Below are 57,258 nucleotides of genomic sequence, written 5' to 3' on the forward strand. Positions count from 1 at the left end.
CGTGGCCAGTGCCACTCTGGCGCTGGCGCTGCTGCGCCGCGGCTGGCGCGTTACGCTCTACTGTGCCGACGAGGCCGCAGCGCTGGGTGCATCGGGTAACCGTCAGGGCGCGCTCTATCCGCTGCTCAATCAGCACGATCCGGCGCTGGCACGCTTCTTCCCCGCCGCCTTTAGCTTTGCCCGTCGGCTTTACGATGCGGTGCCGGTGCACTACGAGCACCACTGGAGCGGCGTTCTGCAGCTTGGCTGGGATGAGAAAAGCGCTGATAAAATCGCACAGATGCTGGCAATGGCGCTGCCTGAGGCGATGGCGCACGGCGTAAGCCGTGACGAGGCTGAAGCGCTGGCGCAGGTTGAGCTTGGCATGGGCGGTATCTACTATCCGCTCGGCGGCTGGCTCTCCCCCGCCGAACTGACCGCCGGGCTGCTGGCGCAGGGGGAAAGTCAGGGGCTACGTATCCACTGGCTGCATCGTTTAAACCGGCTGGCCGATAGCGATGAACGCTGGACGCTGTGTTTTGCCAACGGCAGCGAGACGACGCATCACAATGTGGTGCTGGCTACCGGCCATCAGCTCACTACGCTGCCGCAGAGCGCGCAGTTGCCAGCCTATGCGGTTTCTGGTCAGGTGAGCCACGTGCCGAGCACGCCTGGCCTGAATGCGCTACAGACCGTGCTTTGCTATGACGGCTATCTGACGCCGGTTAGCCCGCAGTTTGGCACGCACTGCATCGGTGCCAGCTACCACCGCGGCGATACTGCCACCGCTTACCGTGAAGACGATCAGCAGCAAAACCGCACGCGGCTGATTCACTCTCTGCCCGACAGCGGCTGGCCGGAAAAGGTCGACGTCAGCGCGGGCGAAGCGCGTACGGGTGTGCGATGTGCCACGCGCGATCACCTGCCGATGGCGGGCGCGCTGCCCGACTATGAGACAACACTGGCGCAGTATGCCCATCTTTCTGAGCAGCGCGCGCGCGGTGAGACCATCGCCGAGGCACCTCACTATGCCGGGCTGTTTGTGCTGGGCGCGCTGGGCTCGCGCGGGCTGTGCAGTGCCCCACTCGCGGCAGAGGTGCTGGCTGCGCAGATGAGCGGTGAACCACAGCCGCTGGACAGCGCAACGCTGGCCGCGCTCAGCCCGAACCGCTACTGGGTGAGGAAACTGCTGAAAGGAAAAAAAGCGGGGAAATAAAACAGGGGCGGCGCCGTGCGCCGCCCTGATGAGTCAGGCGCTCTGACGCGCCTGCAGGAACAGATTATCCCACATCCCCACCACCAGCACCTGATCGCGCGGTGAGAGCTCGCCTGCGGCAATCGCATTTTGCAGGCTGTTGGCAACCTGAACCTGCAACGCTTCCGCCGTGTGTTCACCGGACTGTTCAATTTCCGCGACCGCGAGCGTCAGGTGACCGCGCAGATAGCCGCTGGCAAACAGCTCGTCATCGCTGGCGTGATCGACCATATCGTCAATCAGGGCCAGAATACGCGCTTCAAATTCTGCGATCATCTTCATTCCTCTTTAATATTGTCTGCACTCATCACAGATCGTCTGGCCAGGGAAACTGTGCTGACGTCAGTGCAGGCGTGCCATAAAAGTCCGCCAGGGCGGTGATAAAACGTGCGGGCCGTGCAGGAATGCCATTATCCAGAAAGGAGATAACCTGCGCATGGACCTTACGCTGAAACGCGATGCGATCGGGTTCACAATCTCCGTCAAGATTGTCACAGCTGACGTTAAACGGAAAGCCCGCCGCGACACAGAACATCCACTCCAGCGCCTGCGGCTTAATTTCTACCGACTCGAACTGGCTCTGCGTCTGAGCATCACGCCCGTCCGGACAATACCAGTAGCCGAAATCTACCAGCTTACGCCGCGCCTCACCGGCAATGCACCAGTGAGAGATTTCATGCAGCGCGCTGGCATAAAAGCCGTGCGCAAACACCACGCGGTTCCACGGCGAACTGTCGTCAGCCGGAAGATAAATCGGTTCGTCGTCGCCTTTAATTAGACGGGTCTGAAACTCGTCGGAGAAGCAGCTATCGAAAATCGTAATCAGTTGTTCGTAATGGTGCGTTGTGTTCATGGTGTCGTCGTAAATAGCGGCGTATTTTCGCTGCGCCGGAAATGAATGTATTACAGCGTGGCCATCCACGCCAGCAGCGCGCTGCCGTGGGAATCCCACAGCAGTTTCGCGCTCATGACCGCAGAAACGATCACCACCATCGGGCGAATCAGCTTCTGTCCACGGCTCAGCACCAGTCGCGCCCCGAGCCGCGCGCCACAAAAGGCGCCGAGCAGCATAATAAAGCCGGTTCCCCAGATAACTTTGCCGCCGAACATAAAAAACAGCAGGCTGGCGAAATTAGAGGTGAAATTCAGAATTTTTGCATGGGCGGTGGCTTTGGCAAGATTAAAGCCACACAGCGTAACGAAGGCGAGCGCATAGAACGAGCCTGCGCCCGGTCCGAAAAAGCCGTCATAGAAACCGACGCAGCCGCCGCCAATCAGCGCATAAGGCAGACCGTAGAGACGGCGCGCGCGATCTTCTTCGCCCAGACGCGGCATCAGCAGAAACCACAGGCCGATGGCAATCAGCAGCAACGGCAACACCTGACGCAGCGCGTCGGCATTCAGGTGCTGAATCAACAGGGTTCCCAGCATCGCCCCCATAAAGGTCATGGCGATGTTAAGCCGCTGTTCGCGCAGATTTACCGCGCCGCGGCGAATAAAATAGAGGCTGGCGGAAAAAGAGCCGCCTACGGACTGTAGCTTATTGGTCGCCAGCGCCTGCGCAGGCGAAAGACCCGCCGCCAGCAGTGCCGGGACAGTGAGCAGTCCGCCTCCACCAGCAATGGAATCAATAAAAGCCGCCAGCACCGCGACCAGAAAAAGCACCCCGATAATCATCGGACTGACGACAAACCACTCCATGAGATCCCTTATAACAGATGTTTATCCAGTAACGCCTGGCAGGCCTGTGGCAACGGCGGTGGCTCGCGCTTCACCGGCGCACTGCCCGGTTTCTTCGGCAGGAACCAGCTTTCCAGCTCGGCCCCACAGCCATCCCCCGGCGGCGGCGCAGGCTGATCGACACAGCCAATGCTGTTAGCCGGGCAGCGCAGGCGAACATGCATATGCGCGCGATGAGCAAACCAGGGGCGCACTTTGCGCAGCCAGTCACGGTCAGCGCCCGCGTCGGCACAAAGCTGTTTTTTAATGGCCGGATTCACGAAGATGCGCGTGACATCATCATCTTTCGCCGCCAGTTTGATCAGGCTGTCAATTTCAGGCTGCCAGTGACGAGCCACCACCTGCTTATCATCCGCCGTCACCAGATCGAGCGGCTGCGGTTTCAGCAACTGCTGCGCGCTCCAGCGGCTTTTAGGCAGCTGGAGCCAGATATCGACGTCGAGACCGGTCTGGTGGCTGGCGTGGCCGCCGTTGAAACGGCCGCCTGCTGCCATCCCCATGTCACCAATCAGCACGTTGCCAAGCTGCAGATTATGCGCGCGGCCGCTGAGCCGCTGAATGAACTGAATCAGATCGGGATGACCGAAGTAGCGACGCTGGTCCTGCCGCATCACCTGGTAGTCAGGCGCATTGAGCGGCAGCGCCTGCGCCCCGACGATGCAGCCATTGGCGAAGGAGCCAATTGACTGCGCTGCGCCGGGTATCGGCTGCTGGATACGCTGCCACGGCGTGGCGGCCAGGCTTGAGGCGCTGATTGCCAGCGCGGAAAGGGCAATAAGCAGCTGTTTCATGGCGATCACCAGCGCGGTACGGTGCTGTTAACGTCACCATTTTGCGCGCGCTGGCGCAGCAGATGATCCATCAGCACAATCGCCATCATCGCTTCGGCGATCGGCACGGCACGAATACCCACGCAGGGATCGTGACGTCCTTTGGTGATCATCTCCACCTCTTCGCCGCTGCGCGTGATGGTATTGCCCGGCACAGTGATGCTGGACGTCGGCTTCATGGCCAGGTTAGCGCTGATAGTCTGGCCGCTGCTGATGCCGCCCAGAATGCCACCGGCATGATTGCTCTGGAAGCCGCTGGCGCGAATTTCATCGCGATGCTGGCTGCCGCGCTGGTTCACGACCGCAAAGCCATCGCCAATTTCTACGCCTTTGACCGCGTTGATGCTCATCAGCGCATGCGCCAGATCGGCATCCAGGCGATCAAAAACAGGCTCACCAAGGCCGGGTGGAACATTTTCCGCCATCACCGTCACCTTCGCGCCAATGGAGTCGCCCTCTTTCTTCAGTGCGCGCATCAGCTCGTCCAGCGCCTCCAGCTTGCTGGCATCCGGGCAGAAAAACGGGTTTTCTTCCACAATGCTCCAGTCTTTCAGCTCGCAGGCCACGTCGCCAATCTGCGCCAGATAGCCGCGAACCACTACCCCGTGCTTCATCTGCAAATATTTTTTGGCAATCGCGCCTGCAGCAACGCGCATCGCGGTTTCACGCGCCGACGAGCGTCCGCCGCCACGATAGTCCCGCACGCCATACTTCTGTTCGTAGGTGTAGTCAGCATGGCCGGGGCGAAACAGATCTTTAATCGCACCGTAATCCTGCGAGCGCTGATCGGTGTTTTCAATCAGCAGGCCGATTGAGGTGCCGGTGGTGACGCCCTCAAACACGCCGGACAAGATTTTCACCTGATCCGGCTCGCGGCGCTGCGTGGTGTAGCGCGACGTCCCGGGACGGCGGCGATCCAGGTCATGCTGGATGTCCGCTTCGGTCAGGGGAATGCCTGGCGGCACGCCGTCCACGATGCAGCCCAGCGCAATGCCGTGCGACTCGCCAAAAGTGGTTACGCGAAAAACTTGTCCGATGCTGTTTCCGGCCATGGTGATTCCTTGTTACGAAGCGTTTGCTCAGTCTTTGTAAATAGAGAAGTGATGTTGTGCGTCAACGATCTGCTGGCGCGTCAGCATAAAGACGCCGTCGCCGCCGTTGTCAAACTCAAGCCAGGTAAAGGGAACGTCAGGATACTGGTCGATCATATGTACCATGCTGTTGCCTACTTCGCAGATCAGCACCCCCTCTTCACTCAGGTAGTCTGGCGCGCAGGCGAGAATGCGGCGTACCAGCTTCAGGCCATCGCTGCCTGCGGCCAGGCCCAGCTCCGGCTCATGACGGTACTCGTTGGGCAGATCTGCCATATCATCTGCATCCACATAAGGCGGATTGGTGACGATCAGATCATATTTTACCGGGGGAAGTTCACGGAACAGATCGGCACGGATCGGCGTTACGTGGTGGATGAGGCCATGCTCTTCGATGTTCTGCTCAGCCACCGCCAGCGCGTCAAAAGAGATATCGACCGCGTCGACTTCTGCCTCCGGGAAAGCGTAAGCGCAGGCAATCGCGATGCAGCCGCTGCCGGTACACATATCCAGAATATGATGCGGTGCCTGCGGCACTAAACCGGCAAAGCGGTTTTCGATCAGTTCCCCGATGGGCGAGCGCGGCACCAGCACACGCTCATCAACGTAAAATTCATGGCCGCAGAACCAGGCTTTATTGGTCAGGTAGGCTACCGGGATGCGCTCGTTGACGCGACGGATGACGCGCTCAACAATGCGGTGACGCTCGCTGGCGGTCAGGCGTGCATTGCGCATCTCTTCCGGAATATCCAGCGGCAGCCAGAGGGTGGGCAGGACCAGTTGCACTGCTTCGTCCCACGGATTGTCGGTGCCGTGACCGTACCAGATCCCGGCGGCGGAAAAACGGCTGACCGCCCAGCGCAACATATCCTGAATGGTGTGCAGTTCATTGACTGCCTCATCGACGAAAATTTTGTCCACGTAGCCCTCCGCAGGCCCAATTGCTAAATCGGCCGATAGTGTGCCATGAAGACGGGGAGAATTCAGCGCAGCAAGGTGAAAAAGCTGACAATTAGCGGATCGAGCGGTAAGGTAACGTCATTCGCTGTTTTCCAGCCTTTTCAGACAAGATTCCCCTGCAATGAGCAAAAAAACGCCACTTAATGATGACGACAAGGCGCTGTTTCGCCAGCTGATGAGCGACACGCGCAAGATTAAACAGGATACCGTGGTGCATACGCCCGTGGTCAAAAGCCGCGCGCTGCCGTTGAAGCGCCTGATCTCTGAGCAGGTGGATAACAGCCACTATTTCTCTGATGAGTTTCAGCCTCTGCTGGCAACAGAAGGCGCAACGCGCTATGTGCGAGCCGACGTCAGCCATTTTGAGCTGAAAAAGCTGCGACGCGGAGACTATACGCCAGAGATTTTTCTCGACCTGCATGGCTTAACGCAGCAGCAGGCCAAGCAGGAACTGGGCGCGCTGATTGCCGCCTGTCGCCGCGAACACCTGTTTTGCGCCAGCGTGATGACCGGCCACGGCAAGCATATCCTCAAGCAGCAGACGCCGCTCTGGCTGGCACAGCATCCCCATGTGATGGCGTTTCATCAGGCCCCCAAAATGTTTGGCGGTGATGCCGCGCTGCTGGTATTGATTGAGGTAGAAGAGTGGCAACCGCCCGAGCTGCCCTGAGAGGGGATGGGCCGTCTGCGCGGCCCGCGGGCATCATATGGCTTTCGCCAGTTTTGAAGGGCTGACCTGCCATAAAAGCTTGCCTTCGCAGCTGGCTGGATCGAAATCCACACAGGCGATAGCAGAGGTGGCGAACATCGGCGGCGCTTCCTGCGGGCAGAGTTCAGAAACCAGATACCCTACCAGCGGCAGGTGAGAAATCACCAGCGCCGATTTCACGCCCTCCGTTCCCAGCGCCTGAAGATAGCAGGCAACCAGGCCAGGATCGCCGCCGGGCGTCAGCTCCGGTAACACCTCCTGCTCTTCCGGCAGTGGTAACGCTTCGCGTACCGTTGCCAGCGTCTGCTGGGCACGAAGATAAGGGCTGACCAGCACACGTTCGACGTCCACCGACTGGCTGCTGAGCCAGCTTGCCATCTGGCGTGATTCATCACAGCCGCAATGGGTGAGAGGACGCACGGAATCACTGGCGGCTTCAAGAGCAGCGTCGCCGTGACGCATGATAAAAACTTGCATAAAGCACCGCTGTTGTTTGTCGATATCGCCCGGTGCCTGAGCACCTGACTCTTCATTCTGTGAATGAACGCTGTGTTGTACCCTAATGGCTTGAGTATAGTCAACCGGTTGTTTATTAAATAAGCGTTTCTCAGAATCGTGCTGCGCCGCCGCTTCTGACGGCGCTTTTATAACCCGCTGAATCGGAGCAGTTATTCCAGTTTGCTAAGAAATGTAAAATTTCCTTTGTTTCTGTTCGGCCGCCAGCAGCGCGTCGCAAGGGGCAAAACGGTCGCCAAACTGGCGCATTAACGCTCGTAATGTTTGTGTAACGTCTGCGACCCCGCGCTGATCGATGTAACGGAACGGACCGCCGAGGAAAGGCGGAAAACCAATGCCAAAAACCGCCCCGATATCTCCGTCACGCGCGCTGCGTATTACCCCTTCATCCAGACAGCGCACCGCTTCATTAAGCATCATCATCATGCAGCGCTCTGCAATCTGCTTTTCACTCTGCTTCGCCGCAGGCTGAAGCCCGAGCAGCGAATAGAGTGTGGGGTCAGGCTTTTTGCCGCCGCGCCGACGGCCGTAGAGGTAGAAGCCTCGGCCATTTTTGCGTCCTTTACGGTTATCGTTCAGTACGGCATCAAACGCCGCCGGTGCAGCAAAACGCTCGCCATAGGCCTGTTGCAGTATTGGCGTAATCTTGCTGCCGACGTCAATGCCCACCTCGTCGAGCAGCTGGATTGGGCCGACGGGAAAACCCGCCTTTACCAGCGCGCGATCGATATGCTCAATGGGTTCGCCTTCCAGCAGGCAGCGCATCGCCTCATTTATATAGGGCGCGAGGATACGGTTAACGTAAAAGCCAGCTTTGTCCGCCACGATAACTGGCGTTTTGCCCTGCTTTTTTGCCAGCGCCACGATGGTCACCAGCGTCTGCGCTGAGGTACCGGTATGCGGGATTACCTCCACCAGCGGCATCTTCTCCACCGGGCTGAAGTAGTGCAGGCCAATAATATTTTCCGGCCGCCGGGCATGCGCGGCGATATCGGCAATCGGCAGTGACGAGGTGTTAGATGCGAACAGGGTATCAGGTGCACAGTGCTCCTCAACCTCGCGCACCATCTGCTGTTTGAGCGAGAGATCTTCAAAAACCGCCTCAATAACGATATCGCGCGTCGCAAATCCCTGGTAATCCGTACCGCCCGTGATGCGCGCCATCTGCTGCTGACGCTGCGCCGCGCTGATCTGGCGACGCTTTACTTTCTCACTCAGTCCCTCCCAGGCGGTTTTCAGCGCATGGTTCACACCCTGGAGGGAGATATCCTTGATACGCACCGGTAGCGCCGCGTTTATCGCCGTGACGCTGGCAATGCCGCCCCCCATCAGCCCCCCACCCAGCACGCCCGTTTGCTGAATCGTACGCGGCTGGGCCTCTGCGCCCGCCTCTTTTTTTATTGCCGTGGTGGCAAAGAAAAGACTGCGCAGTGCGGCAGACTCTGGCGTCATGGTCAGTTCGCCAAAAGCACGCGCCTCGGCCTGATGTCCGGCCTGACTGCCCTGCTCAATACCAATGCGCACGACCTCAATAATGCGCTGCGCGGCCGGATAGTTGCCGTGCGTCTTGCGCGCGGTTTCGCGCCGCACCAGTGCAAACAGTGCGTGACGCGCCAGCGGTGCCTGCATAATGCGATCGCGCAGCGGCAGTTCGCGGCGACTGTGCTTGCCCTTCAGCACCCGCGCTACGGCCGTTTCCAGCAGGATCGCCTGCGGGACGGCGTCATCCACCAGCCCCAGTTTACGCGCCTGTTTTGCCCGTAAGGTTTTGCCGGTGAGGATAAGCGGCAGCGCCTGCTGTAACCCTATCAGGCGTGGCAGACGCTGCGTGCCGCCCGATCCCGGCAACAAACCCAGCTGAACCTCCGGTAGCCCAAGCCGGGTTTTATCATCCAGCGTGCAAATACGTGCATCGCAGGCCAGCGCCAGCTCCAGGCCGCCGCCAAGACAGGCCCCGTGAATGGCAGCCACCACCGGGAACGGCAGCGCGGCGATTGCCGCCATCGCCTCCTGACCCTGGCGCGCCAGCGCTTCCGCCGCTTGTGCGCTGTGGCATGCGGCGATCATGCTGATATCGGCGCCTGCAACAAAGTTATCGGGCTTGCCAGAGATCAGCACCAGCCCGGCAAGCTGGGCATCACGCCGCGCTTCATCAATAACCGCCGCCAGCTGTTGAGCAAAAGCGGCACGCAGCGTGTTCATCTTCTCGCCTGGCACGTCAATGGTGATCACCCCTACGTGATCCAGCCGTCTCTGTAAATGAAAAGCGCTCTGCTCCATTATTCTGCCTCCAGAACCATAGCCGCACCTAAACCGCCGGCGGCACAGGCCGTCACCAGCGCCAGTCCGCCACCGCGACGCTGTAGCTCATGTAAGGTTTGTGTGATCATACGCGCGCCGGTAGCGGCAAAAGGGTGTCCATAGGCGATAGAGCCGCCCAGCACGTTAAAGCGCTCTTCGTTGACCTCGCCCAGTGCGTGGGGACGGTTGAGCTTTTCGCGGGCAAAACGCTCATCGGAAAAGCACTGAAGATTGCACAGCGTCTGTGCGGCGAAGGCCTCATGCATGTCGATAAGCGTCAGGTCGCTCAGGCCGATACCCGCGCGATCCAGCGCCAGCGGTGAGGCGTAGGCCGGGCCGAGCAGCATATCCTGCTGAACATCAATCGCGCTGAAGGCGTAGCTACGCAGATAGCCGAGCGGCGAGATGCCCAACTCGCGTGCACGCCCTTCGCTCATCAGCACCACCGCCGCAGCGCCGTCGGTCAGCGGCGTGCTGTTGGCGGCCGTGACGCTCCCGTGCTGACGGTCAAAGGCTGGACGCAGACGGGCATAGTCTTCGATTTTTGCCTCCATGCGCACAGTGTTATCCTGCTCTGCCGGCGCTTTCCAGGGAGGCGCAAAAGCGGGCATCACCTCCTGCTTCAGCACGCCTGACTGCCAGGCGCTGGCGGCGCGCTGATGGGATCGCAGCGCCAGCGCATCCTGTGCCGCGCGCGTAATGCCGTGGGTTTTCGCCATCTGCTCTGCCGTATCGCCCATACGCAGCCCGGTTGAATACTCCGCCACGGCAGGCGGCACGGGCATCAGGTCGCGTGGCCGCAGACGACGCAGGATCTGCATTTTCTGACCGAAGCTGCGCGCTTTGCTGAGGTCGAGCAGCGCCCGCGCCAGAGATTTAGTGACGCCGATGGGTAAAACTGAGGCGGAGTCTGCCCCGCCCGCGATCCCTGCACGGATGGTGCCTGCCATCAGGCTCTCCGCGACGTTTGCCACCGCCTGGAAGCTGGTGGCACAGGCGCGGCTGACGCTGTAGGCATCGGTGTGCACGCTCAGCCCGCTGCTGAGCACGATCTCGCGCGCGATGTTGGGCGCTTCCGGCATCTGGATTACCTGCCCAAACACCAGCTGTTCAATCACATCAACCGGCAACGCGCTACGCGCCATCAGTTCGCTAACCACCATGCGGCCCAGTTCGACGGCGGGGATGCCGTGAAATCCCGTGGCCTGGCGCAGAAATGGCGTGCGAAGTCCATGAGTGATGGCGATGCGATCGCCCGCACGCGTCAGCAACGGCTGCGCTTTGCTCATCTGTATCACCTGTAAAAGTTGGTCGGGCATCATTACCCAGAGAGGTCTGACCTGATCCACAGTGTTAACGACAAGCGGTAGCGCCGCCAATGATGAAAGAAAAAAAGTGCGAGGAGAAACACGAAAATGAAAAACGCCGTCTGGCAACGGCGTTAAGCGTATTAGCGCAGGCCGAGCTGGAAAATCAGCGTTTCGGCCTGACAGGCAAAGGTAAAATCGATAGTGAGCTGAACGCCATTATTCACCTCTTCAAAGCGAGCATCGATGATGCAGGGGTCCGATTCAATCTGCCGCGCCCTTTCCGACAGGATCGCCAGTTTCGCCTCGGCCTCGCTGCGCTGTGCGAACCACTCTGACCAGCTGGCCGTGCAGTCACTGTTATCCATCACGGTGCCGACATCCACGCAGCAGCAGGCGGCGGTTTCAGTGGCGCTGCATTTATTCATGGCATTGGTCATTGATTTCTCCTGAAGATAAATCTGTTTGCGAGCGGGATTAACGGTCAGAATTTTACGCCTGCGTCCGTCATTACGCTATGTCAGCGTCGCTAAGTGACGAATATCACAATTAAATTTGATCCAAAACAAATTAGAGCCGTTATGCCAGGTGCTGCTCCGCTGGTTTTGTTATGCAGATCGTAAATTTGTCGATCCATTTGGAAATATTTTAAAAACAATATTGCAACATACACACAGGTCAGACCTATACTTGCCGCACTGGTCTGATTTGTATGCGTCTGGTCAGTCCCTACAATCCGCCGACCCTTGTTACGCGATGTAACAATTACAGTTAAATAATAATTCATATGAGGTTGTGGTCATGAGCCATAAAAACCTGTTTGCAAAGTCAGCCCTGGCGGCTGCAGTGGCGCTTGTTTCTACACAGATATATGCAGCAGGCTTTCAGCTTAACGAATTTTCTTCGATTGGGCTGGGCCGCGCCTATTCAGGCGAGGGTGCGATGGGCGATACGGCGGCTTCAGCCAGCCGCAATCCGGCCACAATGGCGTTGATGGATCGTCCGTCATTCTCTGTCGGAGCCGTGTTTATTGACCCGGATGTTGATATTTCCGGCACCAGTGCCTCTGGCCGCAGTCTGGACGCCAGCAATATTGCGCCTACACAGTGGGTACCCAATATTCACTATGTACAGCCCATTAACGATCAATGGTGGATTGGCGCATCCGCCACCTCAAATTATGGCCTGGCCACCGAATTTAATGACGGTTATACCGCAGGCGGTTATGGCGGCAAGACCGATCTGATGACCGGCAATTTCAATCTCAGCACCGCCTACCGCCTGAATGAGCACTTTAGCTTTGGCGTAGGATTTGATGCGGTTTATGCACGCGCCAAGATTGAGCGCTACGCTGGCGAGGCAGGTGCGGCGCTGCGTATTCCCGCCGATACCCAGGTGGCACACCTGAAGGGCGATGAATGGGGATATGGCTGGAACGCCGGTATCCTTTATGAGGTCGACCAAAATAACCGCTTTGGCTTTACCTACCGTTCGGAAGTCAAGATTGATTTCGACGGTGACTATAAGAGCAGCCTGCCAACGGCCATTAACGCAATTAACCAGGCCAGAAATTTAGGTCTGCCGTATGCGACTGGCGGCTCGACCATTCCGGGCGCGCTGACGCTAAACCTGCCGGAAATGTGGGAAGTGTCTGGCTGGCACAAAGTCGCCCCCCAGTGGGCCGTGCACTACAGTCTGGCCTACACCAGCTGGAGCCAGTTCCAGGAGCTGAAAGCAACCGGTTCCAGCGGTCAGACGCTGTTTTATAAAGATGAGAGCTTTAAAGACGCCTACCGTATCGCACTGGGCACCACCTACTTCTATGATGAGAACTGGACCTTCCGTACCGGTATCGCCTTTGATGACAGCCCGGTTCCGGCGGACAAACGCTCTATCTCTATTCCCGACCAGGATCGTCTCTGGCTGAGCGCAGGCGCGTCCTATGCCTTTAACCAGGATGCTTCGGTAGACGTGGGTGTCTCTTACATGCATGGCCAGCACGTAACGGTAGAAGAAACCCCCTATACCTTTAACTCTGTGGGTAAAGCCTGGCTCTACGGCGCGAACTTTAACTACAAGTTCTGACGTTAATGCTAAAAAAAGGGCGGCCTGACGGTCGCCTTTTTTCAGGTATACAGAGCAGGTGGCTCCCGAACGAGGCAACAATGGCGACCCAAAGGTCGCCATTGTGCTTTTCATTCGCGTTACTGCGCGTCGATATCTTTCAGATCGTCCTGAATCGCGCTGGCGTTCGGGTTCTCTTCCGGCTTTAGCGTGCCGCCCTGTGCCAGGAAATCGTGTCGCTGGAAATAGGCGTTGCGGATAAAGGCGTAAGGATCGGACTGCTGTTTCAGCAGCGCATCGGAATCGAGCAGCTGCGCGCGCGTTTCCACTCCCTCCAGCGTCCACTTGGCAATCGACATCGGCCAGGTCAGCCAGCCCAGCACCGGATAGAGCGTATCGACATAATCGCCGCCGTCTTCACGCAGCGTAAAGCTGCCGTAGGCTGGCAGTTCCACATAGGGGCCATATCCCACCCCGTAGCGACCGAGCGTGCTGCCAAAACGGTGCGGCACTTCACGCGCCAGTTCCGGATTTGCCTTGCCCGCCACGTCGATAAAGCCGCCCAGACCCAGAACAGAGTTCAGGAAAAAACGGGTAAAGTGAATGCCCGCCTGGCGCGGCTCACCAACCAGCAGGGAGTTCACCATGCTGGCTGGCTCTTCCAGGTTGCCGAGGAAGTTGCTCAGTCCGGTACGCGCAGGCACGGGCACATAGTCGCGCCACGCCACCGCGACAGGGCGCAGCACGTACGGATCCAGCACGTTATAGTTAAAGTTAAACATGGTGCGGTTAAAGCCTTCGAGCGGATCGCTGCGCTGCGCAGGCGCCTCGCTATCGGGCTTTGAACTGGCACATCCTGCCAGCATGACGCTGGCCAGGACAAGGCTGGTCAGGCGGTAAGCCATTGCTATCTCCCTGTGCGGTTTAAAAATGTATCGCTTCAGGGCTGCTGTTGATTAATCTCTACAGCCATGTGCTGATGACCATCCCAGGGGGTAATCGCGCTCAGACCAAACCAGTCGCCTGCTTGCGGACTGGCGCTGCCGTCGCGGGAAATACGCACCCGAACCTGTACCTGATGCTGCGCCGAAAGCAGACGCGCTGGCATCATGGCATTGCTGTCATCCAGCGTAAGCGATAACGGAAAGTGGCTCAGCGGCAAGCGCTTTACGGCCACGGGCACCGGTGAAACACCGTCAGAAACAGAAATATACATCACTCCGCCTGGCGGTAACATTTTTTCTGCCGCTGGCGTAAGCGTCACCGTCAGTGCCAGCTGCGTATTCTGCTGGCCTGCTTCAGTTTTTGCTTGTTCAATGCTGCGCTCGATCATTGCACGACGCTTGTCGGCCGCAGGCATGGCTTGCAGCATCGACTGCCAGGCACCGATCGCCCTGTCGTAGTGCTGCTGCTGATAGGCGTTAAACGCCAGCAGTCCGAGCGTACGCAGATTGCTGCCATCCTCTTTCACCATATCCTGCAACATCAGACCCGCCTGGCGGTTATCCTGCGGATCGCTGGAGCGCGTTAAGACTTCAGCATAGTCCTGTTTGAGCGAAAGGTTGTTGGGCGCAAGCTGTAACGCATGTTCAAAAGCCTGGCTGGCTGTCGTGGCGTTGTTAAGCACCATGCCGAGTCGGCCCAGCATCGTCCAGTCATTGAGATTATCAGGCTCAGACTGCAACGCGCTGCGCAGGCCAAGCTGCAAGCGCGCCAGCTCCTCCATCGACAGCGGTTTCGCCTGCGGATCCATCACCCGCGCGCGCAGTTCAGGATATGCCTGCTGCACCTGCATCCAGCTGGCAACCTGTGTCAGCCCGCCACTTTTCAGATACATGCCAAGCGAGGCCACAACCAGAATGACGACGCCGGGTAGCAGCACCAGACGACTGCTGGCGCGTGACGGCGTAGCAGCCTGCTGCGGAACATCACTCAGCAGCGTCTGTTGCAGCTCACTGACCATCGCGGCGCGCTCGCCAATCACGCCCTGTGACTCATCCTCTTCCAGCTCGCGCAGTCGCTGATGGTAGAAGTCGGTATTGAGACGATCGCGATCGCGGTCGCTCGCCGGTTTCTGACGCCAGCCTGCCCCCAGAAACAGGGCGCAGGCGGCCGCCAGTAAAAGAGTTATGCTTATCCACAACGCGCTCATTTTAGCTTCCCGTCGCTTTTGAGTATCGCCGCAAGGCGCTGTTGATCGGTGTCGTCCAGCTCGCTACGCGTTTTACGCTGGCGGCTGCGCAGGATAACAATCAGGCCGCCCAGCAGCACGAACAGTGCCGGGCCAACCCAGAGGATCAGCGTCGACGGGGTCACGGGCGGCTCGTAGGTGACAAAATTGCCGTAGCGCGCCACCATATAATCAATGATCTGCTGGCGGCTCTGGCCCTGCTTCATCAGCTCATAGACTTTCAGACGCATATCCGCCGCAATCATTGCACTGGAGTCGGCAATGCTGTTGTTCTGACATTTCGGGCAGCGCAGCGAGGCCGTCAGGTCGCGGTACTGCTCTTCCTGCGCCACAGAATCGAACTGCCAGGTGTCGATGGCGGCCCACAGGCTAAAGCTCATCAACAGGCCGCACAGCATCAAGATAAAGCGTTTCACGCGCCCTCCTTGCTGTATTTTTGCCACAGCGGCAGCACTTCCTGCTGCCATACGCGCGCGTTCATATCACCGGCGTGGCGATAGCGGATAATGCCTTTACCGTCGATCAGAAAGGTTTCCGGTGCACCATAAACGCCCAGATCCAGCCCCAGCATCCCGTTGCCATCATAGAGACTCAGCGCGTAGGGATTGCCCAGCGTGTTCAGCCAGGTGACCGCTTTGGTCCGGTCATCTTTATAGTTAAGTCCCACCACGCGAATGCCCTGCTCGGCCAGCGTATTCAGATACTGATGCTCCGCGCGGCAGGTTGGGCACCAGGTCGCCCAGACGTTCAGCAGGATCGGCTTGCCGTCGGTCAGGATCTTCTGGTCGTAGATCTTGCCGGGACGATCGAGCGCCTCCAGCGTAAACACCGGCACGGGTTTACCGATCAGCGCGGATTCAAGCCGCGTGGGATCGTCACCGTCGGCGTTGCGCGACAGCTGCCACAGCAGCGCCGCCGCCAGCAGCAAGAACAGTACCAGCGGTATAAAAAGGATTTTTTTGTTCATGCTTGCTCCTTACGTGCGGCCTTTTTGCGCGAGCGGTAGCGCGGATCGAGCAGACAGAGCAGGCCACCAAGCGCCATGAACACGCCGCCGAACCAAATCCAGCGCACAAAGGGTTTGTAATAGATGCGTACAGCCCAGGATCCCCCGTCCAGCTCTTCGCCCAGCGCGGCGTAGAGATCGCGCGTGAAGCCGCCATCAATGGCCGCTTCGGTCATCATGGTGCGTGCCGCAGTATAAAAGCGCTTCTCAGCGTGCAGGACCGCCTCAGGTTTGCCGTTGCGGCTCACGTCAATAATGCCCACGCCACCGCTGTAATTCGGGCCTTGCAGGTTATGCACATCGCGGAACACAAAGTGATAGCGGTGAATATCAATGCTGTCGCCTGCTTTCATGCGCACGTCGCGCTCGACGCTATACTGGGTGCTGAAAGCGATCCCGATAACCGTCACGCCGACGCCAAGATGGCCCAGCACCATACCCCAGTGACTGCGCGACAGGTGGCGCAGTCCGCTAAAGAAAGTATGGCGATGCGTTGCACGCTCGTGCAGCTCCATCAGCGTCAGCACAATGATCCACACCGACATCATCAGCCCCACCACCGTCATCGCCTCAATGCGATCCTGCAACAGCCACGGCAGCAGCACCGCACTGGCCAGCGTGACCACCAGCGCCAGCGCCAGACGCTTCCAGAGCTTTTGCGGCTCGTCGCGTCGCCAGCGCACCAGCGGCCCGATGCCGAGCATTAGCGCGAAGGGGGCCATCAGCCAGCTAAACATGGTGTTAAAGAACGGCTCACCGACCGAAATGCTGCCAAGGCCAAGCTGCTTGTGTATCAGCGGCAGCAAGGTGCCGAGCAGCACCACCAGCATCGCGGCGATCAGCAAGACATTATTGCCAAGAAGAAAGGATTCGCGTGACCAGGTCTCGTTCTGCACGCGGCTGCGCACCTGCCCCCCTTTTATGGCGTAGAGCAGCAGCGAACTCCCGATAACGATGACCAGGAAGGCGAGAATAAACATGCCACGCGCCGGATCTGAGGCAAAAGAGTGCACCGACACCAGCACGCCGGAACGCACCAGAAAGGTGCCAAGCAGACTGAGAGAAAAGGCGGTAATGGCCAGCAGCACGGTCCAGGCTTTAAAGGTACCGCGTTTTTCCGTGACTGCCAGCGAGTGCATCAGCGCGGTTCCTGCCAGCCACGGCATAAAGGAAGCATTCTCCACCGGATCCCAGAACCACCAGCCGCCCCAGCCAAGCTCGTAATAGGCCCACGCTGAGCCGAGAACGATACCCACTGTCAGGAACACCCAGGCCGCCGTGGTCCAGGGACGCGACCAGCGCGCCCAGGCAGTATCAAGCTGCCCCGCCATCAGCGAGGCGATAGCAAAGGCGAATGCCACCGAGAAGCCGACGTAGCCCATATAGAGCAGCGGCGGATGGAAGATCAGGCCGATATCCTGCAGCATCGGGTTGAGATCGCGTCCGTCGATGGGAAAGTCAGGCAGCGTGCGGGTAAAGGGATTAGAGGTGAGGATAATAAACAGCAGAAAGCCAAGGTTTATCATCCCCATAACCGCCAGTACGCGCGCCAGCGCATCCTGTGGCATCCCGCGGCTGAAAATGGCCACCAGCAGCGTCCAGCTACTGAGCAGCAGCACCCACAGCAGCAGCGAACCCTCATGTGCTCCCCAGGTCGCGGCGATACGGTAGTAGACCGGCAGCAGCGTATTGGAGTTGGTGGCGACATAGGCGACAGTGAAATCGTTGACGACAAAGGCGTGTACCAGCACCAGAAACGCCGCCGCGATACAGAAGAACAGCCCGGCGGCCAGCGGACGGGCCAGCCCCATCAGGCGGGCATCCTGGCGCAGCGCCCCCCACAGTGGATAGACGCTCAACAATAGCGCAATGGCCATAGCCAGACAGAGCAGAAAACTTCCTGTTTCAGGCATCATGACTGCGTTCTCGCCTGTTCCGCCAGCGCTTGCGGACTTGTGTGGTTCTTCTTCATCGCATCCTCGATTTCAGGCGGCGTGTACTTCTCGTCATGCTTAGCCAGCACTTCTTTGGCGTTAATGAGGTTGCCTTCCTCCAGTACGCCCTGAGCAACCACCCCCTGCCCTTCACGGAACAGGTCCGGCAAAATGCCTTCAAAACGCACGCTTACCACGCCATTTGCATCGTAAAGCTTAAAGGAGACCGCCAGCGTTTGGGGGTCACGCTTTACGCTGCCCGGCATCACCATGCCGCCCACGCGCAGCCGCTGCCCCGCTTCCGGCTTCTGGCGATCCTCGCCTTTGCCGTAGAGGATTTCGCCTGGGGTATAAAACAGGTCGATATTAGAACGCAGCGCATACATAACCAGCGACGTGGCAAGGCCCAGCCCCACCAGAATCGCCACCACAACGTACAGACGCTGACGACGACGGGTATTCACATTGGATCTCCTGCCGCTTCACCGGCGGCTTGTTTCATTTTTGCCGAACGGATGCGGCGTTCCCTTGACTGACGCTGACGGATATCGGCCAGCAGGCGGCGGCGCTGCAGCAGCGTGTGCAGCAGCAGCGCGCCTGAAGGAATAAGCGTACAGATGACCGCCAGCCAGACGTAAAAGGCGTAGCCGCCCATGGCAAAAAAATCGGACAGGGAAGAGAAGGCAGGCGTCATACTTTACGGCCTCCGTTAGCCACGTCTGCAACCCAGGGGCGGTGACGTTCGGTGTAGAGGATCAGGTTGCGCAGGCGCATTAGCGTCAGGGTAACGAACACCAGCAGGTAACCGAGGATTGACCAGCGTAGCGGTGTCCGCATACTCGGCGCGATCGCCTGTTGCAATATGCCCGATGAGCCCTGATGCAGGGTGTTCCACCACTGCACCGAGAAGTGAATGACGGGCAGGTTTATTACCCCCACCAAAATCAGAATGCCGGCGGCGCGCCCCGCCGTGCGGCGGTCGTCAAACGACTGGTAGAGCGCAATCACGCCCATATAAAGGAAAAGCAGCACCAGTTCCGAGGTAAGACGCGCATCCCAGATCCACCAGGTGCCCCACATTGGTTTGCCCCAGGCGGAGCCGGTAATCAGCGCAATAAAAGTGAAGACTGCGCCGATTGGCGCCATCGCGGCCGAGACCAGATCGGCCATCTTCATCTGCCACACCAGGCCGGTAAAGGCCGCGACGGCCATTGCCGCGTAGACGCCCATCGACCACATCGCCGCCGGAACGTGAATATACATAATGCGGAAGCTGTCACCCTGCTGATAATCCGCTGGTGCGAAGCCAAAGCCCCAGATCCAGCCGAGCAGCAGTGTTGCCGCGCCCGCGACGCCAAACCAGGGAATCAATCGCCCGCAGAGCTGATAGAGCCGCTCCGGCCTTCCCAGCTGATGTAACCATTTCCACATGTTCTCTTGCTCACAGGTTAAAAATCAGGGTTTCCGACATGTCTGACGCATGTGCGGTTCAGTGCAGCGCAATGCGCAGCGCCGCGGCAGTTGCAAAGGGTGCCAGGGTTGCGCTGGCTGCCAGCATCGCGCCGAGGATCGCCAGATAACCGCTGATGGGCAATCCCTGGCTCGCCGCGTCGATCGCGGCGCTGGCAAAAATCAGTACCGGCACCGCCAGTGGCAGCACCAGCAGGCTCAGCAGCACGCCACCGCGTCGCACGCCTACCGTTAACGCAACGCCAATCGCACCGAGAAAACTAAAGGTCGGCGTGCCGAGCAGCAGGGTCAGCGCCATTGCCAGCCAGCTGTTGAAATCAAGCGACAGCAATAAGGCCGCCAGCGGCGACAGCAAAATCAGCGGCAGGCCGGTGACCAGCCAGTGGGCGATGACTTTCCCCAGCACCGTAACCGGCAGCGGCGCGGGCAGCAGCAGAAGCTGCTCCAGCGAACCGTCGAGATAATCGTCGCGGAACAGACGCTCCAGCGCCAGCAGAGAGGAAAGCAAGGCGGCAACCCAGACGACACCCGGCGCAATGCGTGCCAGCTGCTGCGGCTCTGGCCCAATACCAAGCGGGAAGAGCGTGATGACAATCAGGAAGAACCACAGCGGGTTGATCACTTCCGCGCGGCTGCGAAAGGCCGTGCGTAACTCGCGCTGAATAACACGTAACGACATCAGATAAGCTCCATGCCCGTCAGTCGTATTTTACGCAGCCGCGTATGACTTTCCGGCAGATCCTGATGCGTAGTAAGGATGACGGCTCCGCCATTCTCAGCATGCTGCGTAAATCGCATCATCAGCTTTTCCACACCTTCTTTATCTATTGCCGTGAGCGGCTCGTCCAGGATCCAGAGTGCGGCATTGCTGAGCCAGAGTCGCGCCAGTGCCACGCGCCGCTGCTGTCCGGCTGAGAGCTGGGCCACCGGCACCTCTTCGAAACCCAACAAATCAACGCATTCAAGCGCGTCGAATATCGCTGCGATATGCCGATCCGGATGGTAAAACCGCAAATTTTCCAGCGGTGAGAGTACCGCCTTTACGCCGGGATGATGGCCGAGAAAAAGCAGGCTTTGATGCCACTGTTCGCGCTGTTGACCTATTGGCAAGCCCTGCCATTGAACCTCCCCCTCCTCCGGCCGACTAAGTCCCGCCAGCAGGCGCAGTAGCGACGTTTTTCCTGCGCCGTTCGGCCCTTCAATCTGCACAATATCGCCCGCCGCCACGCCAAACGACAGACCGTGGAACAGGATGCGTTCATCTCGAACACAAGAGAGATTAATGACTTCGAACATGCAGGAAGAGCCGCACCAGAAAAAAAGAGGCCAGGATAATACCACAAGCTTGCTGTGGGCCGAAGCTCATGCGGTGCGGTGCGGCGCGCGCGGCATGCGGGTTAAGCCCCTTTCACGGCATAAATGGCTGAAAGTTGCGCAGCGTTAAAACTTTGTTACGCTTGCTGAGAAAGATGGTTACATTTCGCCCTTGCCAAAACCGTCTACGCTTATTACGCGCAGCGATAATAACAAGGAGCAAACATGAAACCTTCCCCATCAGTTCACCAGGATCAAAATGATGTCGATAGCGAAGAGAAAGAACAAGGAACCGAAATTGAGGTAGATGAAGATGCCCTGCCCTCGCGCGCAGCTGCCATCCATGAAGAGATTCGCCAGGATGGTGAGAAGGAGTTAGAGCGCGACGGGATGGCGCTGCTCTGGTCAGCGATTGCTGCTGGTCTGTCGATGGGCGCGTCGCTAATGGCGAAGGGGATTTTCCAGGTGCATCTTGATGGTGTGCCGGGTGCATTCTTGCTGGAGAACCTGGGCTATACCTTCGGCTTTATTATCGTGATCATGGCGCGTCAGCAGCTGTTTACCGAAAACACGGTAACGGCGGTATTGCCGGTGATGCACAAGCCCACCCTGGGCAATATCGGCCTGCTGCTGCGGCTGTGGGGCATTGTGCTGCTGGGCAACCTGATCGGCACCGCCCTCGCCTCTCTCGCCTTTGCCGAAATGCCGATTTTCGACGACGCGACGCGCCAGGCTTTTAGCGCCATCAGCCAGAAGGTGATGGAAAACACGCCTGGAGAGATGTTTGCTAATGCGGTCATTTCCGGCTGGATCATTGCGACCATGGTCTGGATGATGCCGCAGGCTGGAGCGATGAAGCTGGTCGTCATTGTGATGATGACCTGGCTGGTCGGGCTGGGCGATCTGGCCCATATCGTAGTGGGTTCGGTCGAAATTCTTTATCTGGTGTTTACCGGACAGGTCACCTGGATGGAGTTTATCTGGCCATTCGCCTTACCGACGCTACTGGGGAACCTGACCGGCGGCACGCTGATTTTTGCGCTGATTAGCCATGCGCAGATCCGTAACGACATGAGTGAAGCGGCAAAAGCCGAAGCAAAAGCAAAACAACGTAAGGCGCAGCAGCAGGAAAAACAGCGCTAAGCTGTTGAGGAAATGAGCAAACGCGCCGCAGTTGGGTTATTCTTGCGGCGCGTTTGCGCTATACTGCGCGCCGCGGTCCCCTTAGTTAAATGGATATAACGAGCCCCTCCTAAGGGCTAGTTGCAGGTTCGATTCCTGCAGGGGACACCATTCTGATATGACCCCGCCTGACCCGCCCGAACAAAACACGCTAAAAACATTACATTAGCCTTTTTTCAGTCCGAAACTTTTCTGCCGGTTTCAGGTTAAGAGCTGCGCGCACGCGGCGCATGGGTTGAGTGATGGCGAAAAAAAGCCCCGCTAATGCGAGATCCGATTTTGCTTTATTTTGGATAGTTACCTTGTCCAGATTAACGCGTTCATGGGGTCTGCTGTTTTACAGTCAGCGTCAGGCCGTCACCTTATGCTGAGAGTTCAGTCATATCGAGCGCACTAACCAGTTAACAGCAGCTCAGGACGGCGACTCAATAACCTGCACTGTGTCGTGGCCATTTTTATTCCAGTAAAAAACCGCCGCCCGACCGTTATTTGTCAGGGTGGGATCGAACCCCTGCTCTTGCACTATCGCTCACGAGCATCACTGCCTGATGTAGCTCATGCCACGCTTTGTCCCGTCAGAGTTTTCGTTCGGCTATCTCGCGCACCAGACGCCTGAATCCTATACCAGCATCACGACGCTTAAAAACGTGGCTAATCGTTATCACTTACCGGAATATTCACCATCGGGGGGCCTCATAAATGAGCCCAGTAACGAGGTTTTTAGCTAAGCAAGATTTTTGGCTAACCAGTCAGCCGCAGCACGCATTTGCTTTATGGCCTCGTTTTTTGCCAGTGCCTCAAGGTCTGCAAGTGTTGTTTCATGCTTGTAAGGTAACTTCAGATACAGAGACACGTTTTCACCACCCGAATCGGGATCGGTATAAATCGTTACTTCTGCATAGACAGCATTTCCTTTGACGCGTGTGAAATTCCCAACGTCTATTTCCATTATTCACTCATGTGCTGATGCATTGAACCTGGATTATGCATCATCAGACGTCATGCAAAAAGCCGGAGGATTATTGATTATTGTTACCTGAGGCATTGCTCTCTGACGTATTGCTACAGGCCGACTATTTGCTTGTCGGCGAGCTCAACTTAACTTCTGAGAGCGAAAAAAACCTGATCAGGGAGCTCAGTAAGTTGGGCGCGGGCTGCATCATTCCTGTTACTGACCCCGAAGAATTACCCTCTTGCATGGCTGAATAGCGGGTTTTAGGGTACAACCGCTTGCGACCGGTATAACGTCATGACAAAGTCGTCCACAGTCGCCAGAACAGTGGCTCATTCTGTGTGTACTTCCATCGAGCACGGTAACGTCACGCTGTCACGTCTGCATTTCGCCGATATGAGCGTTCATTCTTCCCAACAAGCATGTTTATTTCATGACGTAATCGAGTACGCGCTTCAACCCTTGTTTTCTTGCGAATTTTTTTGCCCTGCCATTTGTCCCATACTCATAGAGTATGTCATCGCGTTCTTTTTGATAGCATGCGATCTTATCGCGACTCTCTGGGTGAACCTTTTCAACGCTAATTGAATGAAGCCACTTATCCCGCCAGGGGACGCAAGACATGACATCACGCGGGACTTACCATCAGCGGCCCTGTCAGTCTGCATCCATCATCTTGCGCAAGCGATCCCCCATCTAGCGTAAAAATAATGGATTTGAAATGACCACACGCGTAATGAACTATCACCAAATTTACCTGATGCTTGCGGTTTTCCCTAAAGCAGGGCTGTTTGCTTGTTTTGTTTTCACGCCTACTGCTGCATATCTTTTCAGCGTCCTCCTCTGGTTTTCAGTTTCCAGTATCCCTGTGCCGTTTGAAGAGACAGCAAATTTCAGCTATATATCATAAGTGGTAATGTGAAAAGTTTTTAAAAAACCCACAAAGACAACTCGTTTATTACAGGAGGTAATATAGCAATGCATGATAATCCATCTAAAAATCATGCAACCATAAAGTTCTTCAAAGAACTGGACATCACTCCTGACAGATACAGCGCATTTTTCTCCATTAACCTTGAATTCCAGGAGTTTACAGTAGGTGAAACTCTGGAACTCTATAAATACGTGATCGATTACAGCAATAAAAACAATATTGATTTAGAAAGATACCTGCAAAATAAACAGCATTCCTGCAGTAGTCTTTACCTTAGCTTGAACGCATTAATCCTGGAGGAAGTTCTTATTAGAAAGTTAAATTTAAAAAAGAAAAACACCCGCCCACGCATTCACAAAAAAATTTAATCAATTTTAACGTCACTCTAACATAAAATGCTGATGTAAATATATCATCGGCATGCCTGACCATTCTGACGGCTTCTTCTCCCCCTGCTTGCTCTAACCTCTGGCAGTCAGGCGATCCGGTTCAGCAACAGCGTGGTGCGCTTCCTGAGCTAACATACTGATTATGGCTATCTGGTCCGGATATCTTCTGGAGCCGCCGTCTGTTTTTAGCAAGGCTGATAATAATCAGCAGCATCTGGCGGTCCTGTTTAATGAGCGAGGGTGCCAGGATAAACAGTATCACCAGGTCCAGGAAAAACACCTTTGCAAATTGATAAGCTCCCTTATGCGTTCCAGGCAACTCAAGGCTTTCTCATTACTGACCAGCACCCAGAACTTTTCCAGCTTCGCCTCAGGGCGGAATCTGCTCATCATAACAGGTGCACATAGCCATTACCGCAGCTCACAACGACACTTTAGGCGGCATTCATCTCAGACAACACCTGTGCACGCCACGTGCTGTACAGAGCCGTACCCCTCCAGCAACGCGCATTAGCCTACAACGGACAGGCTTCTGAGGGTTGTGTTAACTACGGCGTGCACTGCAGCGCATGACCATATCGTAAAGCATATTTTCATGCGGCAAGCGTACAGCGCCATTTTCTTTGTCTTTGCACCAGCTGATGAATTGCCCAGTTGATGGCCAGCACAATGAACGATGAATATCTGGCGCATAAATAACAGCTGCGACTTCGTCAGGCCGTACTTCGTCGAAACCCGGAGTATCAATAAATGGGAACACTTTTTAAAGTTACCGAGGCATTGAGGTGATTTATGTAAATTATGCCTTTGAAAACCGATAAGTGTAAGGCGCTAGCTTTTCAAGCTTTATCAGGTCCCCTGCTGACAAGTTATTTTCATCGAGGAATCTTGTGACTAAAAATTTGCTACGCGCACGAAAAATACATTTAGTCGCGTCAATATCATCGATTATGGGCGGGGCATCACCATACTGCACCGTTGCCATTCGTCTTGCTTTAAATTTTTTACTCTTACCGCCAAGAATATCAGATTCAAACCAATGCATCAGGCCAGAAAGCAGTATGTAATTTCTTGCTTCGTTAGTTTTTAGCTCAATTATTACACAACTCATTTTACCTCCATTTAAAAACACAGCACTTTACGCTATGACAGGCCTCTCAATCAAGAAATCATAGATTAAATTAAAAGATTGCCTGTTAATTATTAAGTGCGCCTACACACTTCAATTGCAATATTTACAATATGCTCATATCGCTGATTCTGTCTCAAAAAGGCCATATTTATCATGCGCCTGGATATAATCCTGGTTAACAATGCAGTACTAATGACAAACAAAAAAAGACGTCCGCAAAGGCCCTGATGTTGTTATCCCTTAGGCAGGTCTGATGGTGGAAGCCGACTTAATGAAAACAGATTAATAAAATTAGAATGGCACCAAGATTAATTCATAACAGGCTGATATTAATTTCCGACAATGAAGTGTGCAATATTATACCTTGACATAAAAAGACACATTATATCTTTTAGGTAAAACTTTACTAAAAATGAGATTGGTTGTAGCAGTACTGTCACTGGTTGCGGTAAGCGATTCACCTATAAATATTTGAAGCTGAATTTAAACAGTGGTTGCACCATAAATAAACTCACCTGGCAAGGGCCAGAACGATGAACAGTTGACGCGAGCGCATTATCAACATGCTGGCCATGCCTGCTATGCTATCTCACGCATGGTGGCATGGCCTGTAAAACACACTCTTTTTAACCTGAATAAATTATTTATCTGGCGGCAACTCTTACTGCTGACGATATAATTCAGCCCTGGCCTAATAAAAAAATAACTTGCTGTATAAATTAATTATTTCCTTCAAAGCATCAGCTCCGGAAAAGATACTCTCCTGCGGAACAGTAAGCAGAGTCATCAGGGAAGTTATAACACTTTATAAGATGGCATAAAATTTTTATGCCACCTTACTTAGATTAAGCCATTTCTCTCGCCCCTTCACTTTTCGCCGCAAAGTCAGCTTCAACCTTTGCGTTTAACCAGTCGCTTCCTGTATCTATCTGTGATTTCGCTGTATTATCAGCCACCTGCATAAAAGCGTGCATACGCTGTCGTCAGATAATTTACAATGGGGAAAAATAAACGACGTTGCCACTCTTTTCCCGCTGGATTTATTCAGATGCACGCTGTTTGATGTCAACATAGCGAGCGGCCAACTGTTTCAGATGCATTTCCAGCTGAGCGATGGCAGCAACAGGTAAAGGCTCATCCGCAGGCGTTTGTGACAGTAACCGCAGTTGCTCTTCTGCTGGTATAGCGTGAATAAAAAACTCTCTGGCGGAAAAGATAACGGATTTCAGTTCGCTGACTGTCATGTACTTTCCCTTCTGTTTGTCCAGTTCGCTTAGCCTGTCACTCAGTTGCTGTAGCGTTAACATCCCCTGCGACCAGCCATTCAGCTGTTCTGTCGGCAGTGCGCTGGCATCAAGCTGTTGCTGCCACTGCTGCCTGAGCGCGTTTGCCTGCTCCGGCCAGAGTCGCTGCGCCTGTTCTGTTAGTTTCTGGCCGTAAAGAAGAGCCCAGTCAGGAGGCAACTTATTCAGTCTGCCAAGCTGCTGATGAGTTTGCGTAATCAGTGAGGGGAGAGACGGATAGTGTTGATGCAACGTTTCAAGCTGTTCTGGCGTAAGCGGCACAGGCAAAGGGGCCAGTGAGGCAACAAGCTGCATCTTTAGCGGATCGGGTCGATGGAGAGCGTGCCAGCTCCCCACGGCGAACATGCTTATCACCAGCATGGCCCCCATCCCGGCGAGGAAGGATTTCCATGTCGCGATCGCAGCGGGCTTGACTACTTCTCTTTTCGTCTGGCGTTCAGGCTGTGCACGATACCCTTTCGTCGCGCTTTTGCCTGACAACCGGTTATCCCCTGAGAAACCCGCCACCTGTAAACCTGCTGATGCTTCCGCGTGAGGCATCACCTTGTCTTGCTGAGTGGGCCCAGCTGGGCTGGCTAAGCCATCGCTGCCTTCCAGCCAGACGGCGCGGTTGTGCATCAGCGCACGCAAGGTTTCGATCTGGCTCAAATGCTTAAGCTCCAGGCACCCTGGCACCTCCCCCAGCGCAGTAAGGATGCGTTCTGCCTGATAAAGCTGCGCGATGTCACTCTTCGTTAGCGGGAGTGAGCGCATCCACTGTTGCAGACGCTGGCTCAGACTGCTGAGAATACGCATACGGGCATGAACGGGCTGCGGCCAGACCTTACTCCACTGATGACGGACCAGAGTTTCCAGCATGGCCAGCCCCTGATTGAGCCCCGATAAACCGGCAAGGTGCGTACGAGCCAGCGTATACCAGGCCGCCGACTGAAGATCCACACCGTTTTGATGAAACAGTGAGAGACAGCGTTCTTCAGCATAACGCCAGTTCACATCCGGGCGTGCCGGATGCATCAGCTTTTTCAGTTCATGTTGTATAGCGGTAAAATCCGGTAGCGTGCGCGGGTCGCCACCGGCAGTGATTTTGCGTGTGGTAATGTCATTCATGACCTGTTTCCATTTGCCGTAACAGTGACGGTTGCTGTCTCTCCTGCATAGTGAAGTCCGGTGATGCCTGCTAACGAGTTGTGATGTCGAGATAGTGCTGCTGCTTTAAATGTCTTAACAGCACCCGCCCTTCGGGCACAAACTCGGTGCCGTAACGCACAAGGCCAATCCCTCTCAGCTCGGCATCAATGGCGTAATGCAGTTCACCGGGGACGTTCTGCTCCAGCAGGACGACAGAAATTTTTTTCAGACGCGGCTCATATTTGAGCAGAACAGCAGACAGAGTGCCCATCAGCTCATGGGCCGTTCCCGGCATGCCCTGCAGCATTCTGGTCATGTCCGGCAGGCCATAGTCCGGCAGATGCGCCAGCGTGCCGGCACGACAGTTGAGGATACGCTGCATGTTATCGAGTACGGACAAAATGACCTGGTGCTGCTCGCTGACCTGATACAGATCGAGGCCGCCGGTGAAGTTGCCATAAAGAGTTTCATACAGTGAAGGACGGGATGACTCACTCATCTTTCAACGCCTTCAGAATCAGTCGGTTGTTACCGGCCTCAATCACCCGGGCTTTATCCGGGTCGAGATCATCACGGCTCAGCACCACCCGCCAGGTGTTGTTCATCTGGTCCGGCGACATAAACATACCAGCCACTGCGACATACTGCGCATTTTCAACCATCGGCATATCCACCATCACCGCCCCGCCCGGCTGCAGGCGGATATCTTTCTCCGCTACCAGGTCTGCTTTAATGGCCTGACTGTCCGCCGTGAACAGTGACAGGTAGTCTGTGCCATCGAAGGTTTTCCGGTCTTTGAGCTGGTAAATACGCACCACCGTCGACAGTGCCACACCGCCTGCATTGCTGTTGAGGTCCTCGCGGGCCTGAAGATCCAGATGCAGGGTCTTTATCTGCTTATAAAAAATCGATTTGGTCACAGTAACGGTGCCGTCTGCTACTTTTTGCGTCAGCCCGCAGCCCGCCAGCATCAATGTGATACCTGCGGCCAGCGCAGCCAGAAGAAATTTACCAGCGGTAATCGCCATCTTCATCGGTCTCCCTGCGGTGAATATTTTCCTGTACCCGCTCATAGCGCCCCAGGTTAATGGTGATTGTTTTAGGATGTGATGCAGTCTTATCCACATTCAGCGGCTGCATCACTGCGGTGCGGCCCAGCTGCGCGGCCCCCACTTTGGGGTAAGTGCTCATTGTTGCGTCCGGCAGCAGGCTACGGTCGACGCACAGCTGCAGGCGGACATCGAGCCGAGCCCCGAGATACACGTGCAGCAGTGCCATCAGGTCCGTGTGAAGCTCCCTTCCCGGTAACCAGCCCTGCACTTCTGCCGGATCAGTGGAGGTCAGACGCATTAGCACCTGGCTGTTCACGTCGGTGGCATAGTTGCCCATCACCGGACGGCTGGTCAGGGTGACGGGCTGACTGACACTCAGGGTCAGCGGCTTCTTCAGCGGCACACGGCGTTTATCGTGGTGCCAGATTTTCGCCTGCGTGTTGGGTGCCAGCAGGCGCACCAGCGAGGTCATACCTTCTGCGGTACGCCCCGGCAGTAACATGACCGGCAGCAGTGCCAGAAAGCGTGAAGCCGGAGTCGCAATGCTGTCCGTGCAGCCGTCAATTCCGAGCCCGGCCAGTCCCAGCAGGTACTGTGAAGTTTTGTCCTTACCGCCTTATTCAAAAGCCGCCGGGTAGGCGTATTTACGCCAGATACGGTAGTACTGGGCAATCAGCCGGTGGTTGAAGATATCGAGGAAGTCCGCCATGGCTTCATAGCCTTCGCGGCGTTGGGTTATATCATCAATATAGTGCGTCGGCAGCGGGGACTGCACGCCGTAGAGTCCCATAAAGGTGATGCGCACCGTCGGCGGCAGATGTGAATGCTCAGACTGCTCAATCCCTTTGATTTCAGATGCCGGAAAGCCCATACCCGGATATGGACGAAAACGTACCGGTTCATAACGTACCTGCCAGGTACTGCCCGTAACCGGTTTGTCCGGCTGGCTCTGCTCCAGCAACTGGCAGAAGCGGTAAAAATTGACATACGGCAGCCGATCACCCAGCTGCGCTATCAGCCGGGCAGACGCGGATTGTGGTTCTCTTTCCAACGGATGCATTTTCCTTCTGGCTGAACGATAAGGGTGAGCTGGTTGAACTGGTTCATGTCGGCATACAGCGCAAAGAATCGATTGAGCATTTCGCCAAACAGGTGAATATCGCCCTCACTGGTGAAGCCGTTGCTGTCGAGGGTCACCTCGATATCCAGCCCTCGCAGCAGATAGCCCTGCTCAAAACGCTGAAGGCGGCGGTGCTCCACCTGCTGAATTGCCTCCAGACGCCGGGTGTTCAGCTCATCTTCCTGCCAGTTATAAAGGGCAAGCGTGCCGCGCAGCACTTCGGCGGTGCTCATCATGTTCAGAAACCCGGAGCCGAGGTGGCTCAGCACCCGCCAGTGGAAACGGTCTTCGGCAGGCGGGTAAACCGGCAGTGTAGGTTTACAGAGGTTTTTCACCGACAGCGGAATACTGACTACCTGCTCACAGCGGTCAAGCAGTGTGCTCTGCAGTGCCCGGCGCGGTAGCTGACCGTTGGTGCCGGTGATTTGTAGCGACACGGCTTCACGCTCAAACAGGCGGTCCTCTTCCCACTGGAGCCCCCCAAGGATAAGCCAGGTGTCATACAGCCCGGTCACGCTGCGCTTCACGCGGGTGTGGTAATAACGAGGTGGTGCATGACGGCGCATCATCCCGCCTTTGTGGCGAAAGCTGCTGAACGGTACGTACTCCGCATCGCTGGTACGGTTGGAGCCGGTAACCGAATCCACCGAGTAAATCTCCGTGTGCCCGTCCTGCAGTCGCTTAGGCCGTAGCAGGTATTCACTTTCCAGTCCGGTGATGGTGAGCGGGTCAGCCTCCAGGGCGAACAGATTAATGACCGGCACACAGTGCAGACGAACCGCGTCATCGGTGACCGGCAGGTCAGATGGCCATGGCGTACTGAACACCACTTCAATATCAAAATACTCGGCTCCTGCTGGCGGCGTAATCCCGTCCAGACCGTTAAGGTGGACAAACATAAACTTGTCGCGGAAGGTGAAGTACTCCAGCAGCAACTGGTACCCACTGAAGGCAGTATCGCCCTTCGGCCACAGCCCGTCTTCCTCCGCAAACCCGCCCGGCGAAAAGTACCCGTCAAGCCGGATACGGTCGGTCTGTCCGGGCAGGCGCATAGACAAGGCAGCCTGGCGTCTGGTCAGCATCAGGTGCAGCTGGCTGCTGACGGACGCATCTGCGCTGAGATAGAGACTCAGATGGCTGAGGTCAGCATGGGACCAGTCCGCCTGGGGACTGCAGGCAAAGCGCATCCGCAGCAGCGAGCGCCCGTCAGGCTCAGTGGTCATGGTTACCCCTGAGATATTAAGGGGGTTGAGCATCACATCGCGGGTGGTGCGGTAGCGGCAGACCGTATTTTTCGGCCCCACCGGGCGTGAGTACACTTCCAGTCCCGCAGGCATCACTTCTGCCATCTTCACCGCCTGAAGCGCAGGCGTGAACGCTACCACCGAGAGTGACGGAATGGTACGCAGGTAGTGTGGCCAGAGCATACTGACCAGCCCCTCGGTCAGTTCCGGCAGGTCGTCGTCGATCTTCTCCCGTAGCCGTCCCATTGAGAAAGCAAAGCCTTCGAACAACCGTTCAACATACGGATCGGGTGTGCCGGCCTTATCCAGGTCGAGCATTGCTGCGCGATCGGGATGGGTTTGAGCAAACTCTTTCGCAGCTTCACGCAGATAGCGTATTTCTGCGTCGTAATAACGCAGGGTCAAATCTTCCATTTATTTCTGTTCCTGTGGATTTAACCGCAAAGCACGGCGGCACGAGCTGGATCGACGGCGATCAGTCCGGCAAGTAACTGGTCCATTACCGGTGTAAGGCGGGCCTTTTCAGCCTCGCTGCGACCGGCTTTCAGGCGCAGGAGTTTCAGATGGCGGGCCTGCACCTCGAACAGCAGCTCAGGCTCCCAGTCACTGAGGGTTACTTCTCTTGCACGTTCACCCAGTTCTGCAAACAGGTGCACCGCCAGGTCATTTTTACCGTACTGCTCAGCAATGCGCCCCATCAGCAGACGCAACAGCCACTTCTGACGATCGGTGGTCATGCCCGGCCGGGTCTGCAACCAGCCCAGCGCGGCATCCGGGCCTTCACTGTCCGCCAGCACCACGGCTTCCGGCTCCAGCGCCAGAATGTCATCGTTACCGGCGGTAGCCGGGGCTGATGGCGTATCGTTGTCCCACCCACCAGTGGTATCAATCACGCTATTCTGGATCCAGTTCAGCGTCACTTCGTCCGCAAACGGTGTACCGTCACTGAACGCCAGTGTCTCCAGCCCGGACAGGCGCGACAGCAGCCCTTTCAGATCAGCCGCGACAATGTCAGCCAGCGTCTCCTGACCGGATTTCGTCAACGCCTGGTGGATATACCACTGCAAATCCAGCCACAGGTGATTGGCACCGCGCGAAAATATGCTGTCGGCCGTTTCCAGCATTTCCGCCCAGTTCTGCTGCAGGTAGAGACGTTTGAGTAACGCGCGTTGATCCGCCCTTGGCGGCTCAATGCGTGTGCGCCCCTGCGCATCCGGGGCAGGAATGGCCCGCAGGGTGTCGTGCCGCAGGCTTTTCATCAGATGGTGTGCTGACAGCCAGCCGTCCGGCTGCTCGCGCAGATATTCAGTAAGGGTGCGGGCCTGGGCCAGCAAATCCTGACCGGAGGTGATGCGTCCGATTGACGGGGCATCACTGTGGCTGGCAGCCGAAGGCGTTTCACTGGTACTGGCGTTCTGCGGTACCACCGCATCCACGCCGCCCGCTTTCTGCAGACGACTTTCCAGCACGCTATAAAGCGCATTGAGTTCGGGACGGGTTTCATCCGGCTCATTCTCAATAAGCTGTGATATCAGCAGCAGCGCACCAGTGGTTCGCATCGCATCGATCCTGACCACTTCCGGGTACAGGGAAAGCGAGTCGGTCATGCGCGACCCGGCAAGCCATTCCAGTGCCACCTTACGGCTGCGGTCACGCTGCGGGTGCAACTGTGGTCCAAAGCGCTCCAGCAGACCGGCCAGCAACTCGAGTCCTTCGGCCAGCCCCTGCTCACCTTCGCGGTGTAGCTTCGCCCAGCAGTAGTATGTTGCCACACGGATATCTTTTGCAGTCGTGGTCAGCAGCTTCTCTGCCAGCCGGCAAATGAGTTCGGTATCCGCACCGGAGAGTTTATTGACCTCCTCGCGCATCTGCTGGAAGTCATCGTCATAGCCCGGGTCTTCACCAACAGGCGATGAGCCGGACAGCGGCTGCAGCCAGCTTTCCCACTGCGCCACACGTTCACGGGTTGCTACAAGCAATGGTTCCTGTTCTGTCTGGCAGGCACTGAGTAAGGCATTGAGCGTGCTCATCAGTAAACCTCCGCTACATCAATGTTCGCACTGGCGACCTGGCCTGATGGTGCAACTCCGGTCGTGCTGAAGATGGTTTCCGGCAGACGGAAATTGCGCAGTTTCAGCAGCGCCAGCGGACCCTCGCCGGCTTCGGTACGCAGGGTATAATTGAGCGTACGACCATCCTGTGCCTTCCAGCTCAGGCTGTAGCTGCTGCCCACGCCCGGATACGCTTTCACGCTGGCTTTATCGAGCAGGCGAATCAGCCCCCAGCTACCCGGAATATCGGCGTACTGACGGGTCCCAGCCTGCGTGCTAATCCAGCTCAGGTTGGCCCCCGGGGCTTCAGTATCAGCAGGCCAGGTGAACCGCTTCCATACTGGCATCTGGTTCACATAGGTCAGCTTCTGGCTGTCGATAATTATGTCGGTCTGCATCACCCCATCGGCGGTGCCCGGGCGCAGTTCAAAGTGCATACCAGCATTGCCTTCGGTGAAGGCCACATCCGAGATGTGACTCAGGGTGTTAATGGCGTTGAGGAACGCCGGGTTAAAGGCGAGGCCCTGCGAGTTGATGCTGTCAGGTACCCAGTGGTTGCCCTCTTTGTGCAGCACGCCTTTGAGGCGGGTCTGCAGGAACTGGGCAATACGCCCGGAATCCGCGTTGAGATATCTGGCCAGCAGCGGCAGGGACACATCGCTGCTGGAATTACTGAAGGGATAGCGGCCACCAAAGGCGCTGTTCCACTCCGCCGCCACTGCCTGCAGCCACTGGGCGTTCAGGCTGTTGGCGGCTGGGGTCAGCACCTGCTGCCAGGCCTGCTCCATCGGCTGCACAAACACCGTGCGGCCGAAGCCGCTCCACTCCTGGCCGAATCCGGCGGCAATGAGGCTGCCGTAGTCACGGGTTTCGGTCAGGTCAACCGCTTTACCCTGGAATACGGTCTGGACAATGGTCTGGGTCATAGCCTGAGGGTCAGCGGCATTAGTCACCTGCTGCAGGCGCAGACGAACCTGCGTCACGCGGGTCAGGTACGACTGCAGGCTCAGCGCCTGCGCACCGGTGTTACTTTTATCCATCAGCGCCAGTACCGGACCAAAGGTTGCATCCAGCGGGCCGTGAACGCCGGCACGCTGGTCAATGGCATCCTGGTTGACACCACCGAGCAGATTCTTTGCTGATTTAACCAGAGAATCCGAAATCGCCTCGCCGGTTTGCCCGGTGCGTCCCTGCACATTCAGGGTGTTCATGAGCGCCACCAGAGGTGACTGGCGCACGTCGGCCATCAGGGTCAGCTGGTCAATGGAATCCGACAGCGTCGCGGCCCGGTTCCAGCGCAGGCTGTTGAGGAACGCCAGCCACGCACCACCGAAATCAGCGAAGTAACGTTCCGTCAGACGCTTTTTCAGCGCTTCCGGCGAGGTCTCGTCCTGTTTATTCACCTGACGCTTGCTGTCAGTGAGCACCCAGTCGAGCTCGTCCCGGCGCGCCTTCACCACCTTCTCGATGGCAGGCTGCACGGCCTGCTCCCAGGCCTGGCGGGTGAACATCCCCGGCACGATTTCCGTGGTGCTGAACAGACGCGCAGCATCGGTATCACCGGTCATATCGTCAAGACGCATATCGACATACAGGTGAACCACCTGGGATAGCATCTTCTGGTAGAGGGTCGATTCACTGTTACGCACGCCCATCAGGCGAACCAGCAGGGAGCGCGCCTGGCTGACCATGCCCTCATCAGCACGGAGCTTCCACTCCGGATGCGTGACCAGCTGCACACCATAGAACGACAGCAGCGACGGTGCTACGCCCTGCCAGATGCCATCCTTCACGCCGTCACGTTTTGGCCAGTGACGAAGCAGCGCCGAACTGAACCAGGCGGCATCCATATATTCCGGACGCGCCAGCATCAGGTAGAGCTTGAGCTGCTCCCGGGTGGTTTTTGCCATCTGCTCACGCAGCGGGCTACCCGGTGGCAGGTCATTAAAGACATTTAGCCGGGTCTGCAGGTGGTCAGCGGCAGCATCCCGCAACAGCGGCAGTGCGTTGTCCTGATAGCGTGGCCAGAGTGCTGCCAGCAGGGCATTGTTCTGGCTCAGCCCGGCCTTCTCGTACCACGGCACGCCATGCTCAGAGCGGTACTGCAGACGGGCCAGGGTTTTCTGAAGTTCAGACAGCGCGTGCAGGCGCTGCTCAAGCGGCTGATTCTGTCGGGCGGCAAGTTCGGCCAGGGCATTCGCATCAGCAATCTGGCTGCGGTTGGTGACATACGCGATGCCCATCCACGCAGCCCAGCCCACCATCACCAGAGCAGCAACTGACGCAAACACTTTACGCCCCAGAACGCCCGGCTTGCGAGGACGCAGTCCGGCAGGAAGCGTGCGGACAGACTCAGGCAAAACATCCCAGCGCTTATCCATGCCCCAGTGGTGCGGCACGGCACGCTCTGCACTGGCTGAAGGCTGACTGAACACCACACCGGCCAGCGGCAGCGGGCGATACGGATTGAGCATCTCCGATAGCAGCGCGGTCACGCTTTCCGGCTCACGAATGAGCTGGTCGGCAAGCGTCAGCAGGAAGTTGTGTTTCACATCATCACAGGTCTGCTGCAGCCCACGGGACGTCAGGTCCGGCGTCAGGGCAGTAAGGTGCTCTGCCAGGCCTTCCGCAGTACATCTGTCAGGCAGCAGACACCCCGCCGCCTGCACAACGCGCCCTTCCGGCTTACCAGCCCGCAGATGCAGGGACCAGACGTACAGGGGAAGTTTCCAGCCCAGCATTTCCATACGCGCGCTGATGGCATGAGACAGGGAATCCATGGTGCTTTCAGACGGTACCGGTAGCGGCTGCTCCAGCCCAGGCGCTGAGAACTGGTCAAAGGCCGAGGTGACCCACACCAGGCCATCCACCGGGCGGCGGCGCAGTTTGCGCAGCGCGGTCAGCCAGGCACTGTTGGCTGGGGTATTGAAGTCACCGCCCCACAGCAACAGCGTGCCGCGATCTTCCTGCCAGAGTTGAGCCGTAAGGCCTGGGGTCAGTTGTTCCACCTCTTCAGCGGTGCCGGTTATCAGCAGAATGCGTGTTTTACGCCCCCAGCGACGACCGTAGAGGTTACGCATGGCGTCACGGATGGTATCAACGGTGACATTGCGTGGCGGAGTCCGGGCAACTCTTGATTCATCAGAAGGCAACGCATTGTTCTTCTGTTCCCGCCAGCGATGATATCTTTCCTTCATAAACCGGAACATAAACGGCGTATAGAAAACAATCAGCAGGACTATCCATACGGCAACAAATGCAAGCACTTGCTTCAGTCGGGTATCAAGGCCATACGTGGGACCAAAATGCAGGATCAAGGCCACTATAATCGCTGAGATGCAGGCTATTATGCCGGCAAGCCCCCCTCTGCTCCATGTACTACCCGGCATCATTACTTTCACTCCCTGAGGTAACAGTACTGACAAAACGATCAGCACCTGAGGTAAACAACCCTAAAACAGGTTTGTTGCTGACGGACACAATGTCGGCCAGTAATGTGGCTAGAAGCCACGCACTCCCGGCCCCTGGAATACCGTTATATTTTTCCAGTACATCAATTTCCTGGGGCACCCACGGTGTCAGATGTGATTGAGACGCGGTCATTAGATCAGCAAACCCATCATTCCAGTGCCCGTAATCACAGAACACGTTTGATGTCTGGCAGGCGATCGTTTGTGTTTCGAGGAACAACCCCATATCAGCCCTGAAATTTGTCATGTCCAGCGGCATCGGTCGCAATATGCGGGCGGAGTGTGAAAGCTGGTATTTTTCAGCAACATCATCGCTGGTAAGTACCATCGCTGCGAGTGCATCGGAATACTGTTCAGCTCCCTGATTCTGCAATATCAGGATCAAATCAATATCGAAAACGGGATTTTTTAGACGCTTCTCGATCCAGACAAAAGAAAAGGCTTCAAAACATGAGATCGAACCTGTTAGCTCACGCCCAGGATAAATTTTTCCCCATGATTTGTGAAACCGGGTCTCGAAGTCTGACGAAATCATGTCGCTCACAATAGTGACGTTGAATGGTACTGTCGCAGGCAGCATTGATATCGCCTCTTGTACACTGGCCAGCCCCATTTCGAGCAAGGAGGTGGAATTCACCGATTGCGCATCAAAATGGCAGGTCAGTGAAAGAAATTGCGGAGCATCTGCAGCATCTGATTTAGCTATGGCGTCAGAGGTCACTCCGGAAGGTAGCAATATGCTGCTTCCAATTACGGCAAGATAACGTCCAGCCCAGGCTTCCCACTGTTGCTGTCCGTATTCAGCTTCCTTCTGCAAAAACTGATGTTCATTGACTGCTCTTCCCCACAGCCATCCCCGCAAACAAAACAGAAAAAACCAGCCAAGAACCGGGCTGGATGCCAGCCACCAGATATTAAATGCAGCCAGAGCCTTAATCATGCCTGACGCATGCAGGATAAACAGCAACCCCCCCACAACTGCGGCAACAACTCCTGCTAACAGCCATCCAATAAATGATGGCTCAGGAGGCAACTCTATTGTTGTTGCTTTCGTCCTTTCCCAGCCCATTGATTATCCTACTGTGCTGTTCTGAGCACTTGAAATTGCAGTACAACCGCACTGACATTTGCAGCCATCGACGACAACAGCCCGACCGTTAAATGTCCGGTGCGGAGATCCTTCAACAATGGGGTTTGTTCCGTGCCCTTCTCCAGGGCAACTGACCATATCTCCAACTAAGGCCACTTTTTTCCCGTCGACAGTAATATTGGAAGAGGCAGAGATGACTTTTCCACCGTGAGAAGTTTTGTCACCAAGCAAAACCATGCCTTTTGTCATGTTGAACCCTCGAAAAAAATAAAAAAATCATTTAACTTTCATTTTATCGATCTTATCAAAATCAGGAAACACAGTGTCATCGGATATAACACTGCCATCTGGATATATTATTTTAGCGTGAACACCTTTGATCTTTTTTTCAGGCTCAATGTATCTAATTATTTTACTTTCATCCAATAACGGCTCAAATTTTATATCATTTACATTAGTAACCTGATTTAAAATAAAGTCATGTCGACCTAAAAGAGTTAAGTCATTCCTATTACGAATTAATTTCCACTCTATTATATATGGATAATATTTTGGAGATAAATTTAAATCACCAAAAGTTGCAGTATACTGCCCGTTTCTGGAGGCATCATTATCAAAAGCGAGCGACATCCCCACCGCCGTACCAGGAACAAGATCTTTGCCAAGATGTGTCGCGTCTATATACTCGATACCTAAATTGACTGCACTCAACGTCCATTTACATAAACCACCACCAGTCATAGCAACTTTTGCTTTCCAGATATCCCCGCTACCTTGCTGCATGGGGATCCCAATAACGTTATAGCTTGGCTTGGTGATAACTGAGCCATCAAATCCACTGATTCTTTTTTTCATGCATTCATGCGAGATGTATCTGACCTCAAGTGGAATCGGTTTCGTGTACTGAGAAGGGTTTTTTACTTCAAAATTAACCCATTTTGTATCCGCCGGTGGAGATAACGTCTTGTTAACGGCTTGGCTAACACTGCATCCTGCAGAGGAAAACAACACCAGGGAAAGCAGAATAATTTTTGATTGATTATACATTTTCCATTACCTCTTCTCCATATTGAGCAAACCGCAAAAGCGTATCATTGCCAGACGGCATAGATAATGTTGGAGTCAGCGACGCTCCCAGCAAGCCTTCGACATTAAGAAACATTTCATTTCTGGATAATTCATCAGTCGGTATATCATTTTTATTTTCTGCCATCTGCTCCCTGAATGAATCAACATTATACATATGCTCAGTAAATGTGCGTTTTTCTACTATACCGGCGTTATCAATCAACTCTAACACCTTGTTATACATATAAGGCATATAGGACGTCATAAAGTGTTCAAAAATATTTATATTACCTCCCCTGTCTGGGTTGCTGCCTTTAGGGAAGAAATCATTTAAATCCGATTGCGTCAATGACGCTTTAAAATCTTTCTGTTTCTTCCCGGCCTGTTGCATCTCTTGTTCCGCCAGAGCGGGCACCAGATAAAGCTTAGCCTTTATTGGAAGTGGATTTCTGATGGTAATACACCCTGCAGGAGTTGGGAGAGCCCTCTTACACTCATTCCATTCCCGGCTCTGTGTGGCTGTAAGAAAGGCAACCGTATTGCCGTGGTGCCAGAAGCAGTCTCCCCAGGCAACCATCTGGTAAGCGAGAAGCTCACCCAATGACCAGAAAAAGCCCAGCGTTCCACCAAACCATCCCCATAATTTATATAACTCGTTATCAAGGTTGGCTTCTGCTGGTACGGCTGGAATAGGATCATTATCATTCACATGACGGTAATGGGTAATCTCCGACAATTGCATCACTGCATCACGTGTAAAAGTTCGTGGCATTCCGTAAGTATGAAGAACTGGATTAACATTCTTTAACTTTACCGAATGAATTAATGCCAGCGCGCCCCCTAAGCTATGACCACAAATAAATAGCTCACGCTCACCTGCTAATTGTTCAAATTTTGAAACTTCTTTACTAAATTTTTTTTCAACTCTGTTATATCCACTCCAGAACCCAGTATGCACTTTCCCAGCAGGTAGTAACGGAGTGCATTGCGTTTTATCTATATCGCATAATCCTGATTTTACCGGCCTAAACGCAAGATCCGTTCCTACATCAAACAAGCTGGCCGTTCCACGCCAAGCAACAATCAACTTATCCTCGTTATAAACATAATAAAGCTGCGTATCACCGTCTGCTTTTGTTGTAGCAGTATCATCCTGTGCCTGTAATGTTCCAAGTGAGCCCTTCTCGTCTACCTTAGGAGAAGTATCACGCGAGGTATCCATAAACACCGGGGGATAATACCGCTTACTATAGGGAACATCCTGTACTAACATATTCCATGCTGAACCGTCTTTATAAAATTGAGGTAAGCGGGATAGATCCTGGCACTGGTTAATGAAAAAGCGTGTAATTGACACCGTATCCAGAGTACTGTCATCTGCATAGGCAAGCGTTGCTGCTGCCCCAAGGTTAATTCCATTCGCAATGGAATAGTCCTTTTGATGATGCAGAACAAGCTCCCATGCTCTGAAAGGGCATATTTCTATTACATGACGCTTTTCAAGTTCATTCGTTCGGAATTTAAATCCTTTAAATGCTGTATTTGCAGGAAAGTGGTAAGCAGGTAACATTTCCCCAGGTCTTAATTCCAGGATTGGTGAACTCTGACAAAGCTCACCAATAACGGCATAATGCCAGGTATACTCTTTCTCTTCAGCTTCAGGACGCACAATAGAATCATTTTCCGCATCGCGACTAACGCGTAAAGCACGTTTTTCCATTTCCGTAGCCAGCTGATTGCCATCTAACGTCAGCCTCAGCTCCAGACCGTGCGTCATGTCGACCCTGATTAGCCCGTCAGCATCGCTCTGACCAGAATAAGTGAATCCCTCCACCGGCCCGGAAACAGGATGAGCACTTTCAACAGTCCATGGCATATTCGCCACAGGTTCGCCCTGCTCATCAACCAGTTGAAATTCTACCCAGTAGGGCTTCTGCTCTTCGCATGGAGCATGGGGGTTTTTACGGTAGAGTGAGGATACAGCTATAGTCATTTTATTCGCCCTCCTGGCTATCAGCTATATTTCGCGGATATTCGATTTTTAACTGCGATGGCATAGACGTAAATATTGGAGAAGTCTCTCCTTCTGCACCGGAAATGCCCTCATAAACCTCCCCTTCAGCCGTTGTAATTTTATATGTGGTGAAAGGCTTTACTGCTCCGCTGGCTGATAACGTCGTGGTAAACCCTTCGCTGTATCCTTTCGGGAAAGTCACCGGTGGTGTATCCAGCGTTGCAGGACCTGTCTGATTAACATTTGCCGCTTTCAGCAAAATATTCCCCGGACATCCCAGCTCAATATTCCCGCCACTCAGTTTTATATAAGCGCCACCACAACCTAAAATCAGCTCCTTACTGGCATTCACCTTCACACTTCCCTGACCACTGGCGACAGTGATGTCCTGTAATGCAGAGACATTCATGGCATCAGCTTGTGCCTGAATATCAACCTTCCCTGCCCCGGCATACATTTTCATTCCTGCCGCCTGCGCAAACAAACTTACAGCCTCGCTTGCCGCTACAGTGAATGATTGCCCGGTGCTGATATCCGTGTTTTTACCTGCCATGAGGCCAATACTTGCCCCGCCTGAAGCAAGCCGGACAGCCTCAGGACTGAGAATGCCTATTCCAGCGGGAGCACTGGCCAGCAATCCTGGCATTTTCAGATATTTCAGTGAGCTGTTTAGCGTCTTTTGGCTGTCGATGTCAGATACTGTTGCCTGTGCCCCTTTCGCAGCGGCCTGGAGGCTTCTTGCCAGCGTGAGTGCATGCTCCAGTTGTTCTACAGCCCTGTCCATTTCAAGCATTTTACTGCCGACGTCAGGCTGAGCATCTGCAGTAAGCAGAATGCCCTTACCACCACGAACGCTGACCCAGTCGTTAGTGCGCAACTCTGCCCCTTCACCACGAAGAACCCTGGAAGCATTGACGTTGTGCCCTAAATTCAGTTGGGTCTTACCCCCGTATTCGGTACTGAGCTTAATGTGCTCTTCGCCGCGCTTGTCCTCCATCCGCAGCTTGTTCAGGCCAGCTGTGCGGATAACGTTACGCGTGCTGTTCAGTTCAGTGACAGGGTCAACGTGGCGGGAGTCATGCATCGCATGAGCAATATACGGACGATCGGGATCACCTTCGTGGAAAGCAATAGCGACTTCAGTACCCTGGATCAGCGGGAAGTGGAAGCCGTACTTGTCCCCGCCGTAAGGCCTGGCAAAGCGCACCGGCATGCTTTCCATGCCCTGCTTTTTGTCATCACGATCGGCATCGAACTTCACCCGGTACATGCCGGATGCATCCTGCCAGGCATAGATATCGTTTTCCCTGGCGCTGGTCACGCGTGCCGTCAGGGTGCCGCTGACCACCGGGCGCTTTTTAGCCGCGGGACGCCAGCAGCGGTTCTCGTAGTACGGCATTCCCTCCCACGTCACAACCAGGGCATCTTTACGGCTGGCTATATAGCCCGTGCGGGTAAGGATGATGCCGTTGTCCGTTTCTGATGGCAGTGTTGACGGTACAACATGCTCACTGATGGTCAGCACCTGGGCCGGAGAAAGCAGGGCGTCATTACTGCAGCCACTGATAGTCGTCTGACTGGACAGAAAACGCTCGTGCTCAAGGCGCGCCCAGAAGTTGCCGGTTTCCGCCGTCGGAGTGATTTTGTCGCCACGCTCAAGGTGACGCGGCAGGTAGTGATAAACCTCACCGTAGGTCACACCGTCACCGTCGCCACGGGTCATGTCCGCCGGTACAGAGGCCAGGACATTCTGGGCTTCACGGTGATTGTAATCACTGGCGATAACAGAGCGCTCAACCACGTTCTGTCGGACGTTAACTCCCCATACAGAGTCCGCTGCATTGTCACTCATTCCCGATGGCCTGCTGAGTGGCAGCGACTTACCGAACGTCCATGCACTCTGCCTGTCTGCGAAATGCACCACTTCGGTCTGCGTGTCGGGCTGAAGGGTGAAGAAGTAGAAAATTCCCACTTCGGCCAGCAGACGCTCAATGAACGAGAGGTCGTTTTCCTTGTACTGGTTAATCTGTTCGCGCTTCGGATAGTCGGCTTTGAGGGTGAACTCATACTCCCAGCCTTTCAGGCCATGCTCCTGCAATACTTCGGCGACGACTTCCGGCACCGACCTGTTGACAAAAAAGCGGTGGGTACGGAATTGCTTGCGCAGCAAAGACAGGAACGGCTCAATAATAATCTGGTACGTTGCCTGGTCACGTGAGCCACTGATACGCTTAAAATGCGTCACCACACCATGAACCACTTTCTGCCCGGTCAGGCCCATCAGAGGCCCGGTCCCCATGGTCAGCGTGGCAGGTTTGATCAACAGTTGAGCTGAATTAATATTCTGATCGCTGCTGGTAAAGACAATCTGATAGTAATAAAGCTCACTCATGAACTCCTTACCGCTGAAATTCTCCACATCGATATCTGCCGTGCAGGACGGAATATGCAGGCGGTAGCGGTTAAGTCCGCCTTCAGTTAGCGCAGACAGGGGGTTCTTCAGCGTATCTGTCAGACTCATGATTTTGACTCCATGGGATAACCTGCTGTCCATGACTGTATTGCCAACAGGCAAGTAGCAGGTTTAATCAGGGGTACTCAGCGAGTATAAAAAGGTGATTGTGACTTCCGCTCAGACAGCACAAAAGGCTTCTGAAAGATAGCCACAGCAACAATTAGCCAGAAGAGGTAAAAAATTAGTGCCCGCAGGGTCTTTGGGCACCCCCCCCAAAAAAAACCGTAACAGCCCTTATAGATCCTAATAAAATCTGAATGCATTTAGCCATAAGCTTTCAAAATCATTAAAACTCAATACTGACAGTTTCCAGTAACGATAGAATAAGATGATTTGGAATCCTTATCACGACAATAGGGCAAAAATATTTCCCTTTGCGTTGGCGTTACATTGAAAATACGCCCTTTGTCAACTTCAAGAGTTACGACAAAATTTCGAGGCCGCTTAGGATTTTTTTTTGATTTCATAACATATTCAATTATGAACTGTCCTTTATCCGGAAACTGATAAAAAGACGGGGGAATGCATAACCTTCCATTATTAACCGTAAGGTTCGGTGAAAAATCATAATTTTTTTCTTTTGAAGGAGTTCCTCGAATATTAACCCCCATATCTACAGGCTGATAATCCTGCGCATTTGTAATATTCATACAAACACTAGAGCCTTCTTTACTGACAATAGCAGTTTCATCAAAATGCATTCTGTCTCCTGGTCCCGGACATCCTGTAAGAGTCATCAGGCACACAGCAGAAACAAAAAAAACCTTTACTTTACGAAAATAATTTATGTTCACCATGGAAATCCCTTCAATGCAATTTGATATCCTTCGCGAATAACTGATTCAGAAATATCACCATCGAGAGTTACATCCGGATACCTGTTAATTTCGAGCTTGTTCCATATTTCATAACCGAATGACTGTAGAACGAAACTGTCAGCAATAATCTGTGCTTGCTGTTCCAGCGAATACTCACTCAATATGCGGCCATCAAGAGTATAACGATAACTAACCAGCCAGCTAATCAATCCTCGACCGATAACATTCATCCCTCTCGCCCGCTGCCATACGTGGCTCATTTCGTGGATAAACAAATGTTGTAATTCATCTGTTGACTGTGAAAAATCATCTCTATATTCCTTTTGGAAATAAATCTCACCATTCGGAGTCATCGCCGTATGTTCATCCTGTAAATTGAAAGGAAGATAGCTCTCTCTGTGGATCCATACTTTTGAATAATCAATGGTGGATAGAAAAACAGATTGTGCCAGCTGTCTCTCACCCGTTGCGAGTAGTCTGACACCACCCTTTTTAATTCTGAACTCATCCTGCGTTTCATTACTCATTTGCAAACACCAGCTCAACTCCGACATCATCACTCCACCCCAGCGTCAGTGAAGTCGGTTTCTGTTTCGCAGCCATGTGGGTCAGCAGCTGTTGACTCAGCACCGGCAGAATTTGTTGATTGAGCAGACTGTCGACGTTACGTGCGCCGGTGTCCGGCAACAGGCAGGCGGTGGTGAGTGCGTCGTACAGGCTCTCATCTATCTGCGTGGTCAGACCGTAGTGACGGTTCAGTCGCTTGCTGACCTGTGCGAGTTTCATCTCAACGATGGTGCGCATCGCAGCTTCCGCCAGAGGACGGTAAATCACGGTCTGGAAGCGGGCCAGCAGCGCGGGCTGGAAGTGGTCGCGCAGGATCGGACGCAGCCGTTCCTGCAGGTCGCCTTCGGTGGCCTCCGGCTGTTCGTCAAGCAGTTGCATCAGGTGATCGCTGCCGAGGTTGGAGGTCATGAGGATGACGGTATTGCGAAAGTCGATTTCGCGCCCTTCGCCGTCGCGCATAAAGCCGCGGTCGAAGACCTGATAGAACAGGTTCATGACGTCACGGTGTGCTTTTTCCACCTCATCGAGCAGCACCACGCTATACGGGCGCTTACGTACCGCTTCGGTGAGAATGCCGCCCTGACCGTAACCCACGTAACCCGGAGGCGAGCCTTTCAGCTGTGAAACGGTGTGCGGCTCCTGGTACTCGGACAGGTTGATGGTGATGAGGGATTTCTCACCACCGTACAGCACGTCCGCCAGCGCCAGTGCGGTTTCGGTCTTACCGACGCCACTCGGGCCAACCAGCAAAAACACACCCTGCGGTCCATTCTCGGACGTGAGGCCCGTTTTCGCTGCACGCAGGCGCCGGGCGATGGCGGTCAACGCCACGTCCTGCCCGACCACGCGCTTGCCGATTTCGTTTTCGAGTGTCAGCAGTTCGGTCTGTTCATCTTTCATCAGGGAGGACAGCGGCACGCCGGTCCAGTCGGCAATCACGTTGGCAACCATACGGATATCCACATCCGGCCGGATAAGTGCACCGTCCTGCTGCAGAAAATTCAGCTGTTGCTGCAGGGTGTGAATATCTGCCTGACGACTGATGTCCTGACGGCAGGCTATCAGCTCCCCGACCAGCTGGCGCTCTACCTCAAGACGGGCTTCCTGCGTTTTCAGCTCCGATTCAAGCTCCGTACGCAACGTGTCAATGACTGCCAGCCGGTCACCGTGTGACGATGCTCCTGCGGCAATGTCCTCCAGCAAGTCCTGTGTTTCCATCCCAAGCGCTATCAGACGGGATTTCAGGCGTACAATGGCTTCCGGCACGGTATCAAGACTCATGCGCACTCGCGCAGCGGCGGTATCCAGCAAATCAACAGCCTTGTCCGGCAGCTGGCGGCCGGTCAGGTAGCGACGGGACAGGGTGACCGCCGCACGGACCGCATCGTCAGTGATGTGCACGTTATGGTGTCCGGCGTAACGGGATTTGAGACCGCGCAGCATCAGACACGCGGTGTCGTCGTCCGGCTCGTCCACTTTCACCATCTGGAAACGACGCTCCAGGGCAGCATCGCGCTCAAAGTACTGCTTGTATTCAGACCAGGTGGTGGCCGCGATAGTACGCAGTTCCCCACGCGCCAGGGCCGGTTTCAGCAGGTTGGCTGCATCTGCACCGCCCGCCTGGTTGCCGGCGCCGATGATGGTGTGGGCTTCATCGATAAACAGCAGAATCGGCAACGGCGACTGCTGCACCGCATCGATGACGTTTTTCAGGCGCTGTTCAAATTCACCCTTCACACCTGCACCCGCCTGCAACAGGCCAAGGTCGAGGGTGCGCAGAATAACCGGCTTCAGGCTTTCCGGAACGTTACCTTCTGCGATACGTAAAGCCAGACCTTCCACCAGCGCCGTTTTGCCGACGCCTGGTTCACCCACCAGAATCGGGTTGTTCTTACGACGGCGCGAGAGAATGTCCACCATCTGGCGGATTTCAGTATCTCGACCAAAGACCGGGTCGATTTTGCCTTCTCTGGCTTTGGCGGTGACATCGAGCGTGAATTTATCCAGCGCGTTCTGCAGGGCCGGGCTGAGTTCGCCTTCTTTCAGTTCTGCACCGACCGGACGGCCGACAAACTCCACCTCGCCACCGTGGCTCTGCGCCAGCTCAGCTTCCTGCTGCACGTCCGGGCGTTCATCCGACTGTGCGTCGAGCAGAGGACGCAGACGCTCCAGCTGGCTCTGACCTAATGTGAGCAACGGCCACAGGCCATCGCAGCGCACCAGGTTCTGTTTCTCCACCAGGGCCATCAACAGGTGCTGGCTTCGGATGTGTTCTTCACCGTTCAGCGAGGCAATCAGCCAGGCCTCCTGCATCAGGGTCTGAATGGCGTCAGACAACTGCGGGCGACGGCGAACCGAGCGCGGCTGTTTATCCAGCCAGCCCAGCAAATCCTGCCACAGCGCATCCATATCCCACTCGTAGCGACGCGCCAGCACCGTCAGATCACCTTCTCCCTGCTCAAGCAGTTTCAGCAGCCAGTGCTCAGGCAAAATTTCCGCGTGAGCACGGGTCTGACAAAGCGAAGCCGCTCCTTCCATCGCACGGGCACAGTAAGGGTTCAGACGTCGCAGCAGGATGGCTGGATTTTCCATGAAGTTCTCTCTTTGTCGGTTCCTGGACACGCTACCGCCCCTCGCTGTTTCCCGTGAAGGGGACCAAAGCGCATACGGTCGGCTGGCAGATTGTGGGTTCTTTGCTGAAGCCCGCGTTCTGCAGACGTTCAGCAAAAAAAAGCGGACAGAGAAGCTCTGCCCGCTTGCAACTTAAGCAGTGGCGCGTTCGTTCCAGGAATCGGAATGAATGATGTTGCCGTCTTTGTAGGTCCAGGTGATTTTTTCGTAACGCAGCTCAATCTGCTCAAGGTGGTTATGCTTCTCGTAAGCAGGATCCTTGATGTCGTGCATCACCGGATTCACCTTCACTACCTTCACGTTCTCAAGCTTCGTGTTGAAGTACTCCACCTCCTGGCCCGCATCGTTGATTTTGTACCACCTGAATTCTGCAGACTTAAGTGTCTGCCCGGTGGTCACTGCCTTGTACAGATAGGGGCTGGAGGAGTCGATCTCCTTGGTGAACAGGAACGGGGTATGGATACGGGTGCCGGTCAGCTTGCCGGTGTTATTGTCGGTCGGGATGTACAGGTTATGCTGCTGTGCAACCACTTCGATACTGCCGTCACGATCCTGAACGTCCACAGACCCTTTGATGTCCGCGCCGCCGTCGTCTTTCAGCCAAAGATAAACAGGAATTGCCATGGAATTACTCTCCATTGTGTTGTGATGCGCCATCATCCTGCGATGACGCCTGGGTGTGGCCCGGTATCTGACAGGCGTTCACCTGCGGTACCAGACTGATTTCGACACGGCGGTTGAGCGCACGGCCCTCTGGGGTGTCATTGGTTGCGATCGGACGGCTTGCGCCATAGCCCTGCACCGCAAAACAGCTTTCCGGGACATCACCGGTGTCACGCATCCAGTCGCGCACCGCTTCGGCACGTTTCAGGGACAGCGTCTGATTCAGTTGCGGATTGCCGGTGTTATCGGTATGGCCGGACATGACAATCAGCCAGCCCGGCTTCGCTTTGATACCGACCAGTGAATTCACCAGCATTCTGGTGGCCCCCGTTTTCAGCACGGATTTGCCCGAATCGAACAGCGACATGCTGTCAAGACGAAGGGTTTTCGGGCCCTGAATGATTTTCTTGATGACCGGTGGCGGCGGTGGTGGCGCGGCCCAGTCACTGACGGCGGCCTCAACAGGCGGCACCAGGCGCAGCCCCTGATACAGACCCAGGCGATAACGCAGTGGCTCCCCGCGACGCGCCCAGTCATCCAGCAATGCGCCATCGGCACGGAGGCGCTGCTGCGCCCGCAGTTTCGGGGCCACAGGCTTCCCCGTCAGCTGGTGATACAACGCAAGGTGATCGCCCACATTACGGATAAGGCGCTGGTTGTTCATCCAGGACGCCAGCATGGCCAGCGCGAGGAAAACCCCACCCAGTAATCCGGCATAGCGCCAGAACACCATTCTGTGGCTCACGCCACGGTGGCGCGGTAACGCCGACAACAGCAGTTCAGGCAGCGGCAGTGGCTCGAGGGTGACAACGGCATCCGGTGGCAGCGCCGTCATGGAAGTGATGTGCTGTTGCCAGAGATTGCCCGCGATACCGCTTACCGGCACCATGCACATCCCCTGCACGCAGGGCTTCATCACCGGCAGCTCTCCCTGGCGTACCGACAGCAGGTCATTCACCGCGATACTCTGCCAGGCAAGCAGGCTGTCCAGCCACAGCCCCTGACTCAGACGGGAAAGTCGCCCGTCAGATCCACTTTCCCGGGCCCACTCCGTCAGTGGCACATTGCCCTGACCGGGTTGATATACCTGAATGCCGCTTCGCTGGCTGACCGTGGTAAACCAGACGGGCTCTGCCTCCGCGCAGGCCACGGGGGGCGATACCCAGGTCACGGTCCACAGTGGGGGGATGGTGCCAAATGCCATGCGGCACTGGACGACAGCACGCTGCCAGCCCCGCAGAGACTGCGTAAAATCATCACCGGATGTGTGCTGCTCAGGCACCACCGCCAGCATGATCGAGATTTGCGATACCAGGGCTGGACGCACCAGACTCAGGTGCTGGGCCAGGAGTGGCAGCTGTTCCGCATTCTTCACCCACAGATACCAGCCCTGCCGGGTTTCCCGGTGACGGGAACGGGACACAAACAGCGGAGCGTTGTCGCCACAAACGAGGAGCACCGCCCCCTGAAAATCTTCCGGCGGCAGGTTTTCATCCACAATTTCCCGGACAGCGGTGGTCCGCGCCTGCGCAGCCCGTCGCTGACGCCAGAACATCGCCCCGGACACCAGCACAACCAGCAGGCTGAGTGCCACACGGCTGCCGGTGGACAGTGGCCAGAATCCCAGAATGAGCCACAGCGCCAGTACGCCCCCCAGGGCAGTGAACAGACCTTGGTACGCATCCCGCATCGCTTACCCCGGCCTGACAGTCTGGCTTACTAGGTCGGTAAGTGAAGACGAAAGGTAGAACCACAACGCCACCAGGGCGACTGTGGCCACAACCCAGGTCAGCCAGTACCCATAACGACCAGTGCGGAGGCGTGATGCCCGGGCTACAATGGGGACGTCCTGTGCCAGCGTAAAGGCCGGCACCCGTTCTGCGAGCGCGCGAACAATATCTTCCCGACGCTCATCATCCTGCGCGCGATATTGCCCCACAAATCCCAGCTGCAGGGTTCGGTACATGCAGGTCAGGACGGCGGCGTCAGGGGCGGTTTCTTTCAGCAGGTTGCGGATCCGTTCCCACAGCTCCTCACCGGCATTGAGGGTGCCAAAGAAGCGTGCCTGCAGCGGATCACGGCGCCAGGTCAGGTAACCATCATCGGTGGTTCCCCGGTTCATTACGCTCTCATCAAGCAGTGCACACAGGGCATACACCATATGGTCACGACTGATGTCGCTGTAACCTGCCTCCGTGAGCGCCGCTTTCGCCTCCTGCACCAGACGACAGGCCCGGCGATAGAGCCCTTCCCCGTCCCGGACTTCCTGGCCGCCGCGCAACTGGCTGGCCATCAGCCAGCCCGGATAGAAGATACGTTCTGTCTGGCTGAGTTCGGATTTATTCATGAGCGCAGCACCGCAAAGAGTTCCAGATTCACCTCCCCTAGTGAGCGCGGGGTATAGAAGGTGCAGCTTCCCGCTTCCAGCATCGCCCGCGCTGCCTCACTACTCAAATCCAGTGAAAAGTACTGGTTTTCAAGGCGCAGCGGGATAGCGGCCGGTACGTGGGGCAGCGGCTTGATAACCATCCCGCTCAGAGCCACATTCACCACATCAGAAACATCATCAAAGCTGCCCGCTTTACACAGCTGCGGGAATTTCGTCTGAAGCTCATGATTCGGCATGGAAGAGCGTACGGAAAGGTAGAAGTCTGCCCCTTCGCGCAGACGCGCATCGTGCAGGGCACCTTTCCAGATCTGGTCCCGGTGCTCGAGGTGGATACTCACCACCCGTGACGGCAGGCTCGCTTCCAGCAGCTTGTCGAGCAGTGCCAGCAACGGCGGGAAGACCTGCTCCGGTGCAGCGTGCTGATAAGCTGGAATATCGCCGGCGTCGTGCTTCAGTGAGAAGGTCAGCAGACTGCCGGCCAGACGGCTCAGTTCGCGGTAAAGCAGTTCCGGGTGACGCTCCGGTGTCTGCAGCAGTTCCGTCAGCACCGGCTCGGCGCTGTTGAGGGCATTGAGCAGCCAGAACAGGGAGACATCGGCGACGGCAAAGTCGGCCATCCGCTCATTGCTTTCGCGGCGCATGGACATCAGGCGACGGCGGCGGACCTGCAGACGAACCAGCAGGTCACCCAGTTCGGTGGCAAGCCACGGACTGGCAGCAACGGACAGCATCGGCGGGATAAAGGATGGGTCCCGGCTCCACTGCCCCTGCGCATTAGGCACCAGACGGGCAACCGGACAGGTCAGGTATGCCGCGTTTTCCTGGCTGGACAGACGCAGGGCCAGTGCATGACGCAAAATCGCGAGTTCTCCGCTTTCATGCCCTGCCAGCTCCTGCACCACCACACGCTCAGCTTTCCAGCGACGCGGGCGTTCACAGTCCCGTCCGTTATCAAGGTTGCCACCGCTGGCGCTCAGCAGCGGCAGTGCGGCAACCACCTCAACAGCCTCAACACCATTTGCGACGGATAAATCACAGACCGGCGGAAGATTGTCCGCCAGATCCGTGTCAACAATCGTGCCATCCTGGAACCGCACCACCAGACGGGTGGCATTCAGGCGTGAGAGCGCAAGCGCGGCATCGTCAAATTCTGCCGCCACCACGCCCCAGGGATGAGAAACCCCCATCCGGGCGACCATAGCGGCAACGTGTTCATTCCAGCGGACCTGCTGCTGGAACTGCTGCGGGGCCAGAGCGGCCCCATCCTCCCAAAGTGGGCGGTAAATTTTCATCCCTGATTTCCCCTCGCCTTACGATTTGGCCTTCGGCATCCGGGAAACCAGTGACAGGTTGACGTCCATGCCTTCTACCTGAAAGTGCGGCACGGCGTACAGCTTCACGCGGAAGAAGCCTGGGTTGTCTTCCATGTCTTCTATCACCACTTTCGCATCGCGCAGCGGATGAGAAGCCTGCAGCTCGTCGCCCGGATCGGTCATTTCGGTCACCAGACTGCGCACCCAGGTGTTGAGTTCCAGCTCCAGCAAACGACGATCTTTTGTCGTGCCGATGTTTTCGCGCTGAATCAGTTTCAGGTAGTGCGCGATGCGCGACAGCAGGAAGATGTACGGCAGGCGGGCATTAATGCGGCTGTTGGCCGTGGCATCTGCGGTGTCGTACAGTGCCGGTTTTTGGGTTGAGTTCGCCGAGAAGAAACATGCATAGTCGCGGTTTTTGTAGTAGGAGAGCGGGATGAAGCCGAGGTTAGCAAATTCAAATTCGCGGGTTTCCGGGATCATCACCTCTGACGGGATTTTCACCTGATTGCCGGTGCCCAGATCGTACAGATGAATAGGCAAGTCCTGCACGGCACCGCCGGCCTGCGGACCCCGAATCTGTACGCACCAGCCGTTGTTGATGAAGCTGCGTACCATATTGGATGCAAAGGCAAACGAGGCGTGGGTCCACAGGTATTTGTCGTGATCCGGGCCTTTCACTTCTTCCACGTAGTTAAAGCTACGCACCGGCACAGTATCCGGGCCATACGGCAGGCGGCCCAGCACGCGCGGCATTACCAGACCGATATAGCGCGCATCGTTCGTCTCACGGAAAGATTTCCACTTAATATACTCAGCGCGGTCAAAGTAATTGCCGATATCTTTAATGGCCGCTACTTCCTCCATTGACTCCTTGAGGAAGAATGTCGGGCCGGCAGAGCCGATAAAGGGCATATGGGCTGCGGCAGAGACTTTAGAGATGTTGCGCAGCAGCGCGATATCCTGCGCAGAGGCATCAAATTCGTAGGCAGAAATCAGCGCGGCAATCGGCTCTCCACCCGGTGTGTCATACTCATCGATATAGGTATGTTTATACAGGCCACTCTGGATAATTTCCGGGCTGTCTTCAAAGTCCTGACGCAGTTCTTCTTTAGACATATCCAGCAACTCGACCTTCACGTTCTGACGGAAATCGGTTTTGTCGACCAGCGATTTCACGCCGCGCCACAGACTCTCCACCGCCTGGAATTCTTCGCTGTGCATCACCGCATCCAGCTGACGGCTAATCTGGTAGTCCAGCTCCGCGATATGGTGGTCAATCAGGTTTTTGTCGAGTTTTTCAACTTTTGAGCCCGATTTTTTCAGGCACTCCAGGAACACCTGCATTCCCGCCGTTAAACGTTCATCCGCAGTTGCATCCGACATTGCCTGCGCGTCCTGCCAGATATCCAGCGCACTCAGCTCAGACACCGGGCTCAGATTAATTTTTTCAAACAGAGACGCATAAATCCCGCCTGCAGCAGGACGTTCCAGCACCACGCTTTCGCCATCAGTCGTATTCTCATTTTTTACAGACATCAGCATCTTCCTTTTTAATCCGTTCAATCATCGTGACCGTTATGGCTGTTTAGGCGCCAGGGCTGAAAGCTCGGCTCTGAGTTCTGCGCTTAATGCCGGGTCGAGCAGGATTTTTTCCAGCTCTTTTCGGAAGGCCTGGTTATCCAGTAAATTGGCTTTTAAATCGCGTAGCAGGTTACGCATGGCCAGCATCGCTTTAAGCTGAGGGATCTGGCGAACCACGTGTTCAGGCATGAAATCTTTCATATCGCGAAAGATCAGACTGATATTTTCCTCACCGCCCTCACTGGCCAGAGTATTATTAATTGAAAAATTTATTTTTGGAGAATATTCAGAAAGCACGTTGTTAAAGTTATCCTTGTTAACGTTTACCTTCCTTCGCTCCGACAGCGACGAGATATCCTGTCCGTGGCTGAAATCACCCGCAACCAGTAATTTCAGAGGCAGCTCAGTTTTTTTACTGGCACCGCCGGTATGTAAATCCAGTTTCAGATTAATACGTGCTTTAGGTACTTCACTCTGGAAGCTGTCCGACATTCCTCTGTCCCTCGTTTAATCGCTGTGTGGTTTGGATATAAGCACCTACGGGCGGGAATAATAGAGCGACTGTCTTTCTACAATCAAATGAGAATCACTGGACGTAAAATTAGAATTATCCCAAAAAGAACAAGATGCCATAATTGCGACAGCGATCGCGCTTTAATTAATTGCCCTGACTTTTTATCCTCTCAAAAATATAAATTTCGCAAATCATGGCATGGACAAAATTTTGTAATGAGAAAACCATTCATTGAGACAAGTCAAAAAAAATCAATTTATACATACTGCATATTGCGGAAATTTAGAGGAATAGCGCCTGTCCGCGCCCTGCGGCTTAACTGACGCAGTCAAAAGAGGTCTTATCCGACATGAAAATCTGCTTCACTTTTTTAATCGCCTGTTTTTTCCAGCGAACGCAACCGTGCGAATAACCGAGTCGCCAAAAAAAAATAGCCCCATTTGAGTCTGCTTTTTTACCAGGCAAGATTCAGACGAACAGGTTAATTCAGGGTATTTAGCATAAAGGCTGCCTGCTGAAAAAAGGCAACTCTGGACGGCACAGGAAGACGAACATAGCCTGCCTGAGCATGTTTACAGGATGAGAAAAGTCCAGCCTGCCCGGATGTAAAGTCCAGCTGGCTCGCGTAGCAGGTAATAATCTGCGCGCTTTGGCCTTGCCGTTTTTGGCCACGCCTGAATCTGACTCCCGCCTTGAGAAAGAATCAATAAATAAGCAAAGCGATAACATGACTGACGCCAGATGCAGTAACCGGCTCTTATCAGGTATCGCTTCTCTGTCTGAATAACCTGTCGCGCCCATTTCGCCATGCTGAAGGCGGTACGCCATGTACCTGCCTGAAGCGGTTACTGAAATGGCTGGGGGAATGAAATCCACAGCGTAACGCAATCTCGGTCAAGGAGAGCGACGCGTCGTTAAGCATCTCTTTCGCCCGTCGCATACGGCGATGCATAACATACTGGTGCGGCGCTTCACCCACTGAATGGCGAAACATTCGCGCAAAATGAAACTCACTCAGTGCCGCTTCCTGACTCAGCTGCGCCAGCGTTAGCGGCTGATCGAGATGATCCTCAATAAAAGCCAGTAAATGACGCAGAACGGCGGGGGCCAGCCCTCCGCGCACATAAGGCGCGTGCCACTGCACCTGGCTGTAATGCTGCAGAAGATGCGTCATCAGCAGCGTCGAGGCACTGCTCAGCATCAGCTGATTGGCAGGCTGCCGCCAGTCGCAGCTGAGCAGAAAGTGTCGATAAAGCTGCGTGATGCGATCGTCGCTGGCAAAGACTTTTTCATGCAGTTGCAGCTGTGCGGGGCTGCGATCCCATATCTCTTCGGCCATCTGACGCAGATGCGCTTCGGTGCAGTAAAGATGCACAAAAGAGAGATCGGAACGCAGATCCCAGGTGGACTCCACGCCAGAGGGCATCAGGCAAAAACGATCAGGGCCGCCGCCGTTGCGCCAGCCGTGAGGCGTTTTATGCCAGGTGTCGTAGCCGTCGGCGATGTAGAGACTCAGGGTATGGTGATTGCTGAGATTAGTGACCCGATCGCCGCTGTTAAACCAGTGCGCCAGTTGAATGCCATCGTTAAGCCGGGCGTGATGACGCAGCTGGGCTTTATGGCGTTGCAGCATATCAAAGGTCTGGTAGTTCACACGCGCTCTCCTGGTTACAGAAACTCAGTGTAGAGCGAGCCGGTTCCGGAAAACAGTCCTGTTAGAGGCGGCAGAAAAAAATGCGCAAGAATTTGCAAGTGCGCCACAGGAAGAGGCAAGCCATCCAGCCTCATCCGGATAATACTGTCGCCTGCTAATGAGGAGGCATGCCATGAATCTCTTTTTATATCTTTCTGTGGTTCTGATTTGGGGGACCACCTGGATTGCCATTTATGCCCAGCAGGCGGCGGGCGGCAGCAGCGTTGCAGCAGCGGTGTTCTGGCGTTTTCTGCTGGCCGGGCTGGTTATGCTTGTAGGACTAAAAATCGTTAAGCGGTTGCGGACGCTGACGCCACGCGATCATCTCTTTTGCCTGCTACAGGGCTGCTGCGTCTTTGGCTTCAACTTCCTCTGCTTCTACCATGCTGCGGCCTGGATTAACAGCGGCCTGGAGTCAGTGATTTTTTCCATGGCGGTGCTTTATAACGCACTGAATAGCTGGATATTCTTTCGCCAGCGTCCGTCGATGCGGCTTCTGCCAGCCGTTGCGCTTGGGGCAGGCGGTATGGTAGCGCTGTTCTGGCACGACCTGCACGCCAGTGAAGCTTCGGCACAGCTCTTGTGGGGTATCGGGCTGAGCGCACTGGGCACGCTGGGCTTTTCGCTGGGTAATATGATCAGCCTGCGCCACCAGCGCAGACAGCGTGACGTGCTGACCACCAACAGCTATGCCATGTTCTATGGCGCGCTGGTGATGGCACTGGTTGCGGTGTTTCAGGGCGACTCGCTACAGCCTGTCTGGAATGTCCAGTGGGCAGGCGCGCTGTTTTATCTGGCCCTGTTTGGTTCCGTTATCGGCTTTGGTGCCTATTTCACGCTGGTTGGCCGCATTGGTGCCAGTCAGGCGGCTTACAGTACGCTGCTGTTCCCGCTGGTGGCGCTGACGCTCTCCACCTTTTTTGAAGGGTATCAGTGGCACCTTGAGGGAGTAGCAGGGTTGTTGATGATTCTGGCGGGGAATCTGGTGATGTTTGTGCGTGTACCAACGCTGAGGCGGCGCGTAGCCGCCTGAAGCAAAGAGCGGGCCGGGCCCGCTCTGCCTGGACGTTATGCCCGACGCTGCATAGCGGTTAGTTGACGGGGTTGATTGATGGCCTTGCGCGCAATCCAGTACAGCAGCACACGCTCATCGTCAGTATCCTGGTCGGCCATGGAGAGCAGCTTCAGTGCGAGGGTGGATCGGGTCACGGGCTGCTGCTCATCGCTGAGTTCAATCACTGCCTGACCGATGATGCAGCGGACCTCGTCCTCACAGCTAAGGGATTCATATGCTCGGTCTTTCATATTTCCTCCTGTTAAGTGAGCTCTAAGCCTGGCAAAAATTCTGCTGGCCTGCCGAATAAACGGCGCCATAGACATATCCGCTTACCTCACGTAACCAATTATTATCAGGTCGTGGCATTGGTCACAGATTAGCGAAGCGTGAGGTCATGTCATTCATTCCCTGTAAACGGCATTTCATGACGCATTTTCACCGGTTCATGCCGTTTATCGCCGCGCACGCGCAGGCAGGGCGTAATCTGGCGTCAGTTTCCAGATCCCCGCTCGGGAGAGAAAAATGATGAACCCGTTAACCCCCTCTTGTTATCAACGTACCCGCTGGCTAACGCTGGTCGGCACAATCATCACCCAGTTCGCACTGGGCTCGGTTTATACCTGGAGTCTGTTCAACGGCCAGCTTGCGTCAAAGCTGGATGCCCCTGTCAGCCAGGTTGCCTTTTCGTTTGGTCTGTTAAGCCTGGGTCTGGCGGTC

The 57,258-nt window shown here is 55.3% G+C and carries 54 protein-coding genes, 1 tRNA gene and 1 pseudogene (2 of these 56 running past the window's edge); 9 read left to right on the forward strand and 47 right to left on the reverse strand.

Annotated features, from left to right (window positions below):
* On the forward strand, positions 1-1,195 hold the 3' portion of the coding sequence (gene mnmC / locus HP564_RS07095) for a bifunctional tRNA (5-methylaminomethyl-2-thiouridine)(34)-methyltransferase MnmD/FAD-dependent 5-carboxymethylaminomethyl-2-thiouridine(34) oxidoreductase MnmC (RefSeq protein WP_371241516.1). It extends 818 nt beyond the left edge of the window; the window shows 1,195 of its 2,013 coding nt (coding positions 819-2,013); its start codon lies off the left edge, out of view; its stop codon occupies positions 1,193-1,195.
* Between the two features lie 33 nt (positions 1,196-1,228).
* Here mnmC and HP564_RS07100 read toward each other — a convergent pair whose 3' ends face one another.
* Genes HP564_RS07100 through prmB form a run of 6 tightly spaced genes read right to left on the reverse strand, consistent with a single transcriptional unit; the run spans position 1,229 to position 5,816 of the window.
* Positions 1,229-1,510: a YfcL family protein gene (locus HP564_RS07100; RefSeq protein ID WP_371241518.1), complete on the reverse strand. Its 282-nt coding sequence runs from the start codon at positions 1,508-1,510 to the stop codon at positions 1,229-1,231.
* Between the two features lie 31 nt (positions 1,511-1,541).
* Positions 1,542-2,087 carry an elongation factor P hydroxylase gene (locus HP564_RS07105; protein ID WP_371241520.1) on the reverse strand — a complete coding sequence of 182 codons (546 nt, stop codon included), beginning with the start codon at positions 2,085-2,087 and terminating at the stop codon, positions 1,542-1,544.
* A 50-nt stretch (positions 2,088-2,137) separates the two neighbouring features.
* Entirely contained in the window at positions 2,138-2,935 is a 798-nt protein-coding gene (locus tag HP564_RS07110) for a sulfite exporter TauE/SafE family protein (RefSeq protein WP_371241522.1), read from the reverse strand.
* Positions 2,936-2,943: 8 nt separating this feature from the next.
* Positions 2,944-3,765 carry a penicillin-insensitive murein endopeptidase gene (gene mepA / locus HP564_RS07115; RefSeq protein WP_371241524.1) on the reverse strand — a complete coding sequence of 274 codons (822 nt, stop codon included), beginning with the start codon at positions 3,763-3,765 and terminating at the stop codon, positions 2,944-2,946.
* Between the two features lie 5 nt (positions 3,766-3,770).
* On the reverse strand, positions 3,771-4,856 hold the full coding sequence (aroC, locus tag HP564_RS07120) for a chorismate synthase (RefSeq protein ID WP_371241526.1): 1,086 nt from the start codon (positions 4,854-4,856) through the stop codon (positions 3,771-3,773).
* A 27-nt stretch (positions 4,857-4,883) separates the two neighbouring features.
* A complete protein-coding gene (prmB, locus tag HP564_RS07125) occupies positions 4,884-5,816 on the reverse strand; it encodes a 50S ribosomal protein L3 N(5)-glutamine methyltransferase (protein WP_371241528.1) in 933 nt (310 codons plus the stop codon).
* A gap of 160 nt (positions 5,817-5,976) precedes the next feature.
* Between prmB and smrB the strand changes: the two genes are divergently transcribed.
* Entirely contained in the window at positions 5,977-6,525 is a 549-nt protein-coding gene (gene smrB / locus HP564_RS07130; protein ID WP_371241530.1) for an endonuclease SmrB, read from the forward strand.
* Between the two features lie 33 nt (positions 6,526-6,558).
* Here smrB and sixA read toward each other — a convergent pair whose 3' ends face one another.
* The 4 genes from sixA to HP564_RS07150 form a co-directional block, all read right to left on the reverse strand.
* Positions 6,559-7,041, reverse strand: coding sequence for a phosphohistidine phosphatase SixA (sixA, locus tag HP564_RS07135; RefSeq protein ID WP_371241532.1), 483 nt, complete (start codon positions 7,039-7,041; stop codon positions 6,559-6,561).
* A gap of 204 nt (positions 7,042-7,245) precedes the next feature.
* On the reverse strand, positions 7,246-9,360 hold the full coding sequence (fadJ, locus tag HP564_RS07140; RefSeq protein WP_371241534.1) for a fatty acid oxidation complex subunit alpha FadJ: 2,115 nt from the start codon (positions 9,358-9,360) through the stop codon (positions 7,246-7,248).
* Positions 9,360-10,670, reverse strand: coding sequence for an acetyl-CoA C-acyltransferase FadI (fadI, locus tag HP564_RS07145; protein WP_371241536.1), 1,311 nt, complete (start codon positions 10,668-10,670; stop codon positions 9,360-9,362). The genes fadJ and fadI overlap by 1 nt, the downstream gene beginning before the upstream one ends.
* A 161-nt stretch (positions 10,671-10,831) precedes the next feature.
* Complete coding sequence (locus HP564_RS07150) at positions 10,832-11,128, reverse strand: YfcZ/YiiS family protein (protein ID WP_371241538.1); 297 nt, start codon at positions 11,126-11,128, stop codon at positions 10,832-10,834.
* 361 nt (positions 11,129-11,489) lie between these two features.
* Between HP564_RS07150 and fadL the strand changes: the two genes are divergently transcribed.
* Positions 11,490-12,773: a long-chain fatty acid transporter FadL gene (gene fadL / locus HP564_RS07155; RefSeq protein ID WP_371241540.1), complete on the forward strand. Its 1,284-nt coding sequence runs from the start codon at positions 11,490-11,492 to the stop codon at positions 12,771-12,773.
* A 119-nt stretch (positions 12,774-12,892) separates the two neighbouring features.
* Here fadL and mlaA read toward each other — a convergent pair whose 3' ends face one another.
* The 10 genes from mlaA to ccmA are packed head-to-tail and all read right to left on the reverse strand — an operon-like array spanning position 12,893 to position 20,649.
* Positions 12,893-13,657, reverse strand: coding sequence for a phospholipid-binding lipoprotein MlaA (gene mlaA, locus HP564_RS07160; RefSeq protein WP_371241542.1), 765 nt, complete (start codon positions 13,655-13,657; stop codon positions 12,893-12,895).
* Positions 13,658-13,692: 35 nt separating this feature from the next.
* Complete coding sequence (ccmI, locus tag HP564_RS07165) at positions 13,693-14,904, reverse strand: c-type cytochrome biogenesis protein CcmI (RefSeq protein WP_371241544.1); 1,212 nt, start codon at positions 14,902-14,904, stop codon at positions 13,693-13,695.
* Entirely contained in the window at positions 14,901-15,341 is a 441-nt protein-coding gene (locus HP564_RS07170; protein WP_371242012.1) for a cytochrome c-type biogenesis protein, read from the reverse strand. Before HP564_RS07170 ends, ccmI begins: the two co-directional genes overlap by 4 nt.
* A gap of 14 nt (positions 15,342-15,355) precedes the next feature.
* Positions 15,356-15,910, reverse strand: a complete 555-nt coding sequence (locus HP564_RS07175; protein WP_371241546.1) for a DsbE family thiol:disulfide interchange protein — start codon at positions 15,908-15,910, stop codon at positions 15,356-15,358.
* Positions 15,907-17,865, reverse strand: coding sequence for a heme lyase CcmF/NrfE family subunit (locus HP564_RS07180; protein ID WP_371241548.1), 1,959 nt, complete (start codon positions 17,863-17,865; stop codon positions 15,907-15,909). Before HP564_RS07180 ends, HP564_RS07175 begins: the two co-directional genes overlap by 4 nt.
* The gene (gene ccmE, locus HP564_RS07185) at positions 17,862-18,347 is read right to left on the reverse strand and encodes a cytochrome c maturation protein CcmE (RefSeq protein WP_371241550.1); all 486 of its coding nucleotides are present in this window, start codon (positions 18,345-18,347) and stop codon (positions 17,862-17,864) included. Before ccmE ends, HP564_RS07180 begins: the two co-directional genes overlap by 4 nt.
* Entirely contained in the window at positions 18,344-18,577 is a 234-nt protein-coding gene (gene ccmD, locus HP564_RS07190; protein WP_371241552.1) for a heme exporter protein CcmD, read from the reverse strand. The genes ccmE and ccmD overlap by 4 nt, the downstream gene beginning before the upstream one ends.
* Positions 18,574-19,314: a heme ABC transporter permease gene (locus HP564_RS07195; protein ID WP_371241554.1), complete on the reverse strand. Its 741-nt coding sequence runs from the start codon at positions 19,312-19,314 to the stop codon at positions 18,574-18,576. The genes ccmD and HP564_RS07195 overlap by 4 nt, the downstream gene beginning before the upstream one ends.
* A gap of 58 nt (positions 19,315-19,372) precedes the next feature.
* A complete protein-coding gene (gene ccmB, locus HP564_RS07200) occupies positions 19,373-20,032 on the reverse strand; it encodes a heme exporter protein CcmB (protein WP_371241556.1) in 660 nt (219 codons plus the stop codon).
* A complete protein-coding gene (gene ccmA / locus HP564_RS07205) occupies positions 20,032-20,649 on the reverse strand; it encodes a cytochrome c biogenesis heme-transporting ATPase CcmA (RefSeq protein WP_371241558.1) in 618 nt (205 codons plus the stop codon). The genes ccmB and ccmA overlap by 1 nt, the downstream gene beginning before the upstream one ends.
* 243 nt (positions 20,650-20,892) lie before the next feature.
* On the opposite strand from ccmA, the gene HP564_RS07210 reads away from it, so the two are divergent.
* Both HP564_RS07210 and HP564_RS07215 read left to right on the forward strand, forming a co-directional pair.
* On the forward strand, positions 20,893-21,810 hold the full coding sequence (locus tag HP564_RS07210) for a formate/nitrite transporter family protein (RefSeq protein ID WP_371241560.1): 918 nt from the start codon (positions 20,893-20,895) through the stop codon (positions 21,808-21,810).
* A gap of 75 nt (positions 21,811-21,885) precedes the next feature.
* A tRNA-Arg gene (locus HP564_RS07215) sits at positions 21,886-21,960 on the forward strand.
* 613 nt (positions 21,961-22,573) lie between these two features.
* On the opposite strand, the gene HP564_RS07220 is transcribed toward HP564_RS07215, so the two are convergent.
* Complete coding sequence (locus tag HP564_RS07220; RefSeq protein WP_371241562.1) at positions 22,574-22,798, reverse strand: hypothetical protein; 225 nt, start codon at positions 22,796-22,798, stop codon at positions 22,574-22,576.
* A gap of 429 nt (positions 22,799-23,227) precedes the next feature.
* Positions 23,228-23,425, reverse strand: a complete 198-nt coding sequence (locus HP564_RS07225; RefSeq protein WP_371241564.1) for a phage antirepressor N-terminal domain-containing protein — start codon at positions 23,423-23,425, stop codon at positions 23,228-23,230.
* A 97-nt stretch (positions 23,426-23,522) separates the two neighbouring features.
* On the opposite strand from HP564_RS07225, the gene HP564_RS07230 reads away from it, so the two are divergent.
* Positions 23,523-23,711, forward strand: coding sequence for a hypothetical protein (locus tag HP564_RS07230; RefSeq protein ID WP_371241566.1), 189 nt, complete (start codon positions 23,523-23,525; stop codon positions 23,709-23,711).
* 68 nt (positions 23,712-23,779) lie between these two features.
* Positions 23,780-24,103, forward strand: a complete 324-nt coding sequence (locus tag HP564_RS07235; RefSeq protein ID WP_371241568.1) for a hypothetical protein — start codon at positions 23,780-23,782, stop codon at positions 24,101-24,103.
* Between the two features lie 565 nt (positions 24,104-24,668).
* On the opposite strand, the gene HP564_RS07240 is transcribed toward HP564_RS07235, so the two are convergent.
* From HP564_RS07240 to HP564_RS07355, 24 genes and pseudogenes are all read right to left on the reverse strand, one after another.
* Positions 24,669-24,884, reverse strand: a complete 216-nt coding sequence (locus HP564_RS07240; protein WP_371241570.1) for a replication protein P — start codon at positions 24,882-24,884, stop codon at positions 24,669-24,671.
* Positions 24,885-24,923: 39 nt separating this feature from the next.
* Positions 24,924-25,235, reverse strand: coding sequence for a hypothetical protein (locus tag HP564_RS07245; RefSeq protein WP_371241572.1), 312 nt, complete (start codon positions 25,233-25,235; stop codon positions 24,924-24,926).
* A gap of 1,061 nt (positions 25,236-26,296) precedes the next feature.
* Positions 26,297-27,667, reverse strand: coding sequence for a VasL domain-containing protein (locus HP564_RS07250; RefSeq protein ID WP_371241574.1), 1,371 nt, complete (start codon positions 27,665-27,667; stop codon positions 26,297-26,299).
* A gap of 70 nt (positions 27,668-27,737) precedes the next feature.
* The gene (gene tssE, locus HP564_RS07255; protein ID WP_371241576.1) at positions 27,738-28,187 is read right to left on the reverse strand and encodes a type VI secretion system baseplate subunit TssE; all 450 of its coding nucleotides are present in this window, start codon (positions 28,185-28,187) and stop codon (positions 27,738-27,740) included.
* Positions 28,180-28,716: a type VI secretion system lipoprotein TssJ gene (gene tssJ, locus HP564_RS07260; RefSeq protein WP_371241578.1), complete on the reverse strand. Its 537-nt coding sequence runs from the start codon at positions 28,714-28,716 to the stop codon at positions 28,180-28,182. Before tssJ ends, tssE begins: the two co-directional genes overlap by 8 nt.
* Positions 28,697-29,800 (reverse strand): annotated as a pseudogene (gene tssG / locus HP564_RS07265) (type VI secretion system baseplate subunit TssG). Before tssG ends, tssJ begins: the two are co-directional and overlap by 20 nt.
* Entirely contained in the window at positions 29,755-31,518 is a 1,764-nt protein-coding gene (tssF, locus tag HP564_RS07270; RefSeq protein ID WP_371241581.1) for a type VI secretion system baseplate subunit TssF, read from the reverse strand. The pseudogene tssG and the gene tssF overlap by 46 nt, the downstream one beginning before the upstream one ends.
* A gap of 20 nt (positions 31,519-31,538) precedes the next feature.
* Positions 31,539-33,134: a type VI secretion system protein TssA gene (gene tssA / locus HP564_RS07275; protein WP_371241583.1), complete on the reverse strand. Its 1,596-nt coding sequence runs from the start codon at positions 33,132-33,134 to the stop codon at positions 31,539-31,541.
* Positions 33,134-36,352 (reverse strand): ImcF-related family protein, encoded by a 3,219-nt coding sequence (locus HP564_RS07280; protein WP_371241585.1) that lies wholly within the window; start codon positions 36,350-36,352, stop codon positions 33,134-33,136. Before HP564_RS07280 ends, tssA begins: the two co-directional genes overlap by 1 nt.
* Before the next feature lie 181 nt (positions 36,353-36,533).
* The gene (locus HP564_RS07285) at positions 36,534-37,694 is read right to left on the reverse strand and encodes a hypothetical protein (protein ID WP_371241587.1); all 1,161 of its coding nucleotides are present in this window, start codon (positions 37,692-37,694) and stop codon (positions 36,534-36,536) included.
* Between the two features lie 3 nt (positions 37,695-37,697).
* On the reverse strand, positions 37,698-37,964 hold the full coding sequence (locus tag HP564_RS07290; protein WP_371241589.1) for a PAAR domain-containing protein: 267 nt from the start codon (positions 37,962-37,964) through the stop codon (positions 37,698-37,700).
* A 27-nt stretch (positions 37,965-37,991) separates the two neighbouring features.
* A complete protein-coding gene (locus HP564_RS07295) occupies positions 37,992-38,762 on the reverse strand; it encodes a hypothetical protein (protein ID WP_371241591.1) in 771 nt (256 codons plus the stop codon).
* A complete protein-coding gene (locus HP564_RS07300) occupies positions 38,755-40,776 on the reverse strand; it encodes a lipase family protein (RefSeq protein ID WP_371241593.1) in 2,022 nt (673 codons plus the stop codon). Before HP564_RS07300 ends, HP564_RS07295 begins: the two co-directional genes overlap by 8 nt.
* 1 nt (position 40,777) lies before the next feature.
* Entirely contained in the window at positions 40,778-43,318 is a 2,541-nt protein-coding gene (locus HP564_RS07305) for a type VI secretion system Vgr family protein (protein WP_371241595.1), read from the reverse strand.
* 287 nt (positions 43,319-43,605) lie between these two features.
* Positions 43,606-44,109, reverse strand: coding sequence for a putative T6SS immunity periplasmic lipoprotein (locus HP564_RS07310; protein WP_371241597.1), 504 nt, complete (start codon positions 44,107-44,109; stop codon positions 43,606-43,608).
* Positions 44,103-44,657, reverse strand: coding sequence for a type IV secretion protein Rhs (locus HP564_RS07315; RefSeq protein WP_371241599.1), 555 nt, complete (start codon positions 44,655-44,657; stop codon positions 44,103-44,105). The genes HP564_RS07310 and HP564_RS07315 overlap by 7 nt, the downstream gene beginning before the upstream one ends.
* Positions 44,650-47,289 carry a type VI secretion system ATPase TssH gene (gene tssH, locus HP564_RS07320; RefSeq protein WP_371241602.1) on the reverse strand — a complete coding sequence of 880 codons (2,640 nt, stop codon included), beginning with the start codon at positions 47,287-47,289 and terminating at the stop codon, positions 44,650-44,652. The genes HP564_RS07315 and tssH overlap by 8 nt, the downstream gene beginning before the upstream one ends.
* 171 nt (positions 47,290-47,460) lie before the next feature.
* Positions 47,461-47,952 (reverse strand): type VI secretion system effector Hcp, encoded by a 492-nt coding sequence (gene hcp / locus HP564_RS07325; RefSeq protein ID WP_371242014.1) that lies wholly within the window; start codon positions 47,950-47,952, stop codon positions 47,461-47,463.
* Between the two features lie 4 nt (positions 47,953-47,956).
* A complete protein-coding gene (locus HP564_RS07330) occupies positions 47,957-49,681 on the reverse strand; it encodes an OmpA family protein (RefSeq protein WP_371241604.1) in 1,725 nt (574 codons plus the stop codon).
* Between the two features lie 3 nt (positions 49,682-49,684).
* Positions 49,685-50,338, reverse strand: coding sequence for a type VI secretion system protein TssL, short form (gene tssL, locus HP564_RS07335; protein ID WP_371241606.1), 654 nt, complete (start codon positions 50,336-50,338; stop codon positions 49,685-49,687).
* Positions 50,335-51,672 (reverse strand): type VI secretion system baseplate subunit TssK, encoded by a 1,338-nt coding sequence (gene tssK / locus HP564_RS07340; RefSeq protein WP_371241608.1) that lies wholly within the window; start codon positions 51,670-51,672, stop codon positions 50,335-50,337. Before tssK ends, tssL begins: the two co-directional genes overlap by 4 nt.
* Positions 51,673-51,690: 18 nt before the next feature.
* On the reverse strand, positions 51,691-53,238 hold the full coding sequence (gene tssC / locus HP564_RS07345) for a type VI secretion system contractile sheath large subunit (RefSeq protein ID WP_371241610.1): 1,548 nt from the start codon (positions 53,236-53,238) through the stop codon (positions 51,691-51,693).
* Between the two features lie 33 nt (positions 53,239-53,271).
* The gene (tssB, locus tag HP564_RS07350; protein ID WP_371241612.1) at positions 53,272-53,769 is read right to left on the reverse strand and encodes a type VI secretion system contractile sheath small subunit; all 498 of its coding nucleotides are present in this window, start codon (positions 53,767-53,769) and stop codon (positions 53,272-53,274) included.
* Between the two features lie 782 nt (positions 53,770-54,551).
* Positions 54,552-55,445 (reverse strand): helix-turn-helix domain-containing protein, encoded by an 894-nt coding sequence (locus HP564_RS07355; protein WP_371241614.1) that lies wholly within the window; start codon positions 55,443-55,445, stop codon positions 54,552-54,554.
* Positions 55,446-55,617: 172 nt separating this feature from the next.
* Between HP564_RS07355 and HP564_RS07360 the strand changes: the two genes are divergently transcribed.
* Positions 55,618-56,517, forward strand: coding sequence for a DMT family transporter (locus tag HP564_RS07360; protein ID WP_371241616.1), 900 nt, complete (start codon positions 55,618-55,620; stop codon positions 56,515-56,517).
* Positions 56,518-56,552: 35 nt separating this feature from the next.
* Here HP564_RS07360 and HP564_RS07365 read toward each other — a convergent pair whose 3' ends face one another.
* Positions 56,553-56,789: a hypothetical protein gene (locus HP564_RS07365; RefSeq protein ID WP_371241618.1), complete on the reverse strand. Its 237-nt coding sequence runs from the start codon at positions 56,787-56,789 to the stop codon at positions 56,553-56,555.
* Positions 56,790-57,066: 277 nt separating this feature from the next.
* Between HP564_RS07365 and HP564_RS07370 the strand changes: the two genes are divergently transcribed.
* A protein-coding gene (locus HP564_RS07370) for an MFS transporter (protein WP_371242016.1) crosses the window boundary here: on the forward strand, positions 57,067-57,258 show its start. The gene runs 1,029 nt beyond the window's last position; only the first 192 of its 1,221 coding nucleotides appear in the window; it begins with the start codon at positions 57,067-57,069; the stop codon falls past the right edge of the window.

The sequence above is a fragment of the Pantoea sp. KPR_PJ genome (assembly GCF_041386365.1).
Lineage (GTDB): Bacteria > Pseudomonadota > Gammaproteobacteria > Enterobacterales > Enterobacteriaceae > Pantoea.

Excerpts from the sequence above, each read along its gene's own strand:
- HP564_RS07245 (WP_371241572.1), bottom strand. The coding sequence starts at position 25,235 with ATGAGTTGTGTAATAATTGAGCTAAAAACTAACGAAGCAAGAAATTAC.
- HP564_RS07330 (WP_371241604.1), bottom strand. The coding sequence starts at position 49,681 with ATGCGGGATGCGTACCAAGGTCTGTTCACTGCCCTGGGGGGCGTACTG.
- ccmI (WP_371241544.1), bottom strand. The coding sequence starts at position 14,904 with ATGAGCGCGTTGTGGATAAGCATAACTCTTTTACTGGCGGCCGCCTGC.
- HP564_RS07235 (WP_371241568.1), top strand. The coding sequence starts at position 23,780 with ATGCATGATAATCCATCTAAAAATCATGCAACCATAAAGTTCTTCAAA.
- HP564_RS07100 (WP_371241518.1), bottom strand. The coding sequence starts at position 1,510 with ATGATCGCAGAATTTGAAGCGCGTATTCTGGCCCTGATTGACGATATG.
- HP564_RS07230 (WP_371241566.1), top strand. The coding sequence starts at position 23,523 with ATGACCACACGCGTAATGAACTATCACCAAATTTACCTGATGCTTGCG.
- HP564_RS07300 (WP_371241593.1), bottom strand. The coding sequence starts at position 40,776 with ATGACTATAGCTGTATCCTCACTCTACCGTAAAAACCCCCATGCTCCA.
- sixA (WP_371241532.1), bottom strand. The coding sequence starts at position 7,041 with ATGCAAGTTTTTATCATGCGTCACGGCGACGCTGCTCTTGAAGCCGCC.
- mlaA (WP_371241542.1), bottom strand. The coding sequence starts at position 13,657 with ATGGCTTACCGCCTGACCAGCCTTGTCCTGGCCAGCGTCATGCTGGCA.
- tssE (WP_371241576.1), bottom strand. The coding sequence starts at position 28,187 with ATGAGTGAGTCATCCCGTCCTTCACTGTATGAAACTCTTTATGGCAAC.
- HP564_RS07295 (WP_371241591.1), bottom strand. The coding sequence starts at position 38,762 with ATGTATAATCAATCAAAAATTATTCTGCTTTCCCTGGTGTTGTTTTCC.
- tssA (WP_371241583.1), bottom strand. The coding sequence starts at position 33,134 with ATGAGCACGCTCAATGCCTTACTCAGTGCCTGCCAGACAGAACAGGAA.
- HP564_RS07225 (WP_371241564.1), bottom strand. The coding sequence starts at position 23,425 with ATGTCTTGCGTCCCCTGGCGGGATAAGTGGCTTCATTCAATTAGCGTT.
- tssJ (WP_371241578.1), bottom strand. The coding sequence starts at position 28,716 with ATGGCGATTACCGCTGGTAAATTTCTTCTGGCTGCGCTGGCCGCAGGT.
- HP564_RS07210 (WP_371241560.1), top strand. The coding sequence starts at position 20,893 with ATGAAACCTTCCCCATCAGTTCACCAGGATCAAAATGATGTCGATAGC.
- HP564_RS07310 (WP_371241597.1), bottom strand. The coding sequence starts at position 44,109 with ATGGTGAACATAAATTATTTTCGTAAAGTAAAGGTTTTTTTTGTTTCT.
- HP564_RS07285 (WP_371241587.1), bottom strand. The coding sequence starts at position 37,694 with ATGGGCTGGGAAAGGACGAAAGCAACAACAATAGAGTTGCCTCCTGAG.
- HP564_RS07290 (WP_371241589.1), bottom strand. The coding sequence starts at position 37,964 with ATGACAAAAGGCATGGTTTTGCTTGGTGACAAAACTTCTCACGGTGGA.
- tssF (WP_371241581.1), bottom strand. The coding sequence starts at position 31,518 with ATGGAAGATTTGACCCTGCGTTATTACGACGCAGAAATACGCTATCTG.
- tssL (WP_371241606.1), bottom strand. The coding sequence starts at position 50,338 with ATGAATAAATCCGAACTCAGCCAGACAGAACGTATCTTCTATCCGGGC.
- HP564_RS07360 (WP_371241616.1), top strand. The coding sequence starts at position 55,618 with ATGAATCTCTTTTTATATCTTTCTGTGGTTCTGATTTGGGGGACCACC.
- HP564_RS07250 (WP_371241574.1), bottom strand. The coding sequence starts at position 27,667 with ATGAATGACATTACCACACGCAAAATCACTGCCGGTGGCGACCCGCGC.
- hcp (WP_371242014.1), bottom strand. The coding sequence starts at position 47,952 with ATGGCAATTCCTGTTTATCTTTGGCTGAAAGACGACGGCGGCGCGGAC.
- smrB (WP_371241530.1), top strand. The coding sequence starts at position 5,977 with ATGAGCAAAAAAACGCCACTTAATGATGACGACAAGGCGCTGTTTCGC.
- fadI (WP_371241536.1), bottom strand. The coding sequence starts at position 10,670 with ATGAGCAAAGCGCAGCCGTTGCTGACGCGTGCGGGCGATCGCATCGCC.
- ccmA (WP_371241558.1), bottom strand. The coding sequence starts at position 20,649 with ATGTTCGAAGTCATTAATCTCTCTTGTGTTCGAGATGAACGCATCCTG.
- tssB (WP_371241612.1), bottom strand. The coding sequence starts at position 53,769 with ATGTCGGACAGCTTCCAGAGTGAAGTACCTAAAGCACGTATTAATCTG.
- HP564_RS07305 (WP_371241595.1), bottom strand. The coding sequence starts at position 43,318 with ATGAGTCTGACAGATACGCTGAAGAACCCCCTGTCTGCGCTAACTGAA.
- HP564_RS07195 (WP_371241554.1), bottom strand. The coding sequence starts at position 19,314 with ATGTGGAAATGGTTACATCAGCTGGGAAGGCCGGAGCGGCTCTATCAG.
- ccmD (WP_371241552.1), bottom strand. The coding sequence starts at position 18,577 with ATGACGCCTGCCTTCTCTTCCCTGTCCGATTTTTTTGCCATGGGCGGC.
- HP564_RS07170 (WP_371242012.1), bottom strand. The coding sequence starts at position 15,341 with ATGCTGTGCGGCCTGTTGATGAGCTTTAGCCTGTGGGCCGCCATCGAC.
- HP564_RS07365 (WP_371241618.1), bottom strand. The coding sequence starts at position 56,789 with ATGAAAGACCGAGCATATGAATCCCTTAGCTGTGAGGACGAGGTCCGC.
- HP564_RS07150 (WP_371241538.1), bottom strand. The coding sequence starts at position 11,128 with ATGACCAATGCCATGAATAAATGCAGCGCCACTGAAACCGCCGCCTGC.
- HP564_RS07220 (WP_371241562.1), bottom strand. The coding sequence starts at position 22,798 with ATGGAAATAGACGTTGGGAATTTCACACGCGTCAAAGGAAATGCTGTC.
- HP564_RS07110 (WP_371241522.1), bottom strand. The coding sequence starts at position 2,935 with ATGGAGTGGTTTGTCGTCAGTCCGATGATTATCGGGGTGCTTTTTCTG.
- HP564_RS07315 (WP_371241599.1), bottom strand. The coding sequence starts at position 44,657 with ATGAGTAATGAAACGCAGGATGAGTTCAGAATTAAAAAGGGTGGTGTC.
- HP564_RS07280 (WP_371241585.1), bottom strand. The coding sequence starts at position 36,352 with ATGAAGGAAAGATATCATCGCTGGCGGGAACAGAAGAACAATGCGTTG.
- tssH (WP_371241602.1), bottom strand. The coding sequence starts at position 47,289 with ATGGAAAATCCAGCCATCCTGCTGCGACGTCTGAACCCTTACTGTGCC.
- fadL (WP_371241540.1), top strand. The coding sequence starts at position 11,490 with ATGAGCCATAAAAACCTGTTTGCAAAGTCAGCCCTGGCGGCTGCAGTG.
- fadJ (WP_371241534.1), bottom strand. The coding sequence starts at position 9,360 with ATGGAGCAGAGCGCTTTTCATTTACAGAGACGGCTGGATCACGTAGGG.
- tssK (WP_371241608.1), bottom strand. The coding sequence starts at position 51,672 with ATGAAAATTTACCGCCCACTTTGGGAGGATGGGGCCGCTCTGGCCCCG.
- aroC (WP_371241526.1), bottom strand. The coding sequence starts at position 4,856 with ATGGCCGGAAACAGCATCGGACAAGTTTTTCGCGTAACCACTTTTGGC.
- mepA (WP_371241524.1), bottom strand. The coding sequence starts at position 3,765 with ATGAAACAGCTGCTTATTGCCCTTTCCGCGCTGGCAATCAGCGCCTCA.
- ccmB (WP_371241556.1), bottom strand. The coding sequence starts at position 20,032 with ATGTCGTTACGTGTTATTCAGCGCGAGTTACGCACGGCCTTTCGCAGC.
- HP564_RS07175 (WP_371241546.1), bottom strand. The coding sequence starts at position 15,910 with ATGAACAAAAAAATCCTTTTTATACCGCTGGTACTGTTCTTGCTGCTG.
- HP564_RS07105 (WP_371241520.1), bottom strand. The coding sequence starts at position 2,087 with ATGAACACAACGCACCATTACGAACAACTGATTACGATTTTCGATAGC.
- tssC (WP_371241610.1), bottom strand. The coding sequence starts at position 53,238 with ATGCTGATGTCTGTAAAAAATGAGAATACGACTGATGGCGAAAGCGTG.
- HP564_RS07180 (WP_371241548.1), bottom strand. The coding sequence starts at position 17,865 with ATGATGCCTGAAACAGGAAGTTTTCTGCTCTGTCTGGCTATGGCCATT.